This is a genomic window from Baekduia sp. (assembly GCF_035685985.1).
Classification (GTDB): Bacteria; Actinomycetota; Thermoleophilia; order Solirubrobacterales; family Solirubrobacteraceae; genus Baekduia.
This window is the reverse complement of the sequence record NZ_DASRZV010000026.1, coordinates 1-55,162: the sequence shown is the minus strand read 5'-3', so window position 1 is coordinate 55,162 and position 55,162 is coordinate 1. Positions and strand designations below refer to the sequence as shown.

The 55,162-nt window shown below is 73.5% G+C and carries 56 protein-coding genes and 3 tRNA genes (1 of these 59 cut by a window edge); 42 read left to right on the top strand and 17 right to left on the bottom strand.

Translation table 11 applies throughout. From position 1 onward, the window contains the following. A protein-coding gene (locus tag VFG42_RS17155; protein WP_324909988.1) for an SDR family NAD(P)-dependent oxidoreductase crosses the window boundary here: on the top strand, window positions 1–562 show its 3' portion. The gene continues 92 nt to the left of window position 1, outside the view; only the last 562 of its 654 coding nucleotides appear in the window; its start codon lies beyond the left edge, outside the window; its stop codon occupies window positions 560–562. 39 nt (window positions 563–601) lie between these two features. On the opposite strand, the gene VFG42_RS17150 is transcribed toward VFG42_RS17155, so the two are convergent. Continuing rightward, window positions 602–973 carry a YraN family protein gene (locus VFG42_RS17150; protein WP_324909987.1) on the bottom strand — a complete coding sequence of 124 codons (372 nt, stop codon included), beginning with the start codon at window positions 971–973 and terminating at the stop codon, window positions 602–604. Window positions 974–1,097: 124 nt separating this feature from the next. On the opposite strand from VFG42_RS17150, the gene VFG42_RS17145 reads away from it, so the two are divergent. The 5 genes from VFG42_RS17145 to thiD all read left to right on the top strand — a co-directional run bounded on the left by VFG42_RS17145 (window position 1,098) and on the right by thiD (window position 8,761). After that, on the top strand, window positions 1,098–1,370 hold the full coding sequence (locus VFG42_RS17145) for an FHA domain-containing protein (protein ID WP_324909986.1): 273 nt from the start codon (window positions 1,098–1,100) through the stop codon (window positions 1,368–1,370). 74 nt (window positions 1,371–1,444) lie between these two features. Beyond that, window positions 1,445–4,813 carry a hypothetical protein gene (locus VFG42_RS17140; protein WP_324909985.1) on the top strand — a complete coding sequence of 1,123 codons (3,369 nt, stop codon included), beginning with the start codon at window positions 1,445–1,447 and terminating at the stop codon, window positions 4,811–4,813. Between the two features lie 60 nt (window positions 4,814–4,873). Beyond that, window positions 4,874–6,400 (top strand): YifB family Mg chelatase-like AAA ATPase, encoded by a 1,527-nt coding sequence (locus VFG42_RS17135; RefSeq protein WP_324909984.1) that lies wholly within the window; start codon window positions 4,874–4,876, stop codon window positions 6,398–6,400. Continuing rightward, window positions 6,397–7,587 carry a DNA-processing protein DprA gene (gene dprA, locus VFG42_RS17130; RefSeq protein WP_324909983.1) on the top strand — a complete coding sequence of 397 codons (1,191 nt, stop codon included), beginning with the start codon at window positions 6,397–6,399 and terminating at the stop codon, window positions 7,585–7,587. Before VFG42_RS17135 ends, dprA begins: the two co-directional genes overlap by 4 nt. A 307-nt stretch (window positions 7,588–7,894) precedes the next feature. Further along, window positions 7,895–8,761: a bifunctional hydroxymethylpyrimidine kinase/phosphomethylpyrimidine kinase gene (gene thiD / locus VFG42_RS17125; RefSeq protein WP_324909982.1), complete on the top strand. Its 867-nt coding sequence runs from the start codon at window positions 7,895–7,897 to the stop codon at window positions 8,759–8,761. Window positions 8,762–8,891: 130 nt separating this feature from the next. Here the strand turns inward: thiD and VFG42_RS17120 are convergent, their stop codons facing one another. Beyond that, window positions 8,892–10,340, bottom strand: coding sequence for an MFS transporter (locus VFG42_RS17120; RefSeq protein WP_324909981.1), 1,449 nt, complete (start codon window positions 10,338–10,340; stop codon window positions 8,892–8,894). Window positions 10,341–10,512: 172 nt separating this feature from the next. On the opposite strand from VFG42_RS17120, the gene VFG42_RS17115 reads away from it, so the two are divergent. Together VFG42_RS17115 and VFG42_RS17110 are read left to right on the top strand one after the other, a co-directional pair. Further along, window positions 10,513–10,746, top strand: a complete 234-nt coding sequence (locus VFG42_RS17115; protein WP_324909980.1) for a hypothetical protein — start codon at window positions 10,513–10,515, stop codon at window positions 10,744–10,746. Window positions 10,747–10,758: 12 nt separating this feature from the next. Next, window positions 10,759–11,379, top strand: coding sequence for a hypothetical protein (locus VFG42_RS17110; protein WP_324909979.1), 621 nt, complete (start codon window positions 10,759–10,761; stop codon window positions 11,377–11,379). A gap of 50 nt (window positions 11,380–11,429) precedes the next feature. Here VFG42_RS17110 and VFG42_RS17105 read toward each other — a convergent pair whose 3' ends face one another. Continuing rightward, window positions 11,430–12,368 (bottom strand): alpha/beta hydrolase, encoded by a 939-nt coding sequence (locus tag VFG42_RS17105; protein WP_324909978.1) that lies wholly within the window; start codon window positions 12,366–12,368, stop codon window positions 11,430–11,432. A gap of 52 nt (window positions 12,369–12,420) precedes the next feature. On the opposite strand from VFG42_RS17105, the gene VFG42_RS17100 reads away from it, so the two are divergent. The 4 genes from VFG42_RS17100 (at window position 12,421) to VFG42_RS17085 (ending at window position 16,501) form a co-directional block, all read left to right on the top strand. Then, window positions 12,421–13,014: a 5' nucleotidase, NT5C type gene (locus VFG42_RS17100; RefSeq protein ID WP_324909977.1), complete on the top strand. Its 594-nt coding sequence runs from the start codon at window positions 12,421–12,423 to the stop codon at window positions 13,012–13,014. A gap of 31 nt (window positions 13,015–13,045) precedes the next feature. Then, window positions 13,046–14,020: a lysophospholipid acyltransferase family protein gene (locus VFG42_RS17095; RefSeq protein WP_324909976.1), complete on the top strand. Its 975-nt coding sequence runs from the start codon at window positions 13,046–13,048 to the stop codon at window positions 14,018–14,020. Window positions 14,021–14,026: 6 nt separating this feature from the next. Further along, window positions 14,027–15,340 carry an NAD-dependent epimerase/dehydratase family protein gene (locus VFG42_RS17090; protein ID WP_324909975.1) on the top strand — a complete coding sequence of 438 codons (1,314 nt, stop codon included), beginning with the start codon at window positions 14,027–14,029 and terminating at the stop codon, window positions 15,338–15,340. Window positions 15,341–15,451: 111 nt separating this feature from the next. After that, window positions 15,452–16,501, top strand: coding sequence for a L,D-transpeptidase/peptidoglycan binding protein (locus VFG42_RS17085; protein ID WP_324909974.1), 1,050 nt, complete (start codon window positions 15,452–15,454; stop codon window positions 16,499–16,501). An 8-nt stretch (window positions 16,502–16,509) separates the two neighbouring features. Here the strand turns inward: VFG42_RS17085 and VFG42_RS17080 are convergent, their stop codons facing one another. Then, the gene (locus tag VFG42_RS17080; protein ID WP_324909973.1) at window positions 16,510–16,800 is read right to left on the bottom strand and encodes a hypothetical protein; all 291 of its coding nucleotides are present in this window, start codon (window positions 16,798–16,800) and stop codon (window positions 16,510–16,512) included. Here VFG42_RS17080 and VFG42_RS17075 point away from each other — a divergent pair. Together VFG42_RS17075 and whiG are read left to right on the top strand one after the other, a co-directional pair. Next, complete coding sequence (locus VFG42_RS17075) at window positions 16,784–17,716, top strand: tyrosine recombinase (protein ID WP_324909972.1); 933 nt, start codon at window positions 16,784–16,786, stop codon at window positions 17,714–17,716. The two genes, VFG42_RS17080 and VFG42_RS17075, sit on opposite strands and share 17 nt — an antisense overlap. Further along, the gene (gene whiG / locus VFG42_RS17070; RefSeq protein WP_324909971.1) at window positions 17,713–18,510 is read left to right on the top strand and encodes an RNA polymerase sigma factor WhiG; all 798 of its coding nucleotides are present in this window, start codon (window positions 17,713–17,715) and stop codon (window positions 18,508–18,510) included. The genes VFG42_RS17075 and whiG overlap by 4 nt, the downstream gene beginning before the upstream one ends. 29 nt (window positions 18,511–18,539) lie before the next feature. On the opposite strand, the gene VFG42_RS17065 is transcribed toward whiG, so the two are convergent. Both VFG42_RS17065 and VFG42_RS17060 read right to left on the bottom strand, forming a co-directional pair. Beyond that, entirely contained in the window at window positions 18,540–22,193 is a 3,654-nt protein-coding gene (locus VFG42_RS17065; protein WP_324909970.1) for an HtaA domain-containing protein, read from the bottom strand. 113 nt (window positions 22,194–22,306) lie between these two features. After that, the gene (locus tag VFG42_RS17060; protein ID WP_324909969.1) at window positions 22,307–22,792 is read right to left on the bottom strand and encodes a hypothetical protein; all 486 of its coding nucleotides are present in this window, start codon (window positions 22,790–22,792) and stop codon (window positions 22,307–22,309) included. A 265-nt stretch (window positions 22,793–23,057) separates the two neighbouring features. Between VFG42_RS17060 and fusA the strand changes: the two genes are divergently transcribed. The 6 genes from fusA to VFG42_RS17030 all read left to right on the top strand — a co-directional run bounded on the left by fusA (window position 23,058) and on the right by VFG42_RS17030 (window position 27,911). Next, complete coding sequence (gene fusA / locus VFG42_RS17055; protein WP_324909968.1) at window positions 23,058–25,142, top strand: elongation factor G; 2,085 nt, start codon at window positions 23,058–23,060, stop codon at window positions 25,140–25,142. 73 nt (window positions 25,143–25,215) lie between these two features. Further along, the gene (locus VFG42_RS17050; RefSeq protein WP_324909967.1) at window positions 25,216–25,530 is read left to right on the top strand and encodes a hypothetical protein; all 315 of its coding nucleotides are present in this window, start codon (window positions 25,216–25,218) and stop codon (window positions 25,528–25,530) included. 92 nt (window positions 25,531–25,622) lie between these two features. Continuing rightward, the gene (locus VFG42_RS17045; RefSeq protein ID WP_324909966.1) at window positions 25,623–26,360 is read left to right on the top strand and encodes a hypothetical protein; all 738 of its coding nucleotides are present in this window, start codon (window positions 25,623–25,625) and stop codon (window positions 26,358–26,360) included. Between the two features lie 76 nt (window positions 26,361–26,436). After that, window positions 26,437–27,252, top strand: a complete 816-nt coding sequence (locus tag VFG42_RS17040) for a hypothetical protein (protein ID WP_324909965.1) — start codon at window positions 26,437–26,439, stop codon at window positions 27,250–27,252. A 24-nt stretch (window positions 27,253–27,276) separates the two neighbouring features. Continuing rightward, on the top strand, window positions 27,277–27,492 hold the full coding sequence (locus VFG42_RS17035; protein WP_324909964.1) for a hypothetical protein: 216 nt from the start codon (window positions 27,277–27,279) through the stop codon (window positions 27,490–27,492). Further along, window positions 27,489–27,911, top strand: a complete 423-nt coding sequence (locus VFG42_RS17030; protein ID WP_324909963.1) for a reverse transcriptase-like protein — start codon at window positions 27,489–27,491, stop codon at window positions 27,909–27,911. Before VFG42_RS17035 ends, VFG42_RS17030 begins: the two co-directional genes overlap by 4 nt. A 19-nt stretch (window positions 27,912–27,930) precedes the next feature. Here the strand turns inward: VFG42_RS17030 and VFG42_RS17025 are convergent, their stop codons facing one another. From VFG42_RS17025 to VFG42_RS17015, 3 genes are read right to left on the bottom strand one after another with little or no spacing between them, the layout of a single operon-like run. Further along, complete coding sequence (locus VFG42_RS17025; protein ID WP_324909962.1) at window positions 27,931–28,500, bottom strand: hypothetical protein; 570 nt, start codon at window positions 28,498–28,500, stop codon at window positions 27,931–27,933. A gap of 19 nt (window positions 28,501–28,519) precedes the next feature. Further along, a complete protein-coding gene (locus tag VFG42_RS17020) occupies window positions 28,520–29,398 on the bottom strand; it encodes a deoxycytidylate deaminase (protein WP_324909961.1) in 879 nt (292 codons plus the stop codon). Beyond that, complete coding sequence (locus tag VFG42_RS17015; RefSeq protein ID WP_324909960.1) at window positions 29,395–29,982, bottom strand: adenylyltransferase/cytidyltransferase family protein; 588 nt, start codon at window positions 29,980–29,982, stop codon at window positions 29,395–29,397. Before VFG42_RS17015 ends, VFG42_RS17020 begins: the two co-directional genes overlap by 4 nt. Before the next feature lie 82 nt (window positions 29,983–30,064). Between VFG42_RS17015 and thyA the strand changes: the two genes are divergently transcribed. From thyA to VFG42_RS16990, 5 genes are read left to right on the top strand one after another with little or no spacing between them, the layout of a single operon-like run. After that, window positions 30,065–30,976, top strand: a complete 912-nt coding sequence (thyA, locus tag VFG42_RS17010; protein WP_324909959.1) for a thymidylate synthase — start codon at window positions 30,065–30,067, stop codon at window positions 30,974–30,976. Further along, entirely contained in the window at window positions 30,973–31,455 is a 483-nt protein-coding gene (locus tag VFG42_RS17005) for a dihydrofolate reductase (RefSeq protein ID WP_324909958.1), read from the top strand. The genes thyA and VFG42_RS17005 overlap by 4 nt, the downstream gene beginning before the upstream one ends. Further along, on the top strand, window positions 31,442–31,885 hold the full coding sequence (locus VFG42_RS17000) for an HIT family protein (protein ID WP_324909957.1): 444 nt from the start codon (window positions 31,442–31,444) through the stop codon (window positions 31,883–31,885). The genes VFG42_RS17005 and VFG42_RS17000 overlap by 14 nt, the downstream gene beginning before the upstream one ends. Further along, complete coding sequence (locus tag VFG42_RS16995; protein WP_324909956.1) at window positions 31,882–32,484, top strand: HD domain-containing protein; 603 nt, start codon at window positions 31,882–31,884, stop codon at window positions 32,482–32,484. The genes VFG42_RS17000 and VFG42_RS16995 overlap by 4 nt, the downstream gene beginning before the upstream one ends. A 9-nt stretch (window positions 32,485–32,493) precedes the next feature. Then, a complete protein-coding gene (locus VFG42_RS16990) occupies window positions 32,494–33,321 on the top strand; it encodes a phytanoyl-CoA dioxygenase family protein (protein WP_324909955.1) in 828 nt (275 codons plus the stop codon). A gap of 9 nt (window positions 33,322–33,330) precedes the next feature. On the opposite strand, the gene VFG42_RS16985 is transcribed toward VFG42_RS16990, so the two are convergent. Beyond that, window positions 33,331–34,368, bottom strand: a complete 1,038-nt coding sequence (locus VFG42_RS16985) for an ABC transporter substrate-binding protein (RefSeq protein ID WP_324909954.1) — start codon at window positions 34,366–34,368, stop codon at window positions 33,331–33,333. 108 nt (window positions 34,369–34,476) lie between these two features. Between VFG42_RS16985 and VFG42_RS16980 the strand changes: the two genes are divergently transcribed. Beyond that, window positions 34,477–34,550, top strand: a tRNA-Gly gene (locus VFG42_RS16980). Window positions 34,551–34,602: 52 nt separating this feature from the next. Here the strand turns inward: VFG42_RS16980 and VFG42_RS16975 are convergent. After that, entirely contained in the window at window positions 34,603–35,073 is a 471-nt protein-coding gene (locus VFG42_RS16975; protein ID WP_324909953.1) for a hypothetical protein, read from the bottom strand. A gap of 45 nt (window positions 35,074–35,118) precedes the next feature. Continuing rightward, a tRNA-Cys gene (locus tag VFG42_RS16970) sits at window positions 35,119–35,189 on the bottom strand. 76 nt (window positions 35,190–35,265) lie between these two features. Between VFG42_RS16970 and VFG42_RS16965 the strand changes: the two genes are divergently transcribed. The 8 genes from VFG42_RS16965 (at window position 35,266) to VFG42_RS16930 (ending at window position 42,071) form a co-directional block, all read left to right on the top strand. Beyond that, a complete protein-coding gene (locus tag VFG42_RS16965) occupies window positions 35,266–35,724 on the top strand; it encodes a cupin domain-containing protein (RefSeq protein ID WP_324909952.1) in 459 nt (152 codons plus the stop codon). Window positions 35,725–35,741: 17 nt separating this feature from the next. Beyond that, window positions 35,742–35,814 (top strand) — tRNA-Val (locus VFG42_RS16960). Between the two features lie 91 nt (window positions 35,815–35,905). Then, entirely contained in the window at window positions 35,906–36,631 is a 726-nt protein-coding gene (locus VFG42_RS16955; RefSeq protein ID WP_324909951.1) for a DUF2071 domain-containing protein, read from the top strand. 405 nt (window positions 36,632–37,036) lie between these two features. Then, window positions 37,037–37,903 (top strand): polyprenol monophosphomannose synthase, encoded by an 867-nt coding sequence (locus tag VFG42_RS16950; RefSeq protein ID WP_324909950.1) that lies wholly within the window; start codon window positions 37,037–37,039, stop codon window positions 37,901–37,903. Continuing rightward, window positions 37,900–38,340, top strand: coding sequence for a GtrA family protein (locus tag VFG42_RS16945; protein WP_324909949.1), 441 nt, complete (start codon window positions 37,900–37,902; stop codon window positions 38,338–38,340). The genes VFG42_RS16950 and VFG42_RS16945 overlap by 4 nt, the downstream gene beginning before the upstream one ends. Beyond that, window positions 38,333–39,367, top strand: a complete 1,035-nt coding sequence (locus VFG42_RS16940) for a glycosyltransferase (protein ID WP_324909948.1) — start codon at window positions 38,333–38,335, stop codon at window positions 39,365–39,367. Before VFG42_RS16945 ends, VFG42_RS16940 begins: the two co-directional genes overlap by 8 nt. Then, window positions 39,349–40,062, top strand: a complete 714-nt coding sequence (locus VFG42_RS16935) for a hypothetical protein (RefSeq protein WP_324909947.1) — start codon at window positions 39,349–39,351, stop codon at window positions 40,060–40,062. Before VFG42_RS16940 ends, VFG42_RS16935 begins: the two co-directional genes overlap by 19 nt. A gap of 74 nt (window positions 40,063–40,136) precedes the next feature. Then, on the top strand, window positions 40,137–42,071 hold the full coding sequence (locus VFG42_RS16930; protein WP_324909946.1) for an ArnT family glycosyltransferase: 1,935 nt from the start codon (window positions 40,137–40,139) through the stop codon (window positions 42,069–42,071). Here VFG42_RS16930 and VFG42_RS16925 read toward each other — a convergent pair. Then, a complete protein-coding gene (locus VFG42_RS16925) occupies window positions 41,953–42,720 on the bottom strand; it encodes a heparin lyase I family protein (RefSeq protein WP_324909945.1) in 768 nt (255 codons plus the stop codon). The two genes, VFG42_RS16930 and VFG42_RS16925, sit on opposite strands and share 119 nt — an antisense overlap. A 100-nt stretch (window positions 42,721–42,820) precedes the next feature. On the opposite strand from VFG42_RS16925, the gene VFG42_RS16920 reads away from it, so the two are divergent. From VFG42_RS16920 to VFG42_RS16905, 4 genes are all read left to right on the top strand, one after another. Beyond that, the gene (locus VFG42_RS16920; protein ID WP_324909944.1) at window positions 42,821–43,738 is read left to right on the top strand and encodes a hypothetical protein; all 918 of its coding nucleotides are present in this window, start codon (window positions 42,821–42,823) and stop codon (window positions 43,736–43,738) included. A gap of 177 nt (window positions 43,739–43,915) precedes the next feature. Beyond that, window positions 43,916–44,542 carry an RNA polymerase sigma factor gene (locus tag VFG42_RS16915; protein WP_324909943.1) on the top strand — a complete coding sequence of 209 codons (627 nt, stop codon included), beginning with the start codon at window positions 43,916–43,918 and terminating at the stop codon, window positions 44,540–44,542. Beyond that, window positions 44,539–45,393, top strand: coding sequence for a hypothetical protein (locus VFG42_RS16910; RefSeq protein WP_324909942.1), 855 nt, complete (start codon window positions 44,539–44,541; stop codon window positions 45,391–45,393). Before VFG42_RS16915 ends, VFG42_RS16910 begins: the two co-directional genes overlap by 4 nt. A gap of 38 nt (window positions 45,394–45,431) precedes the next feature. Further along, window positions 45,432–47,225: a protein-arginine deiminase family protein gene (locus VFG42_RS16905; protein ID WP_324909941.1), complete on the top strand. Its 1,794-nt coding sequence runs from the start codon at window positions 45,432–45,434 to the stop codon at window positions 47,223–47,225. A gap of 35 nt (window positions 47,226–47,260) precedes the next feature. Here the strand turns inward: VFG42_RS16905 and VFG42_RS16900 are convergent, their stop codons facing one another. The 3 genes from VFG42_RS16900 to VFG42_RS16890 are packed head-to-tail and all read right to left on the bottom strand — an operon-like array spanning window position 47,261 to window position 50,404. Further along, the gene (locus VFG42_RS16900; RefSeq protein ID WP_324909940.1) at window positions 47,261–48,682 is read right to left on the bottom strand and encodes a glycosyltransferase; all 1,422 of its coding nucleotides are present in this window, start codon (window positions 48,680–48,682) and stop codon (window positions 47,261–47,263) included. A gap of 6 nt (window positions 48,683–48,688) precedes the next feature. Further along, the gene (locus VFG42_RS16895) at window positions 48,689–49,789 is read right to left on the bottom strand and encodes an aminotransferase class V-fold PLP-dependent enzyme (protein WP_324909939.1); all 1,101 of its coding nucleotides are present in this window, start codon (window positions 49,787–49,789) and stop codon (window positions 48,689–48,691) included. Window positions 49,790–49,831: 42 nt separating this feature from the next. Next, window positions 49,832–50,404 (bottom strand): transglycosylase family protein, encoded by a 573-nt coding sequence (locus VFG42_RS16890; RefSeq protein WP_324909938.1) that lies wholly within the window; start codon window positions 50,402–50,404, stop codon window positions 49,832–49,834. A 191-nt stretch (window positions 50,405–50,595) separates the two neighbouring features. Between VFG42_RS16890 and thrS the strand changes: the two genes are divergently transcribed. Beyond that, a complete protein-coding gene (gene thrS, locus VFG42_RS16885; protein WP_324909937.1) occupies window positions 50,596–52,554 on the top strand; it encodes a threonine--tRNA ligase in 1,959 nt (652 codons plus the stop codon). A gap of 12 nt (window positions 52,555–52,566) precedes the next feature. On the opposite strand, the gene VFG42_RS16880 is transcribed toward thrS, so the two are convergent. After that, window positions 52,567–53,661 carry a GGDEF domain-containing protein gene (locus tag VFG42_RS16880; protein ID WP_324909936.1) on the bottom strand — a complete coding sequence of 365 codons (1,095 nt, stop codon included), beginning with the start codon at window positions 53,659–53,661 and terminating at the stop codon, window positions 52,567–52,569. Between the two features lie 151 nt (window positions 53,662–53,812). On the opposite strand from VFG42_RS16880, the gene infC reads away from it, so the two are divergent. The 3 genes from infC to VFG42_RS27445 all read left to right on the top strand — a co-directional run. Then, on the top strand, window positions 53,813–54,526 hold the full coding sequence (infC, locus tag VFG42_RS16875) for a translation initiation factor IF-3 (RefSeq protein WP_324909935.1): 714 nt from the start codon (window positions 53,813–53,815) through the stop codon (window positions 54,524–54,526). A gap of 240 nt (window positions 54,527–54,766) precedes the next feature. Then, window positions 54,767–54,961, top strand: a complete 195-nt coding sequence (rpmI, locus tag VFG42_RS16870; RefSeq protein WP_324909934.1) for a 50S ribosomal protein L35 — start codon at window positions 54,767–54,769, stop codon at window positions 54,959–54,961. A gap of 38 nt (window positions 54,962–54,999) precedes the next feature. Then, window positions 55,000–55,162: 50S ribosomal protein L20 (locus tag VFG42_RS27445; RefSeq protein ID WP_349260432.1), on the top strand; the 163-nt coding region annotated here is incomplete at its 3' end.

The window sequence follows — 55,162 nt, the reverse complement described above, 5'->3', positions numbered from 1 at the left end:
GCGCGACCGGGCCAAGCTGGAGACGCTGGCCGGCGAGTTGCGCGCCGAGGGCCTGACCGCCGACGTCGAGCCCGCCGACATCCGCGACGCCGACGGGCTGGCGGTCGCGATCGGGGCGCTGGCCAAGCGACTCGGGCCCGTCGAGGTGCTGGAGTACTCGCCGCTGCCCGCCAAGGAGTCCATGAAGCCGATCCTCGAGACGACCGTCGACGACGTCCGCGGCCCACTGGAGTTCAGCGTCCTCGGCGCCGTCGCCGCCGCGCGTGCGGTCCTCCCGCCGATGCTCGACGCCGGTCGCGGCACGATCCTCTTCACGACCGGCGGCGCGGCGATCAACCCCTACCCGCTGCGTGCCGGTGTCGGCATCTCGTTCGCCGGCGAGGTCGCCTACGCCCGCATGCTCCACGACGAGCTGCGCGACCATGGCATCCACGTCGCCCACACCGCCATCGGCGGCCGCATCGCGCCCGGCGAGGATCACGAGCCCGCCGACGTCGCCGACCTCCTGTGGCGCCACCACACCGAGCGTGCCCGGTTCCAGGTGCTGCTCGGGATCGACTGAGCGCTGGCCCAGCCGCGACGAGGCTCGCGTCAGCATGCCCTAGAACGCCCCTTCCAGATGGTCCAGGCGCGTGAGGCGGCCACGCGCGTCGACGACCACGCCGATTGCGTCGAAGCGCAGCAGCGACGTGCGCGGCCGGTCAGCCGGACCGTCGGCGAGATAGGCCATCGCCATGCGGCGGACCTGGACGCGCTTGGCGTCGTGCAGCGCGTCCCACGGCTCGCCGCGGCCGCGCCGGGTCTTGACCTCGACGAAGACCAGGGCGTCGCCATCGACGGCGATGAGGTCGATCTCGCCGTGGCGCGTCCGATGGTTGCGGGCGACGATCGAGCAGCCACGTCGCTCCAGATGCTCGGCGGCCAGGCGCTCGCCCAGGCGCCCGAGGTGATGTCGTGGGTCGGTCTTCGGCACGCCGTTGATGCTGCGCCGCCACCCGTGACGACCCCAGACACGATCGTCACGAAACGCGCGCGGAACCGTTCCAGAAGCCATGAGGCACCGGCGGTTGAGGGCCAGGAGGGCTCACGATGTCGCGGTGCTCGTCCTGCCGTCGCCCTCCCTGGCCCCACCCGGAACCCAGCTCCTGCTCGGCCGCTCCCGCGCGGCCCGGATCCGCTTCGCCGATCCCACCGTCTCCCGCCGCCACGCCGTCCTGCACCGCCTCGACGACGAGACCTGGCTCATCGTCGACCTCGCCTCCACCCACGGCACCCGCGTCAACGATCGGCCCGTCGCAACCGCGGCGAGGATCGGCGACGGCGACCACCTCCGGCTCGGGCCCTCCACGCACGTCGTCATCCAGACCTGATGCCGCCCCCGCCTAACGCCCGACATGCGTCCAGAACGCTGCGGTCCTCGCGCGCGCGTGCCGTTGCAAGGGAGGTGCCGAGGACTTCCGGTGCCCTTCTGCGCTGCCTGCTCGCCGCCGCCCTGTGCGTCGCGGCGGCGCTGACGCCTGCGGGCATCGCGAGTGCGGCGCTCACCACGTCCTTCACCTCCGACTTCGCCGCGCTGACCAGCGGGCCGCCGGTCTCGCTCGCGGCCCCGGTCATCTCCGGCGAGGCCGTGCGCGGCACGACGCTGATCGTCAACTCCGGCTCGTGGAGCCCGTCGGCCACCGCGGTCGCCTACCAGTGGCAGCGCGACGACGGCACGGGCTTCGTCGACATCGGCGGCGCGACCGCCACGAGCTACACGCTGACCCCGGCCGACGAGGGCAACACGATCCGCGTGCATGTCCTCGCGTCCAACGCCTCGGGCTCGGGCGCGATCGACACCTCGGCGATCGGTCCGGTCATCCCCGCCACGCCGGTCAACACGATCGCGCCCACGGTCTCGGGTAGCGCCGTCGGCGGCAACGTCCTGAGCGCCACGCGCGGCGCGTGGTCGCCGGCCGGCACGTCCTACAGCTTCCGATGGCAGCGCGACGACGGCTCGGGCTACGCCGACATCAGCGGCGCGACGTCCTCCTCCTACACGACGGTCCCGGCCGACGTGGGGGCGACGCTGCGCGCGCAGGTCACCGCGACCAACCCCTACGACGCGACCACGATCGCGACCGCCGGCGTCGGCCCGATCAGCTCCGGCAAGCCGGTCAACGCCAGCGCACCATCCGTCAGCGGCACGCCCAAGCGCGGCGCGGCACTGGCGGTCACGCCCGGCTCGTGGAAGCCGTCGGCCACGTCCTACACCTTCCAGTGGCAGCGCGACAACGGCTCCGGCTTCGCCGACATCGCCGGCGCCAACGGCACCTCCTACGTCGCGACCGGTGGCGACATCGGTGCCGCGCTGCAGGTCGTCGTCACCGCCACCAACGCCTTCGGCACCACGACCGCGACCAGCGCGGCGACCGCCAACGTCGCCGCCGATCCGCCGGTCAACCTCGGCTCGCCCGGCATCGCGGGCACCGCCAAGCGCACGTTCACGCTGACCGCCTCCGGTGGCCTCTGGTCGCCCGCGGGCTCGTCGCTGACCTACCAGTGGCAACGCGACGACGGCTCCGGCTGGGCCGACATCGGCGGCGCGACGGCCATGACCTACACCATGGTCGCCGGCGACGTCGGGACGATCCTGCGCGTCGCGGTCAAGGCCACCAACGTCGACGGCTACGCCACCGCCTACTCGGCGCCGACCGCCACGGTCGCCGCCGCGACCCCGGCCAGCCAGACCGCGCCGGTCGTCACCGGCAAGGCCCGCGTCGGCGAGACGCTGACGACGACCACCGGCAGCTGGAACCCGGCCGCGTCGAGCTACGCCTACCAGTGGCAGCGCAAGGTCGCGGGTGTGTTCACCGACATCTCGGGCGCCAACGCGCAGTCCTACGCCTTGACCGCCGCCGACGAGGGCGCCCAGGTCCGCGCGAAGGTCACCGCGACCAACACCGACGGGGACGGAGACGGCTACAGCGCCGCGACCGTCGCGGTGGTCGCGCCGCCCGTCGCGCCGACGACGATCGACGCGCCCTCAGGAACGTTGGAGGACACCAACGTCCTGACGATCGACGGCGGCACGTGGACGCCGGCCTCGACCACGCTGACCTACCAGTGGCTGCGCTGCCCGGCGGGCGCGACGACCATCGGCGGCTGCTCGACGATCGGCACCGGCAAGACCCACACCCTGGCGGGCGCCGACGTCGGGCACACGATCGCCGTGCGCGTCACGGGCACGATCCCCGGCGCCTCGACGGTCGTCACCTCCGACCTGACCGCCGACATCCAGGGCCGGGCGCTGATCAACAGGCTGCCGCCGACGATCGGCGGGCTCGTCCAGGTTGCCCAGACCCTGCGGGCCACCGCGGGCGTGTGGAGCGTCCCCACCAACAGCGAGCGCTTCCAGTGGCGGCGCTGCGACCCCGACGGCTCCAACTGCACCGACATCCCCGGCGCGACCCGCCCGGACTACAAGGTCGTGGTCGCCGACAAGGACCGTGCCATCGTCCTGCGCGAGTACGCGACGTCGTGGGGCCAGGCGGCCACCGCCGACAGCGCGGCCGCGGTGGTCGCCGACCAGCCGCTGCCGTCGATCGTCGCCGCGCCGCTGGTCACCGGCACCGCGGCGCGCACCCAGAACCTCCAGGTGTCGCGCGGGGTCTGGCAGAACGACCCGACGTCGTTCGCCTACCAGTGGCAGCGCTGCGACGCCGACGGCGTCTCCAACTGCGCCGACATCCTCAACGCGACGCGCGCCAACTACGTGCTGACCGCGGTCGACACCGGCCATACGATCGTGGCCGCCGTGACCGCGGGCAACACGGAGGGGACGACGACGGTGACGTCGGCTCCGACCGCGGTTGTCGCGAAGGTGCTGCCGGAGCTGGTGACGCTCGGCGACATCATCGGGACGCTCCAGGTGCCGCAGACGCTGCAGGTGCGGCGCGGGGTCTGGCGCACGACGCAGGACACCAACTACGCCTACCAGTGGCAGCGCTGCGATCCCGACGGGACCAACTGCGTGGACATCGCGGGCGCGCGCGTGCAGTCCTACCGGTTGCAGCCCGCCGACGCGCGGGCGCGCATGCGCGTCGTCCAGAGCGCGACCAACCCGGATGGATCGATCAGCGTCGCGACGCCGGTGACCGTGCCGATCGTCCCCGCCAAGCCGGGGCTGATGGTCTCGCCGCGGTTGACCGGCGTCGGACGCGCCGATGTCGGCAAGACCATCACCTTGACGCCGGGCTCGTGGAACGGGTCGACGGAGATCACGTCCAAGGTGCTGGAGTTCTGGCGCTGCAACCCCCGCTGCACCTCGCTGACGACCGGTGGAGCCGGGTCTTACGTGTTGACCGACGCCGACGCGGGCGCGCTCATCCGCGGCTCGGAGACCGCGACGGGCCCGGGCGGGACGACGGTCGCGTGGGCGAGCGCGTGGCTCGGGCCGGTGCACTCGGCGACCGCGGCCACGTCGTCGTTCGCGGCGCGCGGCGGGACCGCGACGCTGCGGACGTCCAGCGGCGTGGCGTTGGCGTCGGCGACCGTGGGGTCGTCGACGGGCGGCGTGGCGCGGGCGGCAGCGGCCGCCGCTCGCGATCGCACGGTGAAGATCACGCTGACCCGGGCCAAGCGCGCGCCGAAGGGCAAGCTGCGCGCGTGGGCGTGCCTGGCGAAGCCGGCCGCCGAGGAGACCGCGCCGTGCACCAAGGCGGTGTCCTTGGGGCCACGCCGGACGACGCTGAAGCTGAAGGTCGCCAAGGGCGCGGCCGTGCGCGTGACCGTGGTGCGTTCGCGCCCGGCGGCGAAGAAGCCGCGGCGCTGACGCCGTTTCGCAACCGGCGCGCGCTGATCCGGCGCAGGTGCCGACGTAGCGTCGGCGCCCATGCTCGCCCACGTCATCACGTTCGCCATCGACGGCGTCGAGAGCCGGCGCGTCACCGTCGAGGTGGACATCAGACCCGGGCTGCCGGGCTTCGCGATCGTCGGCCTCGGCGACCGGGCGGTCCGAGAGGCCCGCGAGCGCGTGCGCTCCGCGGTGCTCAACTCCGGCTTCACGTTCCCGGCACGGAGGATCACCGTCAACCTGGCGCCCGCGTCGCTGCGCAAGGAAGGGCCGGGCTTCGACCTGGCGATCGCCTGCGGGATCCTCACCGCCAGCGAGCAGTTGCCGCTCGCGGTGCTGGAGCGGACGGCGGTGTTCGGCGAGCTGGCGCTGGGCGGGGAGCTGCGGCCGTGTCGCGGCGCGCTGGCCGTGGCCGAGGGCGTGATGGCCGCGGGGCTGACCGGCCTGGTGCTGCCCGCGCGCAACGCGCGTGAGGCGGGGCTGGTCGAGGAGGTCGCCGTGCACGGCGCGGAGGGCCTCGCCGAGGTGGTGGCGATCCTGCGGGGCGAGAGCACAGGAGCGGTGGCGCCGGCGGCCGAGGAGGGTGGTGCGGGTGCCGTGGGAGCGCTGGATCTCGCCGACGTGCGGGGCCACGGCGGGCCGCTGCGCGCGCTGACGATCGCCGCGGCCGGTGGGCACAACCTGCTGCTGGCGGGCCCGCCCGGCACCGGCAAGACGATGCTCGCCCAGCGCCTGCCGTCGATCCTGCCGCCGCTGTCGCGAGCCGAGGCGATCGAGGTCACGCGCATCCAGGGCGTGGCCGGCATGCGGCCGGGCGAGGGGCTCGTGTCCGAGCGGCCGTTTCGCGCTCCCCACCACACGGTGTCGGCGTCAGGCCTGGTCGGTGGCGGCAGCTATCCGCAGCCCGGCGAGGTCACGCTGGCCCATCATGGCGTGCTGTTCCTCGACGAGCTGGCGGAGTTCCCGCGGTCGTCGCTGGAGGCACTGCGCCAGCCGCTGGAGGACGGGCGTGTCGCGATCGTCCGCGGTCAGCGCCGCGCGGTCTTCCCGGCGCAAGTGATGGTGGTCGCCTCGACCAACCCGTGCCCGTGCGGTCATGCGGGTACGCCGCGCTGCCGCTGCGGCGAGGCCGACATGATGAAGTACCAGCGGCGCCTGTCGGGGCCGTTGTTGGACCGGTTGGACCTGCTGGTCGACGTCCAGCGCCCGTCGCCCTCGGACTTCGAGGGGCCGCCGGCGGCGCGCAGCGACGAGGTGCGGGCGCAGGTCGTCGCCGCGCGCGAGCGGCAGGGCGTGCGGCTCGCGGGCACCGGCGCGCGCTGCAACGCGCAGCTGACCGCGACGCACGTCCGCTCGCTGATCGCGCTGGCGCCGCGCGGCGCCGCGGTCCTGCGTCGCGCCTACGATCGCGGGACGCTCAGCCCGCGCGGCCACGATCGCGTCCTGCGCGTCGCGCGGACGATCGCCGACCTGGAGGACGCCGAGAAGATCTCGACCGACCATCTGCTCGAGGCGCTCAGGCTGCGTCAGGGGCTCGGCGACGCGCCTGAGGAGGGCGCGGCATGAGCGGCGCCGCGACGTCGCCGCCGGGCGTCGCCTGTCCGACGTGCCTGCGCCGAGCCCGGCTGCTGGCGCTGGTCGCCGGCGGCCTGGAGGTCGCCCACAAGCGGCGGCGCCCGATCCGCGACGTGCTCGCGCTGAGCGACGCGGCGCTGCTGGCGGCCGCGTCGGGGCGGACGGATGAGCGGGCGCTGCGCGAGCGGCTGGCCGCGTTCGACCCGTTCGAGCTGCTGATCGCCGCTGCGGACACGGAGCTCGAGGTGCTGTGCCGCCACACCGCCGACTACCCGGAGGGGCTGGCCGACGACCGCTCCGCGCCGCACGCGCTGTTCGTCCGGGGCGGGGAAGCGGGGCGGGCGCGGCTGAGCGCGCTGCTCGGTGCCGATCGTCCGCTCGGGACGCCGCAGCCGGTCGCCTCGATCGTCGGGACGCGGCGCGCCTCGGTCGAGGGGGTGGAGATCGCCAAGGCGCTGGGACGCGGGCTGGCTTCGGCCGGGGTCACGGTGGTCTCGGGCCTGGCGCTGGGGGTCGACTCGGCCGCCCACGAGGGCGCGCTGGAGGCTGGCGGCGGCACGATCGCCGTGCTGGCGGGCGGCGCGGACGTGCCCTATCCGGCGAGCAAGGCCGGGTTGTATGACGCGATCGTCGCGTCGGGCGGCGCGATCGTCTCGGAGATGCCACCGCGCTTCCGGGCGTTCCGCTGGAACTTCCCGGCACGCAACCGGATCATCGCGGGCCTGGCGCCCGCGACGATCGTGGTCGAGGCCGCAGAGCGCTCCGGGTCGCTGATCACCGCCGACCTGGCGCTGGAGCTGGGGCGTGATGTCGGGGCGGTCCCCGGCCCGGTGCTGAGCTGGCGCTCGCGCGGGACCAACGCGCTGCTGCGCGACGGCGCCACGCTGGTCCGTGACGCCGCCGACGCGCTCGAGCTCACGCTCGGCATCGCCGCCGCGCATGAGGCCCTGCGCCGCGCCGAGTCCGAGCGGACGCTGCCGCCCGCCACGCTGGAGCCGGAGTTGGCCGCGCTGCTGGCCGCGGTCGAGGACGGTCAGGACACGGTGTCGGCGCTGACGCCCGACGCGGCCGGCGCGTCGATCGTCACCGCGGGCCTCATGGAGCTCGAGCTTCTGGGCCTCATCCGTCGGATGCCGGGCGGTCGGGTGGCGCGGACGACGCGGGCGGGGATGCTCTGACGCGACCGGATCTCCGCCACGCCACCGCGTATCGAGCGCGCGCGTGGACGCCGCGTCGAAACGAACGCGAACGGCGGGTGGAGTGGCCAGGTCTCGACCAAGGCCACCGTCCTGCGGTCCCGGGTCGGGCCGTCCGGCGATGCGTCTCGACCTCCGGCCCTGGTGGGGCCTTGGGTCGAGACGGATAAGCTCGCGGCGCTGGCTCGCGTTCGATCCTCCGACGCGAGCGCCGCCCGCGTCCGCGGGACCGCCCGATCCGCCCAGCCAACGTGCGCGCTGGGCGTCGCGTCGCCTAGCATCGCCGCCGATGGCCACGATCTCTCCGCGCGTTCCCGTCTGCCTCTCGATCGCCGGCTCGGACTCCGGCGGTGGTGCGGGGATCCAGGCCGACCTGAAGGCCTTCGCCCGCTGCGGCGTGCACGGCACGACGGCGATCACGGCGATCACCGCGCAGAACACGATCGCCGTCACGCGGGTGGATCCGGTCGCTCCGGAGATGGTCGTCGCGCAGATCGAGGCCGTGGCCTCGGACTTCACGCTCGGCGCGGTGAAGATCGGGATGGTCGGCGGCGCGGCGGTGATCGAGGCGGTCGCGGCCGCGTTGGACGCGCTGCCCGACGGGACGCCGATCGTGCTGGATCCGGTGATGATCGCGGAGTCCGGCGCGCGCCTGCTGCCGACCGACGCCGAGCGCGCGCTGCTGGATCTGCTGCTGCCGCGGGTGACGGTCGTCACGCCGAACGTCCCGGAGGCGCGCGTGCTCGCGGGCGGTGGCGCGGCCGCCGAGCTCGACGGCGCGCCGCTGGCCGAGGCCGTCCGCGCGGCGGGGGCCAACGCCGTCGTCGTCACCGGCGGCCATCGCGCGGAGGCGACCGACGTCCTGCTGACGCTCGACGGCACCGCCGTGGAGATTCCCGGCGAGCGCCATCCCGACGGCGCCGCCCACGGCTCCGGCTGCACGCACTCCTCGGCGCTCGCCGCCCACCTCGCGCTCGGCTTCGACCTCGTCGAAGCCGCGCACGCCGCCCGCTCGATCGCCGCCGAGGCCGTCCGCCTGGGCCTGCGCGACCTCGGCCACGGCGCCGGGCCCGTCAACGTCCTCGGCGTCGGCCACGGGGACGTCCACGCCGTGCCGAACGCGGGCCGCCTCGGCGCGGCGTCTCGCGGGGAGTAGTCCGACCGCGGGTCGTCTTGGCGCGGCGTCGCGCGGGGAGCGGGCCGTCTCGGCGCGGCGTCGCGCGGGGAGTGGGCCGACCGCGGACCGTCTCGGCGCGGCGTCTCGCGCGGAGCAGCCCGCCCGCGGGCTACGGGGCCTCGCAGGCCGCCACCGCCGCCACCGCGCCCGGCTTCCCGCCCGGCAGCCGCGTCGCCACGACCAGCCCCGCCAGCCCCACCATGGCCAGGACCACCATGGCCACCACGTAAGCGTCGTTCCCGGTCCCGAGGTCGGATACGAGGATCGTCCCCGCGATCGCGGTCCCGAACGAGGACCCCAAGTTGGACACGCTGCGCGACAGGCCGGAGATCTCGCCCTGGAGCGCCTCCGGGAACGCGGACTGCACGACGTTGACCGACGGCGTCAGCATCCCGCCCAGGCCGATGCCGATCAGCAGCAGGCCCGGGCCGAAGGCGACGACCCGAGACGAGGCGCCGACCAGCGCCAACAGCAGGCCGATCCCGACCGTCGTGATCGCGAAGCCCGTCATCACCAGGGTCTTCTGCGCGCGGCGCTGGGCGAAGCGCTCGGCGCCCAGCGAGGAGGCCAGGATCCCGGCGGTGGCCGCGGTGAACACGACGCCGGTCTGGACCGGGTCGAAGCCGCGCACGGTCTGCAGGAACACGGCGACCACGAACGACACGCCCATCAACAGCAGCCACTGCAGGTTCTGGGTCGCCAGGCCGAGGTTCGACACGCGATTGCGGAACAGCCCGGTCGACAGCAGCGGCTCGCGCCCCGCGCGCTCGGTCCGCCGCACGTGCCCGAAGAACAACCCCAACAACACGGCGCCGACGGCGACCAGCGCGAGCATCAGCGCGAGGTCGACGTCGGCCTGCAGGATCCCCAGCACCAAGCAGAGCATCCCGGCCGCCGAGAGCGCGGCGCCGACCGCGTCGAACGGCCGCTCGGGATCGGCGGGCAGCGGGTCGTGGAGGTCGCGGCTGAGCAGGACGATCACCGCGACCACCAGCGCCTGGAAGACGAACGCCGCGCGCCAGTCGATCGCGCTGGCGATCAGCCCGCCGATCAGCGGCCCGGCCGCGGCGCCGATTCCGCCCAGGCCGCTGATCGCCCCGAACGCCTTCGCGCGCGAGGCCGTGTCGCGGAACGCCAGCGTCGTGAGGATGTAGACCGGCGGGATCAGGAACGCGGTCCCGACGCCTTCGAGGAACGCGTTGCCGACGATCAGCACGCCGAGCCCGGGCGCGATCGCGCTCAGCAGCGCGCCGATCCCGTACAGGATCAGCCCGCCGAGGAAGCAGCGCTTGCGGCCCCACCGATCCGTCAGCTTCGAGCACGGGATCATCAGCACCGCCATCACCAACAGGAACAGCGTGATCGTGGTCTGGACGCCTTTGACCGTCGTGTTCAGATCGGCGCTGATGTCGTTGATCATCACGTTCATGTTGGAGCCCGCGAAGCTGCAGATGAACTGCGCGAGCGCCAGCGGCGCGAGGATCTTCCGCGGGGAGACGGCGACCGCCCCGGGGAGCGCCACCGACCCGACGACCGGGCCCTTCGCCGACGCCGACATCGGCCGATCGTCAGCACCCCGCCATTCGCCCGCAAGGACGCCCGCCGGTGCCCGCCCGGGGTGTGTGCAGGCCCAGGACGTCAGGCTCCCGCCAAACCGGGCACATCGGCATCGGCACACGGCCCCGGAGGGCGATCCCTTTGCCATAATCCCGACCGTGAGGTTCCTGCGCATGAAGCCCGGTCATGGCGAGGTCCTCCTGGCCGAAGGCGACGTCGACGTCGCCGCCGAGGAGCAGCTGCTGCTGGACGAGTTCCGCCGCCAGCTGGACGAGGGCATGTGGGCCGCGGTCCCGGTCATGTCGTCGGCCGGTCGTCGCGAGGCCCGGATGGTCAAGGCCTTCGAGGACGTCCCGCGCGACGCCGATCGCGTGATCTTCTTCCCGCGCGCGGCCGGCGGGCGGTAGGAGCCACCCGCGATGCTGCTCGCCCTCAGCGCCACCTTGATCGTCATCGTGGCGCTGTTGTGGGAGGTCGCGGCCCCGCGGGTCGCCGAGGGCTACGAGCGTCACAAGGCGCGCCGCGCCCGCGTCCCGGTCGACGTCTACGACCCCGGCCGCGAGCGCCGCGCCGAGCAGCGCGCCCGCCGGCTCCTGCGCTCCTGCGTCAACGACGAGGAGTGGGACATGTACCGCGAGCTCGGCTTCATCCGGGTCTGGGGCGGCCTGTCCGGCGGGCCGGGCCAGGGCGGCACGCAGGCCACGCGCGCGGGCGCGCCGTACGCGTACATCATCTACCCGCACAAGCCGATCGTCGCCTACCTGCCGCAGACCCGCGAGCTGCTCGCCGAGTACTGCGTGGCCTTCCCGGACGAGACGCGGCCCTACGGCTCCGCGCGCCTGCCGGACTCCGACGACGCGCTGGCCAAGTGGATGGCCTTGACCGGCGACGAGCGCCACCTCGTCGGCCAGGCCAACATGCACCTGCCCGGCCGCCAGGTCGACCCCAAGCAGGTCCGCCGCGACCTGTGGCGGCTCACGCAGTGGGAGCAGTCCCGCCTGCGCCGCCTCGCGCGCGAGCAGCGCACGACGACGTCGTAACGGCGGCGGCGCGCGGGCAGCGCCGGCGCGGCAGCCCGTGCCCCCGGCGCCTAGTCCTCCAGGAACTCCGCCATCAGCGCGTTGAACGCCTCGGGGCGCTCGAGCATCGCCACGTGGCCGGTGTCCTCGTAGACCACCACGCGCGAGTTCGGGATGAGCTTCCCGAACTCCCACGCGTCGCGCACCGGCACCAGCGGGTCCTTGTCGCCCCATACGATCAGCGTGGGGGCCTCGATCCGCGACAGCCGGTCGCGGATCGGGTAGGAGGTCAGCGCGTCCATCGCGGGCACGAAGCCGGGCTTGCCGGAGCCCTTCAGCTGCTCGGAGACCAGCGGTGCGGGCAGGCGCGAGGGGTGCGCGGCGACGATCGACAGCAGGGTGCGTCGGGACCGGACGCGGCGGGCGAGGAAGTCCGACTTCGACGCCAGCCACCCCGCCGACATCGCGGTGATCCGCCCGGTGGCGCGCGCCACGTAGTAGAGGTTGCGCTGGGACTCGATCGTCAGCCCGGCGGCGCTCACCAGCACCAGCCGGTCGACCCAGGTCGGGAACCGCAGCGCGATCTCCGCCCCGACGAACCCGCCCATCGAGTTGCCGACCACGACCGCGCGCGAGACGCCCAACACCCGCAGCAGCTCGTCCACCACGGCCGCGTAGCCGGTGATCGAGATGCGCTCGGCGGGCATGGGGGAGGCGCCGAAGCCCGGTAGGTCCAGCGCCACGCAGCGCCAGCCCGCGGCCGCCAGCACCGGCAGGTTCTCCAGCCAGTTCTGCCAGGACCCCGACAGCCCGTGGATCCAGACGATCGTGCCGCGGCTCGCTCCGGCGTCGGCCCCGGGGCCGATGTCGATGACGTTCACGGGACGTCCGGCGACCTCGACCCAGCGTTGATGCCGGCGCCAGTCGACGTCCAGCCACGGGCTGCGACCCACCGGGCCGTACACGTCGAGGGCCAACGTCTGCCGATCCGGCATCACCACGTTCGACATGGCTCTACGATACGTGGCGGAGCGCCGTCGCACCGCGGGAGGAGACGGCCAGATGGCGCATCCCGGTCTCACCATGCGCATCGCCATCGACATCGACTCCACCCTGCACCACTACTGGGACGTCCTCTCGGACGCCGCCCAGCGCCGCTTCGGCATCGAGCTGCCCTACGAGGAGCAGTTCGACTGGGGAATCACCCGGCTGAAGCCCGAGCAGCTCCGCTGCGTCATCGACGAGACCCACGCCGACGCGGCGATCCTGGCCGGCCGCCCGTACCCGGGCGCCGTCGAGACCGTCAACGCGTGGGCCGCCGACGGCCACTTCATCCACATCACCTCGCACCGCGCCCAGCGCGCGCACGAGGCGACCGAGCGCTGGCTGAACGAGATCGGGCTGACGTTCGACGAGCTGTACTGCTCCGACGACAAGGTCACCCGCTGCGCCGAGATCAACATCGACCTGCTGATCGACGACAGCCCCAAGAACATCGAGAAGGCGCTGGAGCGCGGCATCCGCGTCGCGACGATCCACCACCCGTGGAACGCCGACGTGTGCGAGATCGAGGACGTCGTCTGCGCCAAGGACTGGGAGCAGCTGAGCGCCAAGCTCTCACCGCTGTTGAGCGCCAAGAAGACCAGCATCGCTTAGCGGGCCCCCGCCTGGGACAATCCCCGGCGGGATGGCCAACACATCGCGCAGCACGCTGGCGCAGGGCGAGCGGGAGACCGCGCGCATCGACGAGGACGACCGCCTGGCGCTCGTCGACGACGCGCCCGCGCCGGGCACCGCCGGCGGCGGTGGCGGCGCGATCGCCGAGCGCGCGCCCGAGCCCGACCTGCGTCCCTACCTCGCGCCGATCGAGACCGAGCGCCAGGTCACCGACTGGGGCCGCAGCGAGCGCGTCGAGAACCTGATCGACAAGACGCTCTACGACTTCTACTACCACCTGTGGTTCCGCACCGAGGTGGAGGGCATCGAGCACGTGCCCGACACCGGCGGCGCGCTGCTGGTCTCCAATCACTCCGGCGCGCTGCCGCCCGACGCGCCGATGATCGCCAAGGCGATCAAGGAGGAGCACCCGCACCCGCGGCCGCTGCACCTCACCGTCGAGAACTTCTTCAAGGGCTACCCGGGCCTGAGCATGCTCGTCCCGAAGATCGGCGGCGTGCCCGCGCACCCGGCCAACGTCCACCGCCTCCTGCACGACGAGCAGCAGCTCGTGCTCGTCTTCCCCGAGGGCCGCAAGGGCACCGAGAAGCTCTACAAGGACCGCTACCGCCTGCGCCGCTTCGGCCGCGGCGGCTTCGTCGAGGCCGCGATGCGGGCCAAGGCGCCGATCGTGCCGATCGCGGTCGTCGGCGCGGAGGAGGCGCAGCCGATCTTCGCCCACATCCGGCCGCTGCAGAAGCTCACCGGGCTCATCTACTTCCCGGTCACGCCGTTGTTCCCGCACTTCGGCCTGCTCGGGACCGCCTACCTGCCGGCGAAGTTCAAGATCCGCTTCCTGCCGCCGGTGCCGACCGACGACCTCGGCGTCGACGAGCCGTGGGAGGACCAGGCGCTGGTGCAGACGATCGCGCACGACATCCGCGCGACGATCCAGGACGAGCTGCTGGACATGCTCGGCAAGCGCAAGTCCGTGTGGTTCGGGTAGCCCGGCATGCGCTCGCGCCGCATCCTCATCACCGGGCTCTCCACCTACTGGGGCGCCCACCTCGCCCAGGCCCTGGAGCGGGACCCCGAGATCGAGACCGTCATCGGGATCGACCGCACACCGCCCAAGCTCGCGCTGGAGCGCACCGAGTTCGTCCAGGTCAGCGACGCGCACTCGCTCATCCGTCGGATCGTCGACGCGGCGGAGATCGACACGATCGTCGACACGCGCCTGGTCGTCGACTCGATCGTCACGTCGCGCTCGCGCGCCCACGAGAACAACGTCATCGGCACGATGAACGTGCTGGCCGCCGCGGGCGGGCCGGACAGCCCGGTGCGGAAGTTGGTGTTCAAGTCCAGCGCCCGCTACTACGGCGCCGAGCAGGACGACCCGGCGTTCTTCACCGAGGACATGCGCCGCCCGCACGCGCCGACGACGCCGATCGAGCGCGACATCTGCGAGGCCGAGGCCAACGTCCGCGACTTCCGCCACAAGAACCCGGACGTGACGGTCACCGTCCTGCGCTTCGCCAACGCGCTGGGCCCGGACCTGCGGACCTCGTGGCAGAGCTACCTCGGCCAGGTCGCGATCCCGACGATCCTCGGCTTCGACCCGCGCGTGCAGTTCATCCACGAGGAGGACATGGCCAACTGCCTCCAGCACGCGGTCATGTACGACCTCGACGGCACCTACAACTGCGCGGGCGACGGCGTGCTGGTCCTCAGCGAGGTCATCGGGCTGCTCGGCAAGGCCAACCTGCCGATCCTGCCGCCGTGGGGGACGGGCCTGGCGACGACGGTCGCGCGCCGCGCCGGCCTGCCGATCCAGGCCGAGATGCTGCCGCAGCTGCGCTTCGGCCGCGCGCTGGACAACCGCCGCTACAAGGCGACCGGCTTCGTCTACCAGCACACGACGCGCGAGACGATCCTGAAGCTGCGCGAGCAGCAGCGCCTGGAGCCGATCCTGCGCGGAGCGGTGGGCAGCTCCTACCGGTACGAGTCGGCGGTCGAGGAGTTCCTGCGCTTCAGCCCGAGCGTGCGCCAGGCCAACGCGCGCCCGCAGCTGGGGCCGTCCAACAGCGCGCCCCGGGCGCGCTCGGACGATCCCGGGACGCCCGCGCCCGCGCCGGCCCCGGCGGTCGCGCCCGCGACGACGCCCTACGCCTCGCTGCCGGCCAGGGAGATCCTGGCGATCCTGCCGTCGCTGAGCCACGACGACCTCCAGGTGCTGCGGGAGCACGAGGCCGCCAACGCGGCGCGCACGACCGTCCTGCGCGGGATCGACCGGCTTCTGGCCGACCCTCAGATGTCCGCGCGCTGACCTCGAAATGCGCGCTGGGGCGCCTGAATCGGTGGGCACCGCTCCTTGCAGGGCTTTTCTCGGGTTGGTCGACCCACTACCCTGGCACGACCTTCCTCCCTTCAGTCAGCGTTGCTCACCCGTCCCTTCATCGCCGGAGCCGCCATCGTGGTGCTCCTCGCCGCGCTCGCGTTCGGCACCTACTCCTACGACCATGCTCGGAAGGACACGATCGCCAAGGGCGTGACGATCGGCGGGGTGGACGTCGGCGGGATGAAGCGCTCCGCCGCGGAGGCCGAGCTGCGCCGGCGGATCCTCGATCCGCTCAACCGCTCGGTCGTCGTCGACCACGGCTCCAAGCGCTGGACGCTGTCGGCCAAGGAGGCCAAGGTCGCCACGAACCTGACGGCCACGGTCGACGAGGCGATGCTGCGCAGCCGCGAGGGCAACATCCTGCAGCGCACCTGGCGTGGGATCACGGGCAAGAAGGTCCACACGCGGCTGGAGCCCAACGTCACGTTCTCCGACGCCGCGATCGTCCGGATGCTCGACCGCATCCGCCGCGCGATCGACCGCCCGGCGATGAACGCGACCGTCAAGTACACGCTCCAGGGCCCGAAGACGACGCCGTCGCACGACGGGCTCGCCGTCCAGGCGACCGCGCTGCACAAGCAGATCAAGACCGCGCTCGGCGCGCCGGACACCAAGCGCCGCTTCAGCGCGCAGACCCAGCACGTCCAGCCGAAGGTCTCCAGCGACGAGATCGACAAGCAGGCCGCGACGATGCTCGTCGTCGACCGCGAGCACTTCCAGCTGCGGCTCTACAAGGACCTCAAGCTGGCCAAGACCTACAGCGTGGCGATCGGCGCGGTCGGCCGCGACACGCCCGCCGGCCTGTACCACATCCAGAACAAGGCCGTGAACCCCGCCTGGACCATGCCCTACAGCGACTGGGTCCCGAAGGACCAGCAGGGCACGGTCGTCCCCGGCGGCACGGCGGAGAACCCGCTGAAGGCGCGCTGGCTGGGCATCTTCAACGGCGCGGGCATCCACGGCGTGGACCCGTCCGAGTACGGCACGATCGGCCACGCCGCCTCCCACGGCTGCGTGCGGATGAGGATCTCCGACGTGGAGGACCTCTACCCGCGCGTGCCGGTCGGCGCGCCGATCTACATCGCTTGAGCGACCGCCTAGCTCGCGGTCAGGTCGACGTCCCGGATGTCGTCGATCGGGACCTCTTCCCAGCCCTCTCCCAGCAGGGAGGCCTGGCGGTCCGTATGGCGAAGAACCAACGTGCCGATGAAGATCCCGTGCGTCCGCTTGCGCAGCACCGCGTACCACATGGTCGACGCGTCGATGTCGCCGCGGACGCGGTGCCAGGGGCGCGGCGGATCGTCGTGCCGGGGCGAGATGCCGGCGTCGATCAGCTGCTGATGCGTCGCGACCTGACCTGAGCTGGTGTCGATGAAGAACAGTCCCACGCCTCCTGAGGATAGGCCCACGCTGAGCCCGGCGTGGACCGAGTCCCTGCGCCTCTTCGAGGCCGACCTCGTGCGCCGCGGCGCCGCCGAGCGCACCCGTCGCGCCTACGGGTTCGACTGCTCGCAGTTCGCGCTCTGGTGCACGACCCAGGGCTTCGAGCCGACCGAGGTCACCACGCGCGTCCTGCGCCGCTACGCGCAGGCGCTCGGCGAGCGCGACGTCGTCCCCGCGACCGTCGCCCGCAAGCTCGCCGCGCTGCGCGCGCTGTACCGGACGCTGCGCGAGCACGGCGTGATGCCCGCCAACCCGGCCGACCTCGTGCCGGCGCCGAAGAAGCCGCAGAAGCTGCCGCGCGTGCTGAAGGCCGACGAGGTCGCCGCGCTGCTGGACCGCATCCCGCAGATCACGCCGCTGGACGTCCGCGACCGCGCGATCTTCGAGTTGGCCTACGCCTGCGGCCTGCGCGCGGAGGAGCTCGTCAACCTCGACGTGCACTCGATGGACTTCGACGCCGAGGAGGTGCGCGTCGAGGGCAAGGGCGGCAAGACCCGGATCGTCCCGGTCGGCGAGGCCGCCGTCCGCGCGTTGGCGCGCTACGTGGAACGCGCGCGTCCCGCCCTGGAGACCGACCGGACGCAGCCCGCGCTGTTCGTGTCCAAGTCGGGCAAGCGGCTCTCGACGAGCGACGTCCGCAGGCGCCTGCGCGTCTGGTCCAAGCGCGCCGCGCTGCAGGGCGGCGCGCACCCGCACGCGCTGCGCCACTCGTTCGCGACGCACCTGCTGGACGGCGGCGCGGACCTCCGCGCGATCCAGGAGATGCTGGGCCACAGCAGCATCTCCACGACGCAGATCTATACCCGTGTAGAGTCCGCCAGGCTCAAGTCGGCGTATGCACGGGCGCATCCGAGGGCATGAGCGAGCGGGGAACACGGATGGAGACCAACGTCAAGGCGATCGAGCTGCGGGACCTCTGGCGCCGCTACAAGGCGACCGGCGACGTGCATGCGCGCGAGCGCCTGGTCGTCGCCTACTCGCCGCTGGTGAAGTACGTCGCGGGCCGCATGGCCTCCGGCCTGCCGGCGCACGTCGAGGAGGCCGACCTCATCTCCTACGGCCTGGTCGGCCTGATCAGCGCGATCGAGCGCTTCGACCTCGAGCGCGAGATCAAGTTCGAGACCTACGCGATCACCCGCATCAAGGGGGCGATCATCGACGAGCTGCGGTCCCTGGACTGGGTGCCGCGCTCCGTGCGCGCCAAGGCGCGCGAGATCGAGAAGGCCAACACCAAGCTCGAGCACCAGCTGCAGCGCGCGCCCACCGACGAGGAGATGGCGCGCGAGCTGAACGTGTCGATCGAGGAGTTCCAGGAGTCGCTGCTGCAGATCTCCAACTCCACGGTCGCCGCGCTCGACGAGCTGTGGACCGTGGGGGACTCGTCCGGCGACGCCGTGTCGCTGCTCGACACGCTCACCGACGAGAACGCGCCGGACCCGGCCGCGGTGATGGACCAGACGGACCTCAAGGACCGCGTCGCCGACGCGATCGCCCGCCTGCCCGAGCGCGAGAAGCTCGTCGTCGCGCTCTACTACTACGAGAACCTGACGCTGCGCGAGATCGGCGAGGTCCTCGGCGTCACCGAGTCGCGCATCTCGCAGCTGCACACGAAGGCCGTGCTGCGGCTGCGCTCGCGCCTGCTCGAGACCGAGTAGGTCCCTCGCCGACGCGAGCGCCCGAGCCGCTACGCGGTCACGCGGGCGGAGACCGTCCGCGTGGCGCGCGTGCCGCCGGTGGCGATGGTCGTCCGGACCTTCACGGTCGCCGTGCGCCCGTGCAGGCGCCTGAGCGCCGTCGCGGTGAGCCGCACGCGCAGCGTCGCGCCGCGGCCGGCCTTCGCCGTCCTGGCGACGAGGACGGTCGCGTTGTAGGCCCTGCCGGCGATCGTGACCCGGACCGTCTTGGGCGCCGTGATCGCGCAGGCCGCGCCGCCCTTCGGGCACGACAGCGTGGCCAGCGTCGCCGTGCGCGTCCTGGCGGCCACGCGCTGCTTGGCCGCCCGGACCGTGATCCAGCCGGGCTTGGCGGTGGCCTTGGCCTTGGCCGGCGGGGCGATCGGCGTCGGCGTCGGCGTCGGCGTCGGCGCGTCGCCGGCCGGCGGGGGCGCCGGGTCGGTGCGCGGCGGGTCGACCGGCGCCGGTGGCTCCTCCTCGACCGGGTCGGCCGCGCCGGTCACCGTCACCGCGAACGGGTGCGGCGGCTTGCGCGCGTCGGCCACGCCGCCCGACGAGTACCAGTACGGCGCCAGGCCGGTCCTGACCTGGAAGTCGACGAACGACTGCGGCCACGCGCCCCAGCCCGGCGTCGTGCGGTCCTGGGCGGCCGCGCCCGCCGGCAGGTCGACGGTCACGCCCGCGTAGGCGGGGACGATCGACGTCGTCGCGCCGTCGGGGTCGACGCGCGCGCCGGAGAACGTCGCGATCGTGACGCCCGTCACCGTCGGCACCGGCGTCCGGTCGTCCGGGTCGGCCTGCGAGGAGCCGTAGCCCGACAGGTCGCCCTTCAGGGTCCCGGACCCGTCGGGCGCCACGACCAACTTGAGGTTCTTGACCGTGAACGGCACCAGGCCGCCGTAGAAGCTCACCGAGAACGTCCCGGCCCAGGCGACGGTGGCGGTGCCGTCGGCGGCGATCGCGCCCGCTCCGCCGGTCAGGCGGACGAGCTGCTGCCCGCCCGAGGTCGTGTGCGCGGCCCGCGTCGCCCACGTCGCGGGCGTCTCGTCGCCGTCGGAGGAGACCTGCAGCACGCGCACGTGGGGCGCGGTGGCCGCATAGGTGGCCTCGGTCCCGTCCGACACGCCCGCCGACAGGTAGTTGGCCTGGCGGTTGGGCGCGAGCGCCTGGATCTCGTCCGAGCCGGTCCAGTCCAGCCGCACGCCGGTCAGCGTCCGCGGCGTCACGGTCGCGGCGGCGACGGTCAGCGTGGCGGCCTTGGTGGAGGCGGTGGCCACCGCGTTGGCGATCCGCGCGCGGAACCGCGCTCCGTCCTGGTCGCGGTCGGTCCTGGCGATCGTCAGCGTGTCGCCGTCGACGACGATGTTGTCGTCCTCGGTCGGGTCGACGTCCACCCAGAACCCGCCGACCCGCCGCTGCCAGGTGATCGTCGGGGCGGGGTTGCCGTCGGCCAGGACCTGGAACGTCGCCGGTCGGCCCGCGACGACCGTCAGCGAGACGGGGTCGAACGTCACGCGCGGCGCGTACCGGACGCTCAGCGTCGCGACGTCGCTCACCGCGCGGCCCGCGGCGTTCTCGTACAGGACGCGGTAGCGCGCGCCGTCGTCGCCGCGCCGGGCGCTCACCGTCAGCGTCGCGCCGTCGGCGCCCGGGACGTCCCTGAAGCGCGTCGCGCCCGGCGCCTTGACCTGCCACCGGCGCGTCGGCGCGGGCGTGCCCTCGGCGCTCGGGGCCGTGAGCGTGACGTCCCGCGCGTCCTCGTCCGCGGCCAGCGTCGCGCTCGCGTCCCCGGGCGCGCCGGAGGCGACGGCGGGCGACAGGCCCACGCGCGCGAAGCGCCCGACGCCGAAGACCGGCGTGTCGCCGATGCCGGTCGGGAGGCCGTCGCTGGTCTGGGCGTAGACCGTGTGGTCGTCGTCGACCCACACGAATCCGCCGCGCGCGTTGCGCTTGTCGAAGAACTGGTCGTCGACGACCTCGCCGTCACGCACGGCCCGCAGGCGCTGCGACGCGGCGCCGCCCAGCCAGAGCGTGCCGTCGGTCGGATCGACCGCGCCGAACGGGAGGCCGTCGAAGCCCGGCAGCGGGACCTCGGCGGCGGCCTTCGGCCCGCCCGAGGCGCCGGCGTCGATCTCCCGCACCCAGCCCGGGCGGGTGGCGCGGTGGGTGTGGATCGCCCAGACCCGGCCGTCCACGCCGGGCAGCACGGAGTCGATCAGCGAGGTGGTGTCGTTGGGCACCGCGAGGCCGGCGACCGGGGTCGCGGTGGCCGTGCCGGCCGCGTCGTCGAGGACGATCCGGTCGGCGGCGTCGATCGTCGCGGGCGCCGTGCCCGTCGCGCCGGGGTCGAGGGCCTGGCGGTCGGCGGGCACGACGAACGAGCCGTCGCTCGCCACCGCGCCGAGGCGCTTGTAGAGCGTCCGGTTCATCCCCGGGACACCGGGCAACACGTAGGCCTTGCGCGTCCACGCGTCGGCGGCCTCGTCGTACTTGTAGGTGTAGAGCGTCCAGACGTGGTGGGAGTAGTCGTTGGACGCGACGCCGTCGGGGACGACGCGCGCGATCTCCCAGGCGCGGTGGCCGACCGGATCCCAGGCCAACGGCTGGTTGACCGTCGTCGCGATCGGCGTGGTCAGCGTGCCGGTGTCGAGGCGGTCGGCGGCCCTGTCGTAGCGGATCCAGGTGGCGATGCTCGGGTCGGTCACCGACCGCAGGTAGACCCGACCGGTGTCGGGATCGGTCAGCGCCGCCGCGCCGAGCCCGTCGATGCCCGGCGCCGTGACCGGCGGCCCGACCGGCTTCAGCGTGGCGAGGTCGAAGGCCTGGTAGGTCCACTCGAACGAGAGGTCCGGGAGCACCTCCTTGGTCCGGTAGTAGGCGATCTTCCGGGCCGGGTCGACGGCCAGCATCGCGTAGAAGGCGTTGGTCGCGGTCAGCCCGTCGGCGGCGAGCGTCAGCGGCGTCGTGCCGGGGGCGTCGAAGTCCTCGGAGAGGTCGGGCGCGCCGCCCGGGCCGTCGTAGGAGAGCGACACGGCGTCGATCGCCTGGCCCTGGCGGTAGTTGCTGCTGAACACCGACACGGCGTCGGCGGTCACCGACGCCGGGATCGCCGGCCACGTGGTCGTCCCGTCCGCGACCGTGGGCGTGACGCCCGCGACGTCGAGCTCGGCGACGTCCAGGCGCCCGTAGTCCTTCATCTTCCAGTCGGTCAGCGAGCGGCTGCGTGCGACCACCGAGACCGTCGCGCCGTCGGGCCCGATCGTGACCGTCGGGTCGCTCACCGTGACGTCGAGCAGGAAGACGTCCAGCGGCCCGTCGTAGCCGGGCGGGATCGCGGCGATCGCCGGGTTGTCGGGGTAGAAGTACTTCGTCCAGTGGACGCTGCCGGCGTAGCGCAGGACGGTCGTGCCCGTGTCCGCGTCGTAGGTGCCGGAGGCGAAGTCCCAGGCGAGCTGGTGGCCGGAGGGGCCGGAGGCGGAGACGACGGCGGCGCCGCCGGACGCGGCGGGCGGGCCGACGTAGTTGCGCCAGGACTCCTTGAAGCCCCAATGCAGGGGCGGGGCGGACGTGAGGTCCACCGGGGCGGCGGTGGCGGTGGAGGTCGCGATCAGCGACAGCGCGGCGAGCAGGGCGACGGCACAGGTCGCCAGGGCACGGCGGGGCATGGAAGGCGCGGGTCCTTTGTGGGAGGGAAGGGCGGTGGCCGGAGAACGACGGCGACGCGCCGGGGCCGCCGCGAGAGCGGGCCCCGGCGCGCCGGGTGAGGCGGAGGTGGCGGCTAGTGGAACGTCACGGGCCGGTAGTCGATCCCCACGAACTGCGGGACGCCGCCGACGATCTCGTAGAACGAGACGAGCACCGCGCACGGGTCCGAGCCCGCCGAGGCGGCGCAGAACGTCGTCGTCGTGGGCGAGGTCGCCCCCGAGAAGTCGACGTCGTCGAACACGTCGGAGATCGTGATGTTGCCGCTGTAGGTGCCGGAGCTCAGCGCGTTGAGGCTCGTGAACGCGCCGGTGTCGCCGTCGCAGCGCTGGGCCCAGGTGGCGGGGTTGACCGCGCCGATGTTGCACTCGGCGATCGCGTAGTGCGTCGCAGTGCCCGCGAGGGCAGTCGGGACGGTGCCGGTGACGGCGATCGAGGCGGGCGCCGTGTACGGCCCGCTCGGGGTCAGCGTGGGGGCGGCCTGCGCCGCGCCCGCCGTGGCCGCCGCGATGGCGGCAGCCGAGATCGTCGCGGCCAGGAGCCGCGTCTTGAGACGCATCATGGTGAGGTTCCCTTCTTGGGTTGGACCGTCCGGACAAGGCTGTGTCCGGACGTTAGGGCACCCTAATTAAGGAGAAGAGTTAGGTCAACCTAATTCGCGACCCCGCGCCTGCCGGGTCGGCAGGGCGGACAGCCGGTCAGGCCTAGGTCTTGCCCGATTGTGCCGTTTGCCGCTAGGGTCGCCCGCATCCGAACATCCATCAGGCCGCGTTGCGCCTGACCGGGTCTGAGCGCATCGCGCGGCCTCCGAGGAAAGGAGCCTGGGCATGCACAAGGCTGCGGACCGCATCCGCAACGTGGCCCTCGTCGGCCATCGCGGCAGCGGCAAGACCTCGCTGTTCGAAGCGCTGCTCTTCCAGGCACAGGCGACCAACCGCCTGGGCAGCGTCGCGGACGGCACCTCGCTGAGCGACAGCGAGCCCGACGAGCAGACGCGCGGGATGTCCATCGGCGCCGCGCTCAACTCGTTCGAGTGGCAGGACCGCCGGATCAACCTGCTCGACACGCCCGGCGAGCCGAGCTTCGTGGCCGACGCGCTCGGCGCCCTGCGCGTCTGCGAGTCGGCCATCTTCGTGGTCAACGCGGTGATGGGCGTCGAGGTGTCCACGATCCGGCTGTGGGAGCGGGCGTCCGAGCTGGACCTCGCGCGCATGGTGTACGTGAACATGCTGGACCGCGAGCGCGCGGACTTCGCCCGGACGCTGGAGTCGCTGAAGGACGCGTTCGGGCCGCACGTCGTCGCCGTGGAGATCCCGATCGGCGTCGAGCACGAGGTCTCGGGCGTGATCGACCTCGTCGACATGAAGGCCTACGCCTACGACGACGCGTCGCGCGACAACTGCCGGGAGATCCCGATCCCGGATGAGCTTCGCGCCGCCGCCGAGGAGTACCGCGAGAAGCTGATGGACGAGGTCGCCGAGGTCTCCGACACGCTGATGGAGCGCTACCTCGAGGGCGACGAGATCTCCCACGAGGAGATCGTCGCCGCGCTCAAGGACGGGACCAACCACGGCGGGATCTTCCCGGTCGTCTGCGGCGTCGCCACGCGCAACCTCGGCACCAACCGCCTGCTGGACGCGATCGTCGAGGACCTGCCGTCGCCGGTGAAGCACGGGGTCATGGAGGTCACCGACCACGTCGCGCTGGAGCCCTCCGAGGACAAGGAGCTGTTCGCCTACGTCTTCAAGACGCGCGCCGACCCGTTCGCGGGCCGCATCAACCTCTTCCGCGTCTACCAGGGCGTGATGGCCCACGACAGCCAGGTGCTGAACACCCGCGCCCACGGCAAGGAGCGCATCGGCCAGCTGATCCGCTTCTGTGGCAAGGAGTCCGAGACCGTCGAGGAGTTCGGCCCCGGCGACATCGGCGCGGTCGCCAAGCTGAAGGAGACGCGCGCGGGGGACTGGCTGGCCGCGGTCGACGAGCCGATCGCGATGCCCGCGATCAGGCTGCCGGCGCCGGTGATGGCGTTCGCGATCGAGCCGAAGGCCAAGGGCGACGAGGAGAAGGTCTTCACCGCGCTGCGCCGCCTGCAGGAGGAGGATCCGACGATCGACCTGCACCGCGACCGGCAGACCGGTGAGGAGATCGTCGCGGGCCTGTCGCAGATGCACGTCGAGGTGATCGTCGACCGGCTGAAGTCGCGCTTCGGCGTCGAGGTCGCGCTGAAGCCGCCGCGCGTGCCCTACCAGGAGTCGATCCGCAAGCCGGCCAAGGCGCACGGGCGCCACAAGAAGCAGACCGGCGGCCGCGGCCAGTTCGGCGACTGCCACATCGAGATCGCCCCGCACGCCGACGGCGACTTCGAGTTCGTCGACGCGATCAAGGGCGGCGTGATCCCGCAGGGCTTCATCCCGGCGGTGCAGAAGGGCGTCCTGGACGCGATGGCCCACGGGCCGGTGGCGGGCTTCCCGCTGAAGGGCGTGCGGGTGACGCTGGTCGACGGCTCCTACCACTCGGTCGACTCGTCGGAGCAGGCGTTCAAGATGGCCGGGGCGCAGGCCATGCGCCAGGCGATGGAGGCCGCGGGCGCGGTCCTGCTCGAGCCGATCATGCTCGTGACGCTGTCGGTGCCCGAGGACTCGGTCGGCGACGTCATCGGCGACCTGAACTCGCGGCGCGGGCGCCCGCAGGGGATGGAGCCGATGAAGTCCGCCCATCCGCCGATGACCGAGGTCAAGGCCGAGGTCCCGATGGCGGAGATGCTCACCTACGCGCCCGACCTGCGCGCGATCACCGGCGGCCAGGGCGACTACACGATGGAGTTCGTGCGCTACGAGGAGGTCCCGACGCACCTGGCGGCCAAGGTCGTGGCTGCGGCCGCGCAGGAGGAGGAGGCGGCGCACGCGTAGGCGGCATGCGGGACGGCTCGGCGCGCGCCGTCCCGCTCTTGCCCGCGAGGGGGCGGCGGGTACACTGAGCTTCGTGAGTCCGATCGATCCCAGCACGTTCGGAACCGGTGAGCCGCGGACCTTCGACGGGCGGACCTACCCGTCGCATCTTCGTGTCTATGAGGCCTACGACGACGTGCTGCTTCCGGTCGTCGCCGATCGGCAGCCCGCGACCTTCGATCAGCTGAGCATCGCGATCCCGGACGCGCGGATGCGGGCGTCCCTTCCGCGCTGGCTGGCGTCCGCTGAGTGGCGCGGTCTGGTCAAGCGCCTGGATTCCTCGATGGACGCGCCGCGGACGTATGGCCTCGGTCCGCAGGCCGACGATCACCTGCCGCACGCCGCATAGCTCAGGCCTTGCCGGGCGGGGACGACGAGCGCTACGTCGATCGGGTCTTCCTGACCCGGCGCGGCCGGGCGCCACGGCTCGTTCCCTGCGCCGTGCTGTTCGTCGACCTGCTTGGCGTACGTGCCATGAACCGCGGACCCCAGCGGGCGGTGCGATCGAACCTCATCGCGCTGGAACGCGCGGTGTCGGGGATGTATCGCGACTACCTGGAACCCGACTCACCATGGCCCGGCGCGCTGTTCTCGGACACGCTCGTGCTCGCGGCGCCCGTTCCCGACCAGGACGGCGGCGCGGAGGTGGCGCTGGGTGGTCTCGTCCTGCAGGCGTGCTGGTTGCAGTTGAACCTCATCGACCAGGGCTTCTTCATGCGTGGAGCGCTGGCGCTGGGCGACTTCTACATCAGGGACGGGGTCATCTTCGGCCCTGCGCTCGTCGACGCGGCCGAGCTGGAGCACGATGTCGCCGTCCACCCGCGGATCATCCTCAGCCGTGAGGCGGAGAAGTCGCAGCGTCGCGCTCTCAGGGACTACGCGGACCCCCAGCAAGCGCCCCAGGACGGGGCGTTGACGTGCGACGGCGATGGGTGGACCTTCATCAACTACCTGTCGGTGCTGCTCGACGAGACCGACGACCCGCGAGCGGGGCTGAGGATGCACCGGGACCGGATCGTCGCGCGGCTGGCGGAGACGCGCGCGCGGAAGCGCGTCTGGGAGAAGTACCGATGGGCGGCGGAGTACCACAACGAGTTCGTCGGACGGACGTTCGCGGCCGAGGTGGATCTCCTCGTTCCCATCGATGCGATGACGTGGGAGTTCACGCGCTTCGTGTGAGCGGCACGGCAGCGTTCCGCATCGCGCCTTGCCGGGCGCCGTCGTCGTGGGGTGCGTTGCTACCCTCGGCGACGGCTTGACCCGCAAGTCGATCACCACGAACCCTGCCGTCGTCACGTGCGACGTCTGCGGCCGCACGCTCCTGCGCGGCGAGCATGCCGACGTCTTCATCGCCGGCGGCCAGCGGCGCAACGTGTGCGAGCTGTGCACCGGTCGCGCCGTCCACGAGGGCTGGATCCGCGAGGGCCTGGACGACGTCGTCGCCCGCAACGGCGGCGGCCGCGGCCGTCGCGGTGGCTCGTTCCTGTCGAAGCTGCGCGCGCGCCGCGAGCCGCGCGTCGGCGAGCGCGAGCTGACGCCCGAGGAGCTGCCCTACGCGCGGCCCCGGGCTCGCGTCCAGCGCGTCGAGGAGCCGGTCGAGGAGTACGTCTACGAGGACGAGCCGGCCTACGAGGCGCCGCCGCAGCCGGCGCCCGCGCCCGATCCCGAGCCGGTGCAGCACCACGCGCCGCCGGCCGAGCCGCTGGACCACACGCTGTACACGCAGCGCGACGTCCATGGCGTCCCGACCAACGCGGAGCTGAAGGTCGCGCGGGCGATGGAGCTGTTCAACCAGTCGCCGCAGGTGCGGACCGTGGCGGGCGTCGCGCGCTCGCTCGGCGCCCCGATCGTCAGCGCGCGGCCGTCGAAGACCGAGGGCAGCGTCGTGACGATCGTCGTCGCCTGGGAGCTGTCCTGGTACCGCTTCGAGGTCGACCTCGGCAACGAGGCCGCGGGCGTCCGCGTCGCCGCGCAGGGGTCCGAGCTGTCGGAGCTGGACACGATCGACCAGACGCCGAACGCGGCGGCCGACGACAGCGGGCGTTTGCACCCCGCGGCCTCGCTGGCTTAGGGTGCGGGCCGGGGTGCCCACCTGATGATCTACTGCGTCGTCCCACAGGAGCTTGCGCCCGAGCTGTTCGACCAGCTCACGTCGTACTACGCCGAGGACCCCAACGTCGAGGTCATCATCGACCGCCGCAAGGCCGAGCGACGCGACGGGCAGGCCGACAACGGGACCCATCGTCGCGAGCTGCGCGACCGCCGGCGGCCGCGCGTGCCCGGCGAGTTCCCACCGCTCGACCCGGAGTGAGCGGCGGCGCCGTGGACGTCGTCGTGCACGTCGACGGCGGGGCGCGGGGGAACCCGGGGCCGGCGGCGGCCGCCTGCGTGGTGACCGACGCGGCCGGCGGCACCGTCCTGGACGAGGCCTCGCTCGTGCTCGGCGAGACCACCAACAACGTCGCGGAGTACCGCGGGCTGCTGCTCGGGCTGGAGCGTGCGCGCGCCCTGGGCGCGACGAAGGTCTCCGTGATCAACGACTCCGAGCTGATCGCCAAGCAGGTCAACGGCGAGTACAAGGTCAAGCACCCCGACATGAAGGCCTTGCACGCGGAGGCCCTCGCCGCGCTGGGCGCGTTCGAGTCCTGGTCGATCCGCAGCGTGCCACGCGCCCAGAACGCCGACGCCGACGCGCTGGTCAACCAGGCGCTGGACGCGGCGGGCGCCTAGCCCGGCCGCCGCGCCGCGGCTAGGTCAGCGGCGCCGACGTCGAGCGCCCGCCGGGCGTCATGCGACCGGAGCCCGGGTGGTGCCGGTGGCCCGGATGGCCGTGGTGGGGGCGGACCTGCGCGCGCAGCGCCGCGAGGTCGCAGCCGGCCGGGTTGTCGAAGCAGCCCAGGGCGATCGTCCTGCCCTGCGCGGTGATCCAGCCCTTGGCGACGGCCTGGGTGAGCTGGGCGTCGAGCTCGGCGCGAACGGCGGTGGTCACCTCGGCGGGCGTCTTGTGCAGCTGGGTGGCGAGGCCGTCGATCCAGGCGGTCTTCTTGGCGGCCAGGTCCGTCGTGCCCTGTCCGCGCTGCTGGGCGGCGACGGTCGTGATGGCGGCGCGCAGGTCGGCGGGGGAGACGTCCAGGCGGCGGGCGACGCCGGTCAGCGCGGCGCGCCAGGGCCCGCGGGCGTGGCCGCGCGCCTTGGCGGCATGGTGGGTGCCGCGCTTGCTCGGGTGGCTCGAGGAGGACGAGCGCGCCAGCGCGACGGCCGTGACGCTCAGCGCGATCACGCAGACGACGGTCAGGACGGTCAGCAGGCGGCGGGACATACCACGTTGGTAGCACCCCTCAACGCGGCGCAAACGTGGTCGTGTCCGCGCCCGCGACCTGGACGATCTCGACGCCCGCGGCCTCCAGGACGTCGCGGCCGTCCAGCACCGCGTAGCCCGCGCGGTAGTACAGGCGCGCGATCCCCGCGTTGGCGATCAGCTTCGCGCAGGGCGGGCACGGGAAGTCCGTGACGTACATCGTCGCGCCCTCGGTCGAGCGGCCGGCGCGGGCGGCGCGGGCGATCAGCGCGGCCTCGGCGTGGGTGGCGGTCGACAGCTCCAGCTCGACGCCCTTGGTGAAGTTCGCGCGCGGGTCGCCGGCGGCGTAGATCGCGTGCGGGTGCGGATGGTGCTCGTTGGTGGCGGCCTCGACCGAGCCGTCGGCGAAGCGGATCGCGGCGCCGACCTGGCGCCACCAGTCGAGGCTGGCCGTCGCGGCCTGCTCGGCGAGGTCGGCCAGCGCCTGGTCGGGCGCGACGACCCGGACCGGCGACGGGTCGAGCATCCGCACGGTCTTGGTCTTGTCCCAGCGCAGGAACGCGGTGTCGTAGCGGACGGCGGCCTTCGGGAACCAACGCTCGACGACCGCGTAGGAGACGTCCTCGGCGGGGGCGACGATCGACAGCCCCGGCTCCCGCGCCAGCCGGCCGGCGCCGAGCGCGTCGAGCACCGCGACGCTGGACGCGATCTCGAGCGAGGCGAGCGCGCGCGCGGCGTCGGCGGCGTCCAGCGCGCGGACGTCCTTGGCCAGCGGCCGGAAGTCGGCGTGCAGCTCGGGGCCGATCACGAACGCGCGTCGGCCGCGGGCGTGGCGCTCCAGGAACCGCCGGTAGCCCTCGTGGAGCACCGGGACGTAGGCGAGGACGACCTCGCGGCCGGCCGGCGCCGCGTCGGTCATCCCCGGCGCAGGGTCTCGTCGATCAGCCCCGGCAGGACCTCGGCGAGCTTGGGCCCGAGCTTGTCGCCCAGGTTCATGTACATCTGGCGGATGCGCTCGGAGGTCGTCACCGACGACTGCCGCTCCAGCACGACGACCTCGCCCACGACCTCCTCCAGCGCCGTGAGCTGCTCGGGCGTGTAGGAGTGGTCGGCGGTGAGGACCAGGACGTCGGGCTCGACGGCGCGGATCAGGCCCCACTTCGGGTCCTCGTCCTGCTTGAGGTAGATGAGATCGACCGGGCGCTGGTGGGCCAGCAGCTCCAGCCGCTCGCTCTCGGGGACCATCGGCCGGTCCTCGCCCTTGCGGCGGCGGATCTTGGCGTCGCTGTCGACCCCGACGACGAGGATCCCGCCCAGCTCCTTCGCGCGCGCGAGGTACTTGACGTGGCCGAGGTGGATGAGGTCGAACGACCCCGACGTCAGCACGATCCGGTACCCGAGCCCCCGCAGGTGGGACACGACGCGGGTCATCTCCTCCAGGGAGGGGACCAGGCGGTCGGCGAAGTTGACGTCCGGGCTGAGGACGCCGCTGGTGGCGGCCATGCGCGGAAGGATAGATGGGTCCTCGGACGATCGTTCGGGGTCGGTCGATCTGTCCGGGTCGGCATGCACCATCCTGTGCGAGATGCCGACCTACCTGCCCTTCGACGAGCGCCGTCCCAGCACGCAGTACCAGGACATGCTGCGCACGATCCGGGAGACGGGCGTCCAGGTCGAGACCAAGCAGGGCGAGACCGCGCTGGCCGTCGCGGGGCATCAGATGCGCTTCCCGATGGCCCACGGCGCGGCGATCATCACCGAGCGGTCGATCGGCGGCTTCGTGACCAAGGCGATCGGCGAGCTGTGCGCGTTCATCAACGGCGCGCGGACGCTGGACGAGTTCCGGGCCTTCGGCTGCGACTGGTGGGACGCGTGGGCGACCCCGGAGAAGACCGCGTCGCGCGGCCTGGCGCCGGGCGACCTCGGGCCGGGCTCCTACGGGCACGCGTTCCGTCATTTCACGACGAACCTCGACGACCCCGACGACCCGGGCTTCGACCAGCTGCCGCACCTGATCGCCAAGCTGAAGGACCTGCCGCTGGACCGCACGGCGGTGCTCTCGCCGTGGATCCCGAACGCCAACCACCGCGAGGCCGGCGTCAAGTCGCGCAACACGATCGCGCCCTGCCACGGGTGGATCCACGCGCTGGTGTTCAACGACAAGCTGCACCTGGTCCACAACCAGCGCTCGGGCGACACGCCGATCGGCGTGCCGTCCAACATGGCGCAGTACACGGCGCTCGGGCTGATGATCGAGCAGCTGACGGGCTACGAGTTCGTCGAGTACGTGCACTGGATCCAGTACGCCCACATCTACTCCAACCAGCTGGCGTACGTCGACGAGCTGCTGGAGCGCGAGCCGCTGCCGCTGCCGACGCTGGAGCTGACCGCGGCGGGCAAGCGGATCACCGACATCCACGACTTCCGCGCCGAGCACTTCGCGCTGAGCGACTACCACCCGCACCCGGCGATGCGCGGCATCCCGGTGCTGACGTGATCGCCCTGGTCGTCGCCTACGCGGGACGCGACCGCGTCATCGGGCGCGACGGCGGCCTGCCGTGGCGGCTGCCGAGCGACATGAAGCACTTCGTCGAGCTGACGACGGGCGGGACCGTGGTCATGGGGCGGCGGACGTGGGAGTCGATCCCGGAGCGGTTCCGGCCGCTGGCGAACCGGCGCAACATCGTCCTGTCGCGCTCGCTCGGGTCGCTCCCGGACGCGGTCGAGGTGTACGAGTCGCTGGAGTCCGGGCTGGCGGCGGCGGGGACCGACGCGTTCGTGATCGGCGGGGGCTCGACGTACGAGGAGACGCTGCCGCTGGCCGATCGCGTCTACGCGACGGAGATCGCCGGCGAGGTCGAGGGGGACACGTTCTTCCCGGCGCTGGACCCGGCGGACTGGGTCGTGACGTCGGCGTCGGAGCCGGTCTCCGAGAACGGCCACGAGTTCACGATCAAGACCTATGACCGGCGCTGACTCCCTGTACTACCTGGACGCCGCGCGCTCGCCCGAGCAGCGGTCCTACATGGAGTCCTTGGAGGACGGGGGCGTCTGCATCTTCTGCCCCGAGCACGTCGCGGAGTACCAGGAGCACCCGGTCGAGCACCGCGGCGAGCACTGGTACGTCACGCGCAACTCCTATCCCTACGCGGGGACCGTCGCGCACTACCTGATCGTGCCGCTGCGCCACGTCACCGCGTTCGACGAGCTGCCCGACGCGGCGGGGGCCGAGCTGTGGTCCTTGCAGCGGGTGCTGAAGGACCGCCACGCGCCGCTGGCCACGGCGACCGTCATGCGCTCGGGCGACATGAGGTACAACGGAGGCTCGGTGGCGCACCTGCACGCGCACTTCGTGATCCTCGACGACGCGCCGGCCGAGACCGTGCGCTTCAAGGTGAGCGCATGAGCGACGACGGCGGGCTCGCACGCGACGTCGAGCTGCTGCACGAGGTCGGCTCGCTGCGGCGCGTGGCGCGCACGTGGGCGCAGTTCACCGGCGCGGGCATGGCCAACGTCGCCGAGCACACGCTGCGGGTGGCGTGGATCGCGATGGCGATCGCGCGCCGGGAGGGAGCGGACGCGGCGCGCTGCGCGCAGCTGGCGCTCGTCCACGACCTCGCCGAGACGCGCACGGGAGATGTGCATTACCTGTCGCGGATGTACGTCGAGCGTCGCGAGGACGAGGCGCTGCGCGACGCGGTGGCGGGGACGTCCCTGGAGGACGAGGCCGGCGCGCTGTGGGACGAGTACCACGAGCAGGCGTCGCTGGAGGCGCGCGTGGTCAAGGACGCCGACAACCTCGACTGCGACCTCGAGCTGACCGAGACGCCCGACACCGCGCTGGTCGCGGCGCTGGCGCCGACCCGCGCGCGGGTCCGCGACAAGCTCCATACCGACACCGCGCGGGCGCTGTTCGACGCGATCTACGCGGGGGACCCGCACGCCTGGCACACCGGCGCGCCGAACCGGCTGACGGCCGGTGACTGGGGCGACGGCGGCGGTTAGAGTCGGGCGATGAGCACGTCGTCCGTCCCGTCCGCCGCCCTGCCCACCGCCGAGGACGTCGAGGCGTTCCGCGCCGACGGCGCGATCGTCCTGCGCGGGCTGCTGACCGACGCGGAGGTGGCGACGCTCGCGCGCGGGGTGGAGCGCAACCTGGCCGACCTGAGCCCGCTGGGGATGAACGCGACCGAGCCGGGCAAGCCGGGCGCGTTCTACGAGGACTTCCGCAACTGGCAGCGGATCGGGGAGTACGAGGAGATCATCCGCGGCTCGGCGCTCGGCGCGGCGGCCGGGATGTTGATGGGGTCGCGGGAGGTCCGGCTGTTCCACGACCACCTGCTCGTCAAGGAGCCCGGGACGCTCGATCGCTCGCCGTGGCACCAGGACCAGCCGTACTACTGCATCGACGGCACGCAGACCGTGTCGTTCTGGATCCCGCTGGACCCGGTCGCGCGGCCCTCCACGCTGGAGTTCGTGACCGGGACCCACACGGGTCCGTGGTTCATGCCGCGCTCGTTCGTCAAGAAGACCGCGATGGTCTTCGAGGAGGGCGCGCTGGAGGAGGTCCCGGACGTCGAGGCCGACCGGGACGCGTTCCCCATCAAGGGCTGGGCGCTCCAGCCCGGCGACGCGGTCGCGTTCAACATGTTGACCCTGCACGCCGCGGCCGGGTCGCCGTCGCGCCGCCGCGCCTTCTCCGTCCGCCTCACCGGCGACGACGTCACCTGGGCCCCGCGGCCACACCGCACCTCGCCACCGTTCGACGAGGTCGAGCTGGCCGCCGGCGCCCCGCTGGACCACCCGCTGTTCCCGGTGGTCTGGTCGCGCGCCGCCGGGTAGGCGCGGACGCTACGCCGTCGGCGTCGCCGGGTCGCCGTCCGCGGCGGCGGCGAGCTTGGGCACGAGGTGGTCGATCAGGTAGGGGATGCTCAGCACGCTGATGAACGAGGTGGCCTCGTAGAGCGTGCCGCGCTCGGGGATGAAGATGTCCCGGCCTTGCTTGTGAACCTTCAGCGGGGCGTAGTAGGGCTGGGCTCGCAGCTTGGCCGCGGGCGCGGGGTCGGCGAACCAGAGCAGCGCGCCGACGTCGAGCAGGTCGGCCTTCTCCTCGGAGAGCGGGCCGCCGAAGTCGTCGCTGCCGACGTCGTCGAGCGCGGACGGGAACGTGAAGCCGAGCGAGACGAGCAGGCGCGTGCGGGCGTCCTGGGGGCCGTAGACGTACAGCCCTTCGTAGGGCGTGGCGACGACCGCGGTCTGGCCCTGGAACTCCGGGTGCGCCTTGGCCGCCGCGGCAAGCCGTGCCGCCGCCTGGGCCCGCAGCCGCGCGCCGAGCTTCGGCTTGCCGACGGCCTTGGCGGTCATCGTCAGCTCGTCCTGCCACGAGGAGCCCCAGTCGACCTGGCCGCGCGGCTGGGCGATCGTCGGAGCGATCTTGGACAGCGTGGCGTAGTCCTTCTTCGACAGGCCCGAGTAGATCGCCAGGATCAGGTCGGGACGCAGCGCCGCGACCTTCTCGAACTCGATCCCGTCGGTGAAGCCCAGCTTCGTCGGCAGCGGTCGGCCACCGAGCGCGGCCTCGGCCCACGGGAAGATCGCGCCCGGCCGGTCGCCCAGCCACTCCGTCGTGCCGACCGGATCGATTCCGAGCGCCAACAGCGCGTCCTGCTCGCGGAGGCCGACGACGACCACGCGCTTCGGTGCGCTCGCGACCGTGGTCGACCCGAACCTGTGCTCGACGGTCGCGGGGAACGCGGCCTCCTCGGCGCCCGCCGCCGCGTTCGCGCCGGGCGTGGCGGAGGCGGAGCCGTCGCCGGGGCTCGACGAGCCGCAGGCGGCGAGGGCGAGGACGCCGGCGAGGAGGGCGAGGACGGACGCGGAACGGACCATTAGGGCACCCTAATAGAAGGCCGTCAGGTGGCGTCGCGTCGACCAGGGCCAGGCGGCTCGGCGACGCGACGCGCCGCCGTCGTCCTTCGCTAGACTGCTCGAACCAACGCGGATGTAGCTCAGTTGGCTAGAGCGTCTGCTTGCCATGCAGAAGGTCGAGGGTTCGAGTCCCTTCATCCGCTTCGCATCGAAGGCCCCGCACGTGCGGGGCCTTCGTCGTTCTCGGGCCGCGATTCAGCGCGACCCGGACCAGGCGGCTTCGTGCGCCTCGGGGTGGTCGTCCAGGTAGGCCTGGCGGCCGTCGAAGGCCTCGACGTCGTCCTCGAAGGAGGGGACGTTGTCGCGGTCGTGCCCGCGGCCGCCGCGGGCGGAGTCGTCGCGGCGGGCCCGGCCGCCGTCGTCCCAGCCGATGCGCAGCGAGACGCCGGCCAGGAGGAGCATGGCGCAGGGCACGCCGACGAGGAACGTCGTGATCGAGAAGCCGCCGACGTCGGCGAGGACCGCGGCGACGCAGACCACCAGCGGCATCACGACCGTCCAGACGCGGGGGACGATGAGGCCGAAGCCGAGGTGGACGACCGCCATCGCGGCGAGCGCGGGCAGCCACGGATCGTCGGGGATCGCGAGCAGGAGCGCGACGAGCACGCCCCCGACCGTGACGGCGTAGACCGCGACGATCGACAGGACCCTCAGCACCCGCTGCACAACCGGCAGTATCGCGGGCGGGGCGGACGCTCGCCGTCCGCCCAGAGGCGCCGACCGGAATCGAACCGGTGTACACGGCTTTGCAGGCCGCTGCGTAGCCACTCCGCCACGGCGCCGGGGTGGGTCCGGGAAGGATAGGCCAGTCGAGCGGTCGGGCGTCCGGTCGGAGCCTGCCCGATCGTCTCGAACGACATGGCCAACATCTACGAGCCCGAGCTCGACGTCGAGCAGGACCGCCCGCCCTACACGTGGCGCCGCGCCCGGCTGGGCCGGGTCGCCGGGGCCCAGCGCCTGGGCGCGTCGCTCTTCCGGGTGCCGCCGGGGTCGGCGACGTTCCCGCTCCACGCGCACCTGCACAACGAGGAGCTGCTGGTCGTCGTCGGCGGCGCGCCCACGCTGCGGACCCTCGACGGCGAGCGCGCGCCGGCGCCCGGCGAGGTCGTCGCCTTCCCGGCGGGCCGCGCGGGCGCGCACGAGCTGCGCAACGAGACCGACGAGGACGTCTCGCTGCTGATCGTCTCCACGATGCTCGCCCCCGAGGTCAACCTGTTCCCCGACAGCGGCGAGCTGTGGGTCCGCGACTACGTCCCGGGAACCGACGCCCCGGCCGCGGCGATCGACCTCCGCGCGCCGCTGGCGGACGCCGGTTGATAGAGTTTCCGCTCCCAGGGCCGTTAGCTCAGCTGGGAGAGCACTTGCTCGACAAGCAAGGGGTCGCTGGTTCGAGCCCAGCACGGCCCATCACCGAAAACCCCGCTCCGGCGGGGTTTTCGCGTTCCCGGGCCCGCCGGCGCCGGCGCCGGCGCCCGACGTGCGGCCATACGATGCCGCGATGGCCCCGCCCGCCGCCGTGGACCGGCCCTTCCTGACCGCGCAGTGGCGCGACGTCGCCGGGATCACGTACGCGTGCGACGCGGAGCGGCTGGCGCCGTTCGTGCCGGACGGCGCACGGATCGACCGGCTCGACGGGCAGCCGCGCGTCAGCCTCGTGGCCTTCGAGTTCCGGCGGACGCGCGTGCTCGGGATGCCGATCCCGGGCTGCGTCCGGTTCCCCGAGATCAACCTGAGGTTCTACGTCCGTCACGGCGGCGAGCGCGCGGTCGTCTTCATCCGCGAGCTCGTGCCGGCGCGCGCGGTCGCGACGGTCGCGCGCCTGCGCTACAACGAGCCCTACGTGCGGGTCCCGATGGCCTGCGCGACCACGACCGACGCGGCGGCGGGCACGATCGCCGTCGAGCACCGCTTCGCCGCCGGCTCCTCGCTGCGCGTCACGGCAGCGGCCTCCGCCGCCGTTCCGGCGCCCGACAGCGCCGCCTTCTGGCTGACCGACCACGCCCTCGGGGTCGGCACGCGCCGCGACGGGACCGCGGTGCTCTACCGCGTCACGCACCCGACATGGGCCCTGCATGAGGTCACAGACGCCCAGATCGACGTCGACTTCGCCGCCGTCTACGGCTCCGAATGGGCCTGGCTGGCCGACGCGAAGCCCAGCCACCTGACGCTGGCGGGCGGCTCGGCGGTCACGGTCTCCCGGCCGATCGCGGCCGGCCGCGCTTGACGGCGCGGGCCCGCGGCGCCGTGGATCGCACGACGATCGCCATATGAGCCGGGCGGTCCAAGTATTGGAGGCCCACACCGCGTGCGGGCGCGCGCCCACGCGGTCACGGGTGCCGCCCGGGCGCCTCGGCGTTCACTGACGACAGCGCAGCGCTCTGCGAAGCCCGAGGATCAGGGATGCTGCGAAGATCGATCGGGGTGGGCGCCTCCCGCAGGCCCGCCGACGACCTTCATGCGCCGTCGTTTCACGTAAGCAGCAGGGGTTTCCGCGAATCGGGAGACGTAAACGTCTCTCAACGGATGTTCGATGGCAGACACGTCGCGGCGTCGAGGAGGGTGGCGCCGCCTGACCCAGAAGCACGGTCGTTTCTGGGAATCGTCCGCCGTCGTCGAGGTCCTAGCACGCATGCTCACCGTTCCCCTCCGGGAGACGGTTCGACGCCCCCTGCCGTCGCACGAGGGGCTGTGGATCGTCGTCCCGACCTACAACGAGGTCGAGAGCCTCCCGCCAACGCTCGCCGGGATCGCCGGCGCCCTCGAGGCGTTCGCGCCCGACTTCCGGATCCTCGTCGTGGACGACGGCTCGCCCGACGGGACCGGCCGCCTGGCCGACGCCATCGCCGCGGCCGACCCGCGCGTCGCCGTCCTGCACCGCGGCGCCAAGAGCGGCCTGGGCGACGCCTACGTCGCCGGCTTCACCGCCGCGCTGGCCGCCGGCGCGCGCCGCGTCGTGCAGATGGACGCCGACGGCTCGCACGACCCGGCCGCGCTGCCCGCGCTGCTGGCGGCCGGCGGCGACGGCGGTGCCGACGTCGTGCTCGGCTCCCGCTACGTCGCCGGCGGCAGCACGCCGGACTGGAGCCTGCGCCGCCGCGCGCTGAGCCGCGGCGGCTCGGCCTACGCGCGGCGGGTCCTGCGCCTCGGCGTCCGCGACCTCACCGGCGGCTTCAAGGCCTGGCGCGCCGACGCGCTGGCGACCGTCCTGCGCGAGCCGCCCGCGCTGCAGGGCTACGGCTTCCAGATCGAGCTGACCTACCGCGCCGCGCGCGCCGGGCTGGCGATCGCCGAGGTCCCGATCACGTTCCGGGACCGCACGGCGGGGGAGAGCAAGCTCGGCGCCGCGACGATCCGCGAGGCGCTGGTCGGCGTCCCGGCGCTGCGGCGGCGGCGCCGGCGCCGGCGACCCGCCATCGCCGCATCGGCCCCGTCGGCCACGCCGGCCTCGTCGGCCGCGCGCGCCACCGCCACGACCGCCACCGCGACCGCCTCATGACCGCGCTGCCCTCAGGCGCCCTCGCGCTGGCCACCCGCTACCGCCGCCAGCTGTCCTTCGGCGTCGTCGGCGCCGGCGTCATGGCGGTCGGCTTCCTGATCCTGCTGCTGCTCACCGGCCCGGCCGGCGTCAGCCCGCACGTCGCCTACCTCGTCCAGGCCGTCGTCTCGGTCGAGCTGAGCTTCGCGCTCAGCCGTTACTGGACCTGGGGCGACCGCCGCGGCCGGACGCGCTCCGCGGCCCTGCGCGAGTGGCGCCGCTTTCACGCCTCGCGGGTCGTCTCGGTGCCGGCCAACCAGGCGCTGTTCTCGCTGCTGATCGTCAGCGGCGCCGGCGTGTGGCTGTCCAACGCGATCTGCATCGCGCTGACGACCGCGGTCAACTGGCTCGTCGGCCACCACCTCGTCTTCGGCCCCGACGAGGACCGCCGTGCCTGAGGTCAGCATCGTCATCCCGGTCAAGGGCAACCAGCGCACGATCGGCGCCACCGTCGCCTCGATCGCCGCGCAGGACCACGACGGCGACGTCGAGCTGATCCTCGTCGGCGACCACGGCGACCCGACCTGGCAGGCCGTGCCCGGGGACCGGATCGGCCGCGTCACGGTCAAGCGCCTGGAGATCACCGTCGACACCGGCGGCCGCGACGCCAACGCCAAGCGCAACGCCGGGCTGGCCGCCGCCACCGGCGACGTGCTGTGCCTGACCGACAGCGACATGGTGCTGCCCACCGACTGGCTGCGCACCGGCCTGGCGCTGCTGGACGGCGAGACCGACTGCGTCGGCGGCCCGATGATCAGCGTGCATCGCGACTTCTGGGGCGCCTACGTCGACGGCAACCCGATCGCGAGCAAGACGCCGCGGATGCCCGAGCCCTACCGGCTGGACCGCGCGTCGCTGGGCCGGCGCGGCCGCAAGCTGCCGATCACCGCCAACGTCCTCCTCACCCGCGAGGTCTACGAGGCCGTCGGCGGCCTCGACGCCGCGTTCGTCCACAGCTACGAGGACTACGAGTTCTTCCAGCGGATCGTCGACGCGGGCTTCGCCGTCGTCTGCGATCCGACGCTGGCCGCCTGGCACCACCACCGCCAGGGCTGGCGCGCGCTGGTGCGCGAGTACCACCGGTCCGGGCGCGGCTGCGCGCAGTTCGTCGGCAAGCACCCGCACAGCCCGTTCAGCCGGGACCGCATGCGCCAGCTGGAGATCGTCGCGACCGTCGCGCTGTTCGGCCTCGTCGCGTGCGTCGAGCAGCCCGTCGCGCTGCTGGCGGGCCTCGCGCTCGCCGCCCTGCTCTGCCTCTACGTCACCGCCCGCGCGCGCACGCCGCGGGCCGTCGTCTTCCCCGCCGTGACGCTCGTTCTCGGCCTGTCGTTCACCGCCGGGCTGGTGCGCGGACTGCGCACCCGGCCGGCATCCGCTCCCGCAGGTTCCATCAAGGAGGATCCGTCGTGGTCACCCGTGTCCTGATCGCCGGGATGGCGATCGCCGCTCTCGCTCCCACCGCCGTCGCCGCGGCCCACCCCAAGGGCCCGCCGCCGGTCTCCGACGCGCAGAGCTTCTACTTCGATCTCAACCAGACCCATCACCCCAAGAAGGGCTCGGTGCAGATGTCCTCGCCGGGCTCGCTGGCCGACAACGTGTGGTACGTGGTGACGGCCCAGGGGACGGCGAGCTTCTCCAAGCCGTCGCAGTGGGTGCACCCGAAGCGGCGCCACGGCCGCCCGGCCGTCGTGTGCGGCACGCCCGAGGCGGCGCCGATGTTCCCGTCGCCGTACGCGGCGACCGGCAAGGTCGGCTTCGACCCCGAGTCGATGTTCGCCCGCATCGCCGGCGCGCGGAAGTGCGGCAAGGACACGCTCCCGCGCACGACCCGGCGCTTCCAGCTCAGCGGCCGCAGCCGCTACCACCACCCGACGCCGCTGATCGGGAGGCAGTCGACGCCGACGGCCACCCACGCCTACGACTACCCGGAGCTGGGCCGCGGCGGCCCGTTGCAGCTGCGTGAGATCGACCTGCCGACCTACGACAACTACGGCCGGTTCAAGATCACCACGCGGCGGGCGACCGACGCCGACTGCGCGGGCACCCAGTACCGCGCGTTCACCGACGACCACGACCGCCGCGCGTTCGCCACCGAGGCCGCATGCGAGGCGGCGCTCTAGCGCCCGCCTCATCCGCGTCGCCGCGAGCGCGGCCGTCGCTCCTGCCCCGCCCGTTGGCGGTGGCGGGGGCGGCCGTGCTCGAGGTGGTGGGCGCCGTCGGGGTCCTGGCCCTGGCGGCGCTGGCGCGCCTGTGGTCGATCGGCACCCGGCCGGGCTTCGACTGGGACGAGCCGGTCTACACGGCCATCGGGCGCTCGGTCGCCGAAGGCCATGGCCTGTACGCCAAGGGCTCGTTCGGCGTCGCGCCCGAGCCCTACCTGTTCCACCCGCCGTTTCACTTCGAGCTGCTCGGCGCGTGGTTCTCGCTCTTCGGGGCGGGGATCGAGCAGGCGCGGGTGCTGGCCGCGCTCGCCTCGCTCGTCACGCTGACGTTGTTGTACGTCCTGCTGCGCCGCCGCTGGGGCGTCTGGGCGCTGGCGCCGTGCCTGGTGCTGGCGACCGACGGCTGGCTGGTGTTCACCAACCGGGTCAGCTGGATCGAGAACATCATGATGGTGCTCGCGGTCGGCGGGCTGGTCGTCTACGACGCGGCGCTCCGCGGCGGGCGCGTGCGGACCTACGCGGCGGCCGGGCTGCTGCTGGGCGGCGCGACGATCTACAAGCACGTCGGGGTCTACGTGCTGGTGGCCGTGCTGATGCACTGGCTGATCGCGCGGCGGGGGCGCGCTCACGGGCGCGGGTCCGCCGAGCGCCGGGGACACCTCGTCCTGGCCGGCTGCGCGGTCGCGATGATCGTGTTGTACGTGATCGGCGCCGTCGTCCTGACGCTGCGCCACGGCGGCGGGGACGCGTTCCTGGACGACTCCAAGGTCCAGCTGCAGCGCCTGACCGGGCACAAGTCCAGCCGCGGCTCGATCGGCGGCCACGCCACGCTGGCGGCGCTGACCGGCCCCTACAAGGTCTTCGCGCTCACGCTCGCGCTGAGCGCGGCGGGCGCGCTGATCGTGGCGTGGCGCGCGGTGCTGGCGCTGCGGCGCCGCAGCGTGGCGGCGCTCGGCGACCCGCTGCTGTTCTGCTGGGCGGCCTCGGCGCTGCTGTGCTTCGCGGCGCTGAAGCTCAAGATGGGGCACTACTTCATGATGGTGGAGTTGCCGCTGCTGCTGGTCGTGGCGGCCGAGCTGCGGGAGCCGCTGCGCCATCGCCGCGCGCTCGGGCTCGCGCTCCTGGCGCTCGTGGTGGCGGCCAACGGCGTGACGTTCGTGGCGCGCTTCGTCGACCGCGACGACAACGCGCTGGGCGCGGTCGCCGCCTACGCCGCCGCGCGCCTGCCCGCCGACGCGCTGGTGCTGACCGAGGAGAGCGTCGGGTCGATCGTCGGCCAGCCCTACTGCAAGCTCACGAAGGCCGGGGCCTGCAAGGCCCAGGTCAAGTACCTCATCATCTACCGCAGCCTGACGCAGGCGCCGCCGAGCACGCCGTCGTTGGACGGGATGCTCCGCTACGCCCGTCCGCTGCGGACGTTCTCGGGCTTCAAGGAGCACATCACGGTCTACCGGGCGCCGGGCCGCGGCGCGGTGTGCGCCGGCGGCCGCGTCGCGCGCGGATTCTGCGCGACCCCGGACGCCGCGCTGCTGCGTCGGACCGCGCCGCTGCGCGCGTCCGGCCGCCGCGCGGTCGTGCGGTTCGGGCCGTCGACCGCGCTGGTGACCCACCCGGCGCTGAGGCCGTTGGCGAGCCTGCCGTCGCGCGCCGCGCCCGCGGTCGTGCTGCTCGGCGTGCGCCCCGACGGGCGCGCGGTGTTCTTCAACCGCGCCCGCGCGAAGGTCACCGGCACGGCGGCCGCGACGTGCGTTCCGTCGCCCGCGAGCTGCGCGACGGTGACGGTCGCCCCGCGCGGCGCGGCGCACCTGGAGGTGCCGACCGTGCTGGGGGAGACGATCCCCTACGAGCTCAAGGTCGATCCGCCGCCGCCCCGGCACGGGCACCATCGCCATCGTCGGCGAGCGTCACGGCCGAGTGCAGGACGGTCGTCGTCCACGGTGACGGCGCGCGGTAGAAGCCCTGCTTGAGGTAGGCCCGCTGGCCGGCGTAGAGCGTGGCCAGCGCGGTGCGCGGGACGACCGTGCGGCCGTCGAGCGTCAGCGCGACGTAGCCGCCGCCGGGGTGGTCCGACCAGCCGACGTGCAACGCGAGGTCCTCCCAGCGCCCGCGCCGCAGCGGCGCGAAGTCCCAGCTGCGCGACTGCTGCGGCGCGCAGCCCGCGCCCAGCGCGCCGCCGCGCACCTGGAGGCGCAGCATCGGGGGCGAGAGCTGGGTGTTGACCTGCAGGGCGATGTTGGGGTGGCAGCCGTCGGGGGCCGACCCGTGCCACTGCGTGAAGATGTTCCAGGTCGAGTTCGGGACCGGCGTGAACGAGAGCGGGAAGCGCGTCGACCACCGGTAGACCCGGTCGGCGCCCGGCCGCGCGCCGGTCTGGGCGACCGACGCCACGCGCTCGGTGCGCTCGCCGCTGCGGACCGGCGTGTCGCCCGCGCGCACGACGAAGCGCGTCGCCGCGCGCGTCCCGACGTCGACGGCCGCCATCCGCGCCGGCCCCGCCACCTCGCGCTGGGCGAAGGCGACCGTGCGCGCGCCGGCGCCCGGCGCGGCGGCGAGCGCGAGCAGCGCCGCGAGCGCGGCGCCGGCGATCCGCGGCGTGCTGGGCGACGGTCTGGGCATCTCTCTCCACGGGTGCTCGGCCGCGACCGGCGTGCATTGAGTGCCCGCCGCTCGGCCTGCGCGAACGTCGTGCCGCGCCACGGCTAGCCTTACGCCGTCCGTGTCGCTGCCCGTCGCCCTCGGCCTCCTCCTCGCGCTCTGCTGCTCGCTCGTCGGCCTGCTGGGCTTCCTGTTCAAGCAGCGCGGCGCGGTCGACGCGCCGACGGTGGAGCTGAGCCACCCGTGGCGCTCGACCAAGGCGTTGTTCTCGAACCGATGGTGGACGCTGGGGATCGTCGTCGCGACCGGCGGCTGGGTCTTCCACGTCGCGGCGCTCGCGCTCGCCCCGATCAGCCTGGTGCAGTCGGTCATCGCCGGCGGCCTGGTGCTGCTGACCCCGCTGGCCGGCCGCGTCTTCGGCCTGCCGACGACCCGGCGCGACTGGATCGGCGTCGCGATCACCGCCGCGGGCCTGACGCTGCTGGCGGCGACGCTGGGCAACTCCGGCCACAGCGCCCACCGCGACTTCGACGGGACGACGCTGTGGCTCTACGTCGGCGTCCTCACCGCGGCGGCCGCCGCCGGGTGCGCGGCCACCGCCTCGGGCGCGCTGCGCGCCGGCCCGGCGCTCGCGCTGGCCGCCGGCCTGCTGTGGGGCGGCAGCGACGTGACGATCAAGGCCGCCTCGGGCGACCTCATCGACCGCTGGCTGCTCGCGTTCCTCACGCCCGAGGCCGCGACGATCACGGTCCTCAGCCTCATCGGCCTCGTCGTCAGCGCGCGCTCGCTGCAGATCGGGCCCGCGGTCGCGGTCATCGCGATCACCAGCGCGGCGGCCAACGTCGTCACGATCGCCGCCGGGCCGATCGTCTTCGGCGAACCGCTCCCGGACGGCACCGCGTCGCTGATCGCCCGGCTGGCCGGCTTCGCGGCGGTCGTCGCGGGCACGGTCCTGACGCCGGGGCCGGAGGTCGTCGAGGAGGCGGCCGCCGAGATCGTGGACGCGTCCGACGCGCCGCCCGAGCCCGCGCCCGCCTAGATGGTTGATGCGGCGGTCGTGCTCGCACGTCGTGCGGCGCTGGATCGCCACTCGATCACCACCACGGTCGATTTCGCATCAACCATCTAGGGAACTCCCCGGTGCGCCCCGGCCCGGGATCGCCCATCGTCCGGGCACGATGAAACGCGGACGGCGCCCAACGGCATGACGTCGGAGATGGACGCCGTCCTGAGCTTCGCCACGAGCACGATCCCGCCCACCGTCGCGGCCGCGCGGCGCACCGACGCCCAGCTGCTGGCCGAGGTCCCGCGGCGCCCCGAGGCCATCGGCGAGCTGTACGCGCGCTGGGCCGGGCCGGTCCTGCGCCACGTCGCCCGGCGCACCGACGACCACGCGCTCGCGCTGGAGGTCGTGGCCGAGACCTTCGCCCAGGCGCTCCTGCACGCCGCGCGCTTCCGCGATCCCGGCGACGGCTCGGCGGGACCGTGGCTGTTCGGCATCGCCTCCAACCTGCTGCACCGCGCGTGGCGCAGCAACGCGGTCGACTCCCGCGCGCGGCGCCGCCTCGGGATGCGCGAGCGCCTGGAGGCCGACGACCACGCCGAGGACGCCGCCGAGCGCCTGACCGCCGCGGGCCGCGCGCCCGCGCTGGCCGCCGCGCTCGCCGCGCTGCCCGACGCGCAGCGGGAGGCCGTGACGCTGCGGGTCGTCGAGGGGTTGGAGTACGCCGAGATCGCCGACGCGCTCGGCATCGCCACCGCGACCGCGCGCGTGCGCGTGTTCCGCGGGCTGAAGGCGCTGCGCGCGGCGCTGGAGACCGACGAGGAGGAGACGACGCGATGAGCCTGCCGGAGCCGCTGCGGGACTACGGGGCCGAGCTGGAGCGCGCGGCGCGACAGCGCCACGACCGCGCGCCGGCCGCCCGGGCCCGCCGCCTGCGCGCCGGCGTCGCCGCGCTCGCCGCGGCGCTGCTGGCCGGCGGCGGCCTGGCCACCGCCGGCGGCGTCCTGGACTCGCCGTTCGACCACGCGCCCAGCGCCATCACCTACAACTTGGCGACGACCGCGCCCGACGGCACGCTGGAGCGCGCGACCTGCCGCGCGACCGGCGCGGGCGCGCGCTGCGCGTCCGAGGGCCGCGAGCTGCCGCTGCATCGCATCGCGGTCGAGCTGCAGCGCCGTGGGACCGAGCGCGCGACGGTCAGCCTCACGCGCCTGTGCCGGCGGCCGGTGCGCTGCCGCACGGTCGCGGGTCCGGTGACGACCCCGGAGCCGGGCGAGCTGTCGTGGGAGACGCTGGCCGGGCTGCGACCTCCGCGCGCCGGCACGCCGATCACCGCGTTCGCGAGCGCCGGCGCGGCGCCGGTCCGCGGCGGCGTCCGCTACGGGGTCGTCGGAGGGACCTACGCCGGTCGGTCCTACGCCTGCGACGGCGCCGACGCCGAGCAGCCGCTGTGCCGGCTGCGCCGCGCGGCGACGAGCGCCAACGGGATCCTCGACGTCGACCGCCTCCTGGAGTCGGCCGGCGCGCGCGCCCTCGTCACCGAGACCGGCCGCCGCTGCCCGCTCACCGGCCGTCGGCCCTGCCGCGGGCTCGACCCGGCGACCGCCCGCCGCCTGGCGTCCGACCCGTCCGCGCTGGCCCGCGACGAGCTGGTGACCTACGAGCGCCAGGTGCGGGCGCGCGGGTTCTGAAACGCGCGCCGCGCCCCGCGGCATGAAGGGGCATGTCCATGTCCTTGCGTTGCTTGCTCATCTTCGTGGCCTTGACGGTCGTGGCCGGGGCGGTGAGCGCGATCGTGCCCGACGCCTGGGCCGACCCGGTCGCGGTCGACCTCCGCGTCGACGCCGACCGCGACGGCGTCCTGACCGCCGCCGACGAGGCCGGGGAGGAGGAGGCGACGGTCGACCACGGCGCGCTCGTGCTCGCCAACGTCGACGACGACGGCGGCCGCTGCGCCGTGGACCTGGAGCGCCGCCTGAGGGCCCGCGTCAAGTTGGTGGACATCACCGCCTGCCACGACGGCGCGGACGACGTGGTCGACGGCGCCGACGACGCGCTCGACCTCGCGCCCGCGGCGGTCGCGCCGATCGCCGCGCCGGTGACGATCTCGGCCACCGGGCCGGTGCACGTGTTCGTCCAGGACGCCGCCGGCCGGTGGTCGCTCGCGACCGATCGTCCGCTCGACGCGACCGACGGCCTGCGGCTCGGCGTCGAGGTCACCGACATCGTGCGCGACCCCGCGCGCTGGGACGGCACCGTGCGGCTCACCGCGACCGCGCCGGCCGCCGCGCCCGACACGGTGGCCTTGCGCACCGCGCCGCTGCTCGCGCTGGACGCCACGCGCCGCGCGCGCACGGTGCTGGCCGACACGCCGCGCTCGCGCGCGTCGATCGACCGCGACTACCGCTCAGAGGTCCGGCGCAACCTGCGCCTCGGCCGGGATCGGGCCACCGCCCGCGCCCGGGCGCGGGGCATCCGCGCGTTCGCCCTCGGCCAGCGCGCGTTCCTGCGGGGCCTCGACCAGGCCACGGGCGTGAAGGTCCGTCACCAGGACTGGGCGCGCGAGTGGGTCCAGGACGCGTTCGAGAGCACCTATCAGTCGGTGCCGGCCGCGGGCGGCCGCGCGCAGGCGATGCGCGTCGCGCTGATGGCCGGGACGCCGATCGAGCCCGCCGCGATCCTGCCGACCAACCCGCTGGTGGCGATCGTCGCCGGCGTGACGCGCAACCTGCGCGGCGCGGACTCGGGCGTCGTCCAGCACCTGCCCGAGGGCAGGCCGACGACCGACGGCTGGACGACGACCGGCACGATGGAGGCCACGCCGCCGGTGCCGGGCGCGCCCCGCGGACGGCTGATCGTCGGCGGTCGCGGCCAGGCGCTGCCGGCCGCGACCGCCGCGCTCGTCGCGGCGCAGGGCGGGGCGCAGCCGTTGCTGCAGCTGTCGACCGGCTGGCTGGACGTCGGCCACACCGACGAGACCCTGGCCTTCGTCCCCGCGAGGACGGCGCGGGGCTGGGTGGCGGTCGTCGCCGATCCGCGCGGCGCGCTGGACCTGCTCGGCAAGCTCCCGGGCGACACGCCCGTGCTCGGTGGCCTGCGCGGCCTCGACGGCGCCTCCGCGGCGACCACGGCGCGGGCCGTCACCCACGGCCGCGTCGCCGCGGCGAGCCGCTTCGCCGCGGAGCGCATCGACGAGCAGCTGACGATCCTCCGGCGCGAGCTGGAGCTGACCGACGCCGACGTCGTGCGCGTCCCGGTGCTCTACGGCTGGAAGGAGGGCCACCGCCACGTCGTCGCCTTCACCGGCAACGCGGTCAACGGGCTGGCGCCCGGCGGCCGCCGGTTCCTGGCGCCCGACCCGCACGTCGCGGCGTTCCGCGAGGCGACCCGCCGCGCGCTGGCCGCCAAGGGCGTCGCGACGCGCTTCGTGGACACGTGGCCGCTGCCGCACCTCGGCGACGGCGAGCTGCACTGCATGACCAACGCGCTGCGCGACCTCGGCGACGCGCGCTGGTGGGGGTGAGGCCCGCGGCGGCCGCCTCCGGCGCGGGGCGCCGGTCACGCGGACGGCGCGGCCCGCCTGCCGAGCAGCGCGTCCCGGGCCGCGCCCAGCTCGGCGAGCGGCAGCCAGGCCGCCGCGCCGTCGCTCGGGCGTCGCGTGCTCACCCGCACCGTGACGCCCGCCGCCAGGCGCGCGGCGCCCAGCTCGTCCAGCGGGCCGGTGACCAGCGCGAGGTCGATGGCGTCGTCGATCGCCTGCTCGGCCGCCAGCGCCGAGATGCGGTCGGCGGCCTCGCCCGCGTCGAAGGACTGGGCGTCGACCGCGATCGTGACGTCGTCCAGGTCGGCGACGAGGTCGGCGGCGGCGCGCAGGAGCGCGGGGTCGCGCACGAGGTCGTCGGCGTCGAGCGCCAGGACCAGCGGTCGCGCGCCGCGCAGCGGCTGCGGACCGGCGGCGTCGGGGCCGAGCGCGGCGCGGACCGCGTGCAGCGCGGCGCGGGCGTCGTCGTCGAAGGGGTTGGCCGCGGCGGCGCGCAGCGCGTGGGCGAGCGCCTCGTGGACGTCGCCGGAGGCGAGGTGGACGCGGGCGCCGACGGTGAGGTCGCGCGCCTCGGTCGCGTCCCGCGCGCTGACCTCGACCAGCGCCGTGAACGGCGTCCCGGCGGCCTGCAGGGCCTCGCTCGCCAGCCGCGCGAACGCGTCCCAGCAGCGTTCGAGCTCTGCTACAGGTTGCTCGGTCCCCAGCCGCCGCAGGAACCAGCGCTGCAGCGCCAGGCCCTTGCGCAGCTCGCGCAGTCGCGCGGCGCCCTGGGCGCCCAGCGACATGTTGGCGCCGTGGAAGCGGTAGAGCGTGCGCGGGAGCGGGAGGTAGGCGATCTCGGCGTGCTGCGCGGTGCGCGCGGCCAGCCACCAGTCCGCCCAGGCCATGTCCTCGGGGATCGGGAAGAGGACGTCGCGCAGCGTGCCGCGGACGACGATCGACGAGCCCGTGACCAGGTTCTGGGCCAGGAACGCCGACAGCGAGCGCCCGGTCGGCGGGCGGTCCCCGGCCAGCCACGAGGTCTGCACGACCGTGCCCGCCGCGTCGATCACGGCCATGTCGGTGTAGACGAGCCCGACGTCGGGGCGTTGGGCGAAGACCTCGGCCTGCGCGGCGAGCTTGCCGGCGGGCCACGCGTCGTCGGCGTCGAGGATCGCCAGCAGGTCGGCCTCGACGGCCGCCGGCTCCTGCGCCGCGCGCGACACCGCGCCGACCGAGCCGCGGTTCTCCTGGCGCACGAGCGTCAGCCGACCCGGCCCGGCCTCCCGCGCGATCTCCTCGACGACCGCCGCGGTGCCGTCGGTCGAGCCGTCGTCGACGACGACCACGTGCACCAGCTCGCTCGGGTAGTCCTGCGCCAGCGCGCTGCGCACGGCCTGGCCGATGAACGGCTCGGCCTCGTAGGCGGCGATCAGGACGGCGACGCTCGGCAGCGACATGGAGGCCTACAGCGCGGCCAGCAGGCGGTCGAGGTCGTCCTCGGTGTTCCAGCCGCCGACCGAGGCGCGCAGCCGCGCGGCGCCCGGCAGGTCGCGGATCGTGACGCCGGCGTCCTGGAGGCGGTCGCGCGTGGCGACGGCCGTCTCGTCGTCGGCGACCTCCCAGGACACGAGCGTCGTGGCGCCGCGGGGGACGACGGCCAGCCCGCGGTCGGCCAGCGCGTCGGCCAGCTCGGCGGCCAGCGCGGCCCCGCGCGCTTGGAGATCCTCGAAGCCCGCCTGGTCGAGGACGTCGAAGGCGGCGACGGCGGCCGCGACCGTCGAGAGGTCGCGCAGCGGCGTGTCGTGGCGCCGCGCGGTGTCGACCAGCCCGCTGTCGAGGCCGGCCGACGGGTCGGTCAGGCCGCCGTAGGACGGGCCGGGGGAGGCCAGGCGCGTCGTCCACTCCGGCGACACGTACAACATGCCGGTGCCGACCGGGCCGCACAGCCACTTCTGGCCCGACCCGGCGTAGAAGTCCACGCCGAGCGCGGCGACGTCGACCCCGACCGCGCCGACGCCCTGGGCGCCGTCGAGCAGGACGGGCGCGCCGGCGCGCGCGGCCGCCGCCACGACGTCGGCCACGGGCGCGACCGCGCCGCTGTGCCAGGAGACGTGGGAGCAGGCGACCAACTTGGTGGTGTCGCCGATCGCGTTCGGGATCTCGGCCAACGGCACGGCGGTGAGCCGCACGCCGCGCTGCTCGCGCGCGGCGATCAGCGGCCCGGTGACGCCCGGGTGCTCGTCGTCGGCGGTGACGACCTCGTCGCCCTCGCCCAGGCCGAGCGAGGCGATGACGTGCGCGCAGCCGTCGGAGGTCCCGGCGGTCAGCGCGATGTCGTCGGCGCTCGCGTTGAGCAATGACGCGTAGCGGCCGCGCAGCTCCTCGGCCAGCGGGACCAACCGCTGGTAGAACGCGCCGCCGCGGCCCTCGGCCGTCGCGTACGCCCACGCGTCCACCGCCGCCTGTCGGGCGACCTCCGGCACCGGCCCGCAGGTCCCGGCGTTGAGGTACGCCAGGCGCTGCAGGACGGGGAGCTGTGAGCGCAGGGTCTCGACGGCGTCCATGCCGCCGGAGACTACGACGGCGCGCGGAGGGCAGGGCGCGGCTCAGCGGCCGCAGACCGGCCACTGGCCCGGGCCGGCCCGCGCCATCAGCATCGCCGCGCGGCGGTCCTGCTCGGCCTCGGAGGCCTGCGCGGGGTTGCCGGAGCCGCCGACCGCCTGCCAGGTGGCAAGCGTGAACTGGTACTTGCCGTAGAACCCGTTTCCGGTGTCGGTCGCCGGGTCGCCGCCGGACTCGCAGGCGGCGATCGCCTCCAGTCGCGGCGACGCCGAGGACGCCGACGAGGCTTCCGCGCGCGCGTGCGCGCGATCCCGGCGGGCGGCGCGCAGCTCGCGCGTGAGGTGGCGGTGGTGGCGCTTGAGCTTCGTCAGCGACCAGGACCGCGCGGTCCTCTGGTAGTCCGTGTCCAGACGCTGGCCCTCGACCCGCGCGACCTTGCGCGCGAGCGCGACATCCCTTGTCACCAAAGGCGTCTTGGCGATGTGGACGAGCGGGGCGAGGCCCGCCTCGTCGGTGGTCAGGCCGGGGTGCAGCGGGCTCGCGGCGGAGGCCGGGGCGGCCGTGGCGGCCAGCGCTCCTCCGGCGAGCGTCAGGGTCTTGAGCGCGGGAGATCGCATCGGCGGTCCCTCCTTGCCGGCGGCGAAGACGGAACGCCCGTGTGGCGCACGCGTCCGGGCCGCGTCGTGGTGTCTCGGGGCCGGCCCGGGGCGTCACGACGGAGACGCCTCGCTGACAGCCGGCCGTCAAACGGTAGCGAGTTCGATTCCACGGCCGGAAAGAGGCCCGCTCTCGCCTAGGATGCGAGGTCATGAAGGTCACGCTCCCGGACGGCAAGGAATTGCAGTTGGACGACGGCGCCACGGGCGCCGACGCGGCCGCTGCCATCGGGCCTGGGCTCGCCAAGGCGGCCCTCGCGGTCAAGGTCGACGGGCACACCCAGGACCTCGCGCGGCCGCTGGTCGACGGCGCGGCCCTGGAGATCGTCACCGACCGCTCCGGCGCCGACGCGCTGGAGCTGATCCGCCACGACACCGCGCACGTGCTCGCGGCCGCGATGCTCGAGCTGTACCCGGGCGTGAAGATCTCGATCGGGCCGCCGATCGAGAACGGGTTCTACTACGACTTCGAGTTCCCGGAGGGCGTGCAGTTCTCCGACGCCGACTTCGCCGCGGTCGAGGCGAAGATGAAGGAGCACGTCGCCGCCGACGAGGCGTTCGTCCGCGAGGACATCTCGGTCGCCGACGCGCTGGCGCGCTTCCGCGCCGAGGGGCAGGACTACAAGGTCGAGCTGATCGAGGACCTCGTCAAGAACGAGGGCGTCGACACGGTGTCGCTGTACACCAACGGCCCGTTCACGGACCTCTGCCGCGGGCCGCACGCGCCGTCGACCAAGCGCATCGGGGCGTTCAAGCTGCAGTCGGTGGCGGGCGCGTACTGGCGCGGCGACAGCGACCGCACCATGTTGACCCGCGTGTACGGGACGGCGTTCTTCAAGCAGAAGGAGCTGGACGCGTTCCTCCACATGTTGGAGGAGGCGCGGGCGCGCGACCACCGGCGTCTTGGCAAGGACCTTGGGTTGTTCACGTTCAGCGAGCTGGCGCCGGGCATGCCGCTCTGGCAGCCGCCGGGGATGGCGATCTGGAACCAGCTCACGGACCTGTGGCGGACCGAGAACCGGCGCCGCGGCTACGAGGAGGTCAAGACGCCGATCCTCTGGGACGTCGAGCTGTTCAAGGCCTCCGGCCACTGGCAGAACTACCGCGACAACATGTACTTCACGGACATCGAGGACCGGCCGATGGGCTTGAAGCCCATGAACTGCCCGGGCCATGTCCAGCTGTTCAAGGACGTCCGCCGTTCGTACAGGGACCTGCCCCTGCGGTTCTCCGAGCAGGGCCTGGTGCACCGCCACGAGCCGTCCGGCACGCTGCACGGGCTGATGCGCGTCCGCCACATCACGCAGGACGACGCCCACATCTTCTGCACCGAGGACCAGATCGAGGACGAGGTCGTCGGCTGCCTGGACTTCGGGTTCGACATCTACAAGCTGTTCGGCTTCGAGCCGCGGCTGGAGCTGTCGACGCGCCCGGAGAAGCGGCTGGGGTCCGACGAGATGTGGGACCAGGCCGAGGCCGCGCTGGAGAACGCGCTCAAGCGCCAGGGGCTGGAGTACGAGATCAACCCGGGCGATGGCGCCTTCTACGGGCCGAAGATCGACCTGCACATGAAGGACTCGCTCGGCCGCTCGTGGCAGCTCGGCACGGTCCAGCTGGACTACCAGATGCCCGAGCGCCTGGACGCGACCTACACCGGCGCCGACAACGCCGAGCACCGCCCGATCATGATCCACCGGGCCTTGTTGGGGTCCTTCGAGCGCTTCATCGGGATCCTCGTCGAGCACTACGCCGGCGAGTTCCCGCTCTGGCTGACGCCGACCCAGGCCGTGGTGCTGCCGATCGCCGACCGCCACAACGACGCCTCCCACGAGGCCGCCGCCACGCTGCGCGCCGCCGGCGTCCGCGTCCGCGTCGACGACCGCACCGAGTCCACCGGCCGCAAGATCCGCGACGCCGAGCTGTCCAAGATCCCCTACATGCTGGTCATCGGCGACCGCGAGGCCGAGTCGGGCTCGGTCGCCGTCCGCCGCCACAAGGGCGGGGACGAGGGCACGATCTCGATCGACGACTTCATCGCGAAGGTCAACGACGAGATCGCCGTCGAGCGCGGGGAGCCGGCGGCGATCGCCTCCGCGACGTCGGGCGCCTGAGCGCCGCGGCGCTCAGGCGCGCTGCGCCGACTTCGCCGCCAGCAGCGCCGCGTCGGCGATGGCCAGCAGCCGCGCGCCGGTCTGGTGCTCCACCCGCTCGGCGACGCCGAAGGTGATCCGGACCGGCTCGCCGGAGGCGGTGGTCACGTCGGCGAGGATGGTGGAGGAGATGCGCTCGGCGACCGGCTCGGCGTCGGTCAGCGGCGTGTCGGGCAGCAGGACGACGAACTCGTCGCCGCCCCAGCGGAAGCAGGCGTCGGGCAGGCGGACGACGTCGCGCATGACCGAGGCGACGGCGGCGAGGATGCGGTCGCCGTCGTGGTGGCCGTTGAGGTCGTTGATCTGCTTGAAGCGGTCGAGGTCGCCGACGAGCGCGGACAGGGGGCGACCGGAGCGGGTGGAGGCGGCGACCAGGCGGACGAGGGTCTCGTCCAGGGCGCGGCGGTTGCCCAGGCCGGTCAGCGCGTCGACCCGCGCCAGCGAGTCGGCCGCGGCGGCCTGCAGGTGCAGGGACCGGCGGACGTCGCGCATCCGGTTGGCGTGGATCAGGCAGACGAGCCCGAGCGTGCAGACGATCCCGGCGGTCGCGACGCGCTCGGGCAGCATCGTGCTCGCCTGCCAGGACGCCGCGCCGTAGAGCGCGGGCAGGAAGATCACGAGCGTGTCGATCGCGACCAGGGCGAAGAGCTGGCGGGTGGGGAGGACGACGCCGCACCAGACCACGCTGAGGATCAGGATCTGGTGGAACGAGCTTTCCGGGCCCGACAGCCACTGCAGCAGCCCGAGCATCGCCGGGCCGCTCACCGCGACGGCGAACAGCAGGACCGGCGCCAGCGGACGGGTGTTCCAGATCATCAGCGCGCCGAAGAGGAACGCGGAGAGGACGAGCGCACTCGCCGGGATCCAGCCGGCGTCCCCGATGCCGCCCGCGGCGGTCGGCGGACGCAGCACCAGCAGCGCCGCCGCGATCGCCCCGGCGCAGCAGTAGAGGAAGCCCGCCAGGCGCCCGATCAGGCGCACGTCGAGCAGCGCGTAGTGGTCCGGCGCCTCCCGGAGGAGCGCACCCGCACGCGCGCGGCCGGCGGTCGTGGAACCTGGACGTGCCACCACCCCGTGTGGTCGGCAGCACGGGCCCGTCCTGAAGCTCGTCGAACATCGCTGGTTGCGGCTTCGTAGTTCCGTCTATACTGGGACCCGTTGACTTGCATCACGACACAGTCGGCGCCCGCGTCTTGACGGCGAACCGACAGAACAGCTAGTGCCGGTCCCCCGACGATTCGACCGGCGCCCGCCCGAGCGGGACACCACCCGCGTCAACGAGCGCATCCGCGTGCCGGAGGTGCGTGTCATCGGCGACGATGGCGCGCAGATCGGCGTCATGCGGACCGATCAGGCCCTGCGCATGGCGCAGGATCGCGATCTGGACCTCGTGGAGGTCGCGCCTGAAGCGCGGCCGCCCGTCGTCCGGATCCTGGACTACTCGAAGTACAAGTACGAGCAGGCCCAGAAGAAGAAGACCGCGAAGAAGCATCAGACGCAGGTCGTCACGCGCGAGATCAAGTTCCGCCCGAAGATCGCCGACCATGACTACGCCACCAAGAAGGGGCACGTCATCCGGTTCCTCAAGGGCAAGGACAAGGTCAAGGTGACGATCATGTTCCGCGGTCGTGAGGTCACGCACCCGGAGCGCGGTCGCGATCTGCTGGAGCGGCTCGTCGAGGATCTCGGCGACATCTGCCAGGTCGATCAGCGTCCCTCGTTGGAGGGCCGCAACATGACCATGATGCTGAGCCCGTCCAAGGAGGTCCTCAACGGGACCTGGGTGCCGAAGTCCGAGCGCGAAGGGGAGGCCGACGAGGACGGCCCCGACGCCGAGGACACGGGCATCGTGGTCGGTGGGGACGAGGCCACGGATGAGCCGGCAGCCGAGACCGACGTCGAGACACCGACCCCGGCGCCGACCGACGCGTAGAGGTTTACCCCGGTTCACGGGGAGGCGGTGCGGCAGGTTCAGCACGGTCGGCCGCACCGCCAGGTAACGCTGCCCACGGGCGGCACAGAACGGCAAGCAGAGCAACCACAAGGCCCTAACCCCAGCCACAGTGCGGGCGCCCGGTTCACGGGTGCCCCACCGCAGGGGAGATGGGGGCGCGCAGCCCCCGGGCCAGGGGCCCAGGGGGGTCGCCCCCCGGAAGGAACGGAGACGGCCACCATGCCGAAGATGAAGACGAAGACCGGTGCCGCCAAGCGGTTCAAGATCACCGGATCCGGCAAGATCCTGCGCCAGCGCGCCAACCGTCGGCACCTGCTCGAGCACAAGTCCTCCCGGATCACGCGCCGGCTGGCCGGCACGGTCGAACTCGCCCCGTCGAACGCCCGCGAGGTCAAGAGGCTGCTCGGCCTGTAGGCCGTCCCCGTTACCGCTGCTGTAGAGGAGATTGAAAGATGGCACGCGTCAAGCGTTCTGTTAACGCCAAGAAGAAGCGCAGGGTTGTCCTTGAGCGGGCGAAGGGCTACCGGGGCCAGCGGTCCCGGCTTTACCGCAAGGCCAAGGAGCAGATCCTCCACTCCATGACCTACGCGTACCGCGACCGCAAGGACCGCAAGG

Excerpts from the sequence above, each read along its gene's own strand:
- VFG42_RS17135 (WP_324909984.1), top strand. The coding sequence starts at position 4,874 with ATGCTCGCCCACGTCATCACGTTCGCCATCGACGGCGTCGAGAGCCGG.
- dprA (WP_324909983.1), top strand. The coding sequence starts at position 6,397 with ATGAGCGGCGCCGCGACGTCGCCGCCGGGCGTCGCCTGTCCGACGTGC.
- thiD (WP_324909982.1), top strand. The coding sequence starts at position 7,895 with ATGGCCACGATCTCTCCGCGCGTTCCCGTCTGCCTCTCGATCGCCGGC.
- VFG42_RS17120 (WP_324909981.1), bottom strand. The coding sequence starts at position 10,340 with ATGTCGGCGTCGGCGAAGGGCCCGGTCGTCGGGTCGGTGGCGCTCCCC.
- VFG42_RS17115 (WP_324909980.1), top strand. The coding sequence starts at position 10,513 with ATGAAGCCCGGTCATGGCGAGGTCCTCCTGGCCGAAGGCGACGTCGAC.
- VFG42_RS17110 (WP_324909979.1), top strand. The coding sequence starts at position 10,759 with ATGCTGCTCGCCCTCAGCGCCACCTTGATCGTCATCGTGGCGCTGTTG.
- VFG42_RS17105 (WP_324909978.1), bottom strand. The coding sequence starts at position 12,368 with ATGTCGAACGTGGTGATGCCGGATCGGCAGACGTTGGCCCTCGACGTG.
- VFG42_RS17100 (WP_324909977.1), top strand. The coding sequence starts at position 12,421 with ATGGCGCATCCCGGTCTCACCATGCGCATCGCCATCGACATCGACTCC.
- VFG42_RS17095 (WP_324909976.1), top strand. The coding sequence starts at position 13,046 with ATGGCCAACACATCGCGCAGCACGCTGGCGCAGGGCGAGCGGGAGACC.
- VFG42_RS17090 (WP_324909975.1), top strand. The coding sequence starts at position 14,027 with ATGCGCTCGCGCCGCATCCTCATCACCGGGCTCTCCACCTACTGGGGC.
- VFG42_RS17075 (WP_324909972.1), top strand. The coding sequence starts at position 16,784 with ATGAAGAACAGTCCCACGCCTCCTGAGGATAGGCCCACGCTGAGCCCG.
- whiG (WP_324909971.1), top strand. The coding sequence starts at position 17,713 with ATGAGCGAGCGGGGAACACGGATGGAGACCAACGTCAAGGCGATCGAG.
- VFG42_RS17065 (WP_324909970.1), bottom strand. The coding sequence starts at position 22,193 with ATGCCCCGCCGTGCCCTGGCGACCTGTGCCGTCGCCCTGCTCGCCGCG.
- VFG42_RS17060 (WP_324909969.1), bottom strand. The coding sequence starts at position 22,792 with ATGATGCGTCTCAAGACGCGGCTCCTGGCCGCGACGATCTCGGCTGCC.
- fusA (WP_324909968.1), top strand. The coding sequence starts at position 23,058 with ATGCACAAGGCTGCGGACCGCATCCGCAACGTGGCCCTCGTCGGCCAT.
- VFG42_RS17035 (WP_324909964.1), top strand. The coding sequence starts at position 27,277 with ATGATCTACTGCGTCGTCCCACAGGAGCTTGCGCCCGAGCTGTTCGAC.
- VFG42_RS17025 (WP_324909962.1), bottom strand. The coding sequence starts at position 28,500 with ATGTCCCGCCGCCTGCTGACCGTCCTGACCGTCGTCTGCGTGATCGCG.
- VFG42_RS17020 (WP_324909961.1), bottom strand. The coding sequence starts at position 29,398 with ATGACCGACGCGGCGCCGGCCGGCCGCGAGGTCGTCCTCGCCTACGTC.
- VFG42_RS17015 (WP_324909960.1), bottom strand. The coding sequence starts at position 29,982 with ATGGCCGCCACCAGCGGCGTCCTCAGCCCGGACGTCAACTTCGCCGAC.
- thyA (WP_324909959.1), top strand. The coding sequence starts at position 30,065 with ATGCCGACCTACCTGCCCTTCGACGAGCGCCGTCCCAGCACGCAGTAC.
- VFG42_RS17000 (WP_324909957.1), top strand. The coding sequence starts at position 31,442 with ATGACCGGCGCTGACTCCCTGTACTACCTGGACGCCGCGCGCTCGCCC.
- VFG42_RS16995 (WP_324909956.1), top strand. The coding sequence starts at position 31,882 with ATGAGCGACGACGGCGGGCTCGCACGCGACGTCGAGCTGCTGCACGAG.
- VFG42_RS16990 (WP_324909955.1), top strand. The coding sequence starts at position 32,494 with ATGAGCACGTCGTCCGTCCCGTCCGCCGCCCTGCCCACCGCCGAGGAC.
- VFG42_RS16985 (WP_324909954.1), bottom strand. The coding sequence starts at position 34,368 with ATGGTCCGTTCCGCGTCCGTCCTCGCCCTCCTCGCCGGCGTCCTCGCC.
- VFG42_RS16965 (WP_324909952.1), top strand. The coding sequence starts at position 35,266 with ATGGCCAACATCTACGAGCCCGAGCTCGACGTCGAGCAGGACCGCCCG.
- VFG42_RS16955 (WP_324909951.1), top strand. The coding sequence starts at position 35,906 with ATGGCCCCGCCCGCCGCCGTGGACCGGCCCTTCCTGACCGCGCAGTGG.
- VFG42_RS16950 (WP_324909950.1), top strand. The coding sequence starts at position 37,037 with ATGCTCACCGTTCCCCTCCGGGAGACGGTTCGACGCCCCCTGCCGTCG.
- VFG42_RS16945 (WP_324909949.1), top strand. The coding sequence starts at position 37,900 with ATGACCGCGCTGCCCTCAGGCGCCCTCGCGCTGGCCACCCGCTACCGC.
- VFG42_RS16925 (WP_324909945.1), bottom strand. The coding sequence starts at position 42,720 with ATGCCCAGACCGTCGCCCAGCACGCCGCGGATCGCCGGCGCCGCGCTC.
- VFG42_RS16915 (WP_324909943.1), top strand. The coding sequence starts at position 43,916 with ATGGACGCCGTCCTGAGCTTCGCCACGAGCACGATCCCGCCCACCGTC.
- VFG42_RS16910 (WP_324909942.1), top strand. The coding sequence starts at position 44,539 with ATGAGCCTGCCGGAGCCGCTGCGGGACTACGGGGCCGAGCTGGAGCGC.
- VFG42_RS16905 (WP_324909941.1), top strand. The coding sequence starts at position 45,432 with ATGTCCTTGCGTTGCTTGCTCATCTTCGTGGCCTTGACGGTCGTGGCC.
- VFG42_RS16900 (WP_324909940.1), bottom strand. The coding sequence starts at position 48,682 with ATGTCGCTGCCGAGCGTCGCCGTCCTGATCGCCGCCTACGAGGCCGAG.
- VFG42_RS16895 (WP_324909939.1), bottom strand. The coding sequence starts at position 49,789 with ATGGACGCCGTCGAGACCCTGCGCTCACAGCTCCCCGTCCTGCAGCGC.
- VFG42_RS16890 (WP_324909938.1), bottom strand. The coding sequence starts at position 50,404 with ATGCGATCTCCCGCGCTCAAGACCCTGACGCTCGCCGGAGGAGCGCTG.
- thrS (WP_324909937.1), top strand. The coding sequence starts at position 50,596 with ATGAAGGTCACGCTCCCGGACGGCAAGGAATTGCAGTTGGACGACGGC.
- rpmI (WP_324909934.1), top strand. The coding sequence starts at position 54,767 with ATGCCGAAGATGAAGACGAAGACCGGTGCCGCCAAGCGGTTCAAGATC.